Annotated in this window: 33 protein-coding genes; 13 read left to right on the forward strand and 20 right to left on the reverse strand. The window is 43.0% G+C overall.

Annotation, left to right across the window (positions count from 1 at the left end; genetic code table 11):
* Positions 1-100 precede the first annotated feature (100 nt).
* The 7 genes from ACFQ3S_RS19450 to ACFQ3S_RS19480 form a co-directional block, all read right to left on the reverse strand.
* Positions 101-2,479 (reverse strand): ribonucleoside-diphosphate reductase subunit alpha, encoded by a 2,379-nt coding sequence (locus tag ACFQ3S_RS19450; protein ID WP_377167773.1) that lies wholly within the window; start codon positions 2,477-2,479, stop codon positions 101-103.
* 125 nt (positions 2,480-2,604) lie between these two features.
* Positions 2,605-3,576: a ribonucleoside-diphosphate reductase small subunit gene (locus tag ACFQ3S_RS19455; protein ID WP_377167776.1), complete on the reverse strand. Its 972-nt coding sequence runs from the start codon at positions 3,574-3,576 to the stop codon at positions 2,605-2,607.
* 455 nt (positions 3,577-4,031) lie between these two features.
* Positions 4,032-4,403, reverse strand: coding sequence for a methionine-R-sulfoxide reductase (locus ACFQ3S_RS19460; protein WP_377167779.1), 372 nt, complete (start codon positions 4,401-4,403; stop codon positions 4,032-4,034).
* 377 nt (positions 4,404-4,780) lie between these two features.
* Positions 4,781-7,297: a TonB-dependent receptor domain-containing protein gene (locus tag ACFQ3S_RS19465; RefSeq protein WP_377167782.1), complete on the reverse strand. Its 2,517-nt coding sequence runs from the start codon at positions 7,295-7,297 to the stop codon at positions 4,781-4,783.
* 341 nt (positions 7,298-7,638) lie between these two features.
* On the reverse strand, positions 7,639-11,115 hold the full coding sequence (locus tag ACFQ3S_RS19470; RefSeq protein WP_377167785.1) for a leucine--tRNA ligase: 3,477 nt from the start codon (positions 11,113-11,115) through the stop codon (positions 7,639-7,641).
* A gap of 47 nt (positions 11,116-11,162) precedes the next feature.
* Entirely contained in the window at positions 11,163-11,585 is a 423-nt protein-coding gene (locus ACFQ3S_RS19475) for a hypothetical protein (RefSeq protein WP_377167787.1), read from the reverse strand.
* Between the two features lie 84 nt (positions 11,586-11,669).
* Positions 11,670-12,092 (reverse strand): hypothetical protein, encoded by a 423-nt coding sequence (locus ACFQ3S_RS19480; RefSeq protein WP_377167790.1) that lies wholly within the window; start codon positions 12,090-12,092, stop codon positions 11,670-11,672.
* Between the two features lie 479 nt (positions 12,093-12,571).
* On the opposite strand from ACFQ3S_RS19480, the gene dctA reads away from it, so the two are divergent.
* Together dctA and sucD are read left to right on the forward strand one after the other, a co-directional pair.
* Complete coding sequence (dctA, locus tag ACFQ3S_RS19485) at positions 12,572-13,816, forward strand: C4-dicarboxylate transporter DctA (protein ID WP_377167793.1); 1,245 nt, start codon at positions 12,572-12,574, stop codon at positions 13,814-13,816.
* 167 nt (positions 13,817-13,983) lie between these two features.
* A complete protein-coding gene (sucD, locus tag ACFQ3S_RS19490) occupies positions 13,984-14,862 on the forward strand; it encodes a succinate--CoA ligase subunit alpha (protein ID WP_377167796.1) in 879 nt (292 codons plus the stop codon).
* 438 nt (positions 14,863-15,300) lie between these two features.
* On the opposite strand, the gene ACFQ3S_RS19495 is transcribed toward sucD, so the two are convergent.
* Positions 15,301-17,121, reverse strand: coding sequence for a MutS-related protein (locus ACFQ3S_RS19495; protein ID WP_377167799.1), 1,821 nt, complete (start codon positions 17,119-17,121; stop codon positions 15,301-15,303).
* Between the two features lie 68 nt (positions 17,122-17,189).
* On the opposite strand from ACFQ3S_RS19495, the gene rlmH reads away from it, so the two are divergent.
* Both rlmH and ACFQ3S_RS19505 read left to right on the forward strand, forming a co-directional pair.
* A complete protein-coding gene (rlmH, locus tag ACFQ3S_RS19500; protein ID WP_377167802.1) occupies positions 17,190-17,663 on the forward strand; it encodes a 23S rRNA (pseudouridine(1915)-N(3))-methyltransferase RlmH in 474 nt (157 codons plus the stop codon).
* A 152-nt stretch (positions 17,664-17,815) separates the two neighbouring features.
* The gene (locus ACFQ3S_RS19505; protein ID WP_377167805.1) at positions 17,816-18,772 is read left to right on the forward strand and encodes a cation diffusion facilitator family transporter; all 957 of its coding nucleotides are present in this window, start codon (positions 17,816-17,818) and stop codon (positions 18,770-18,772) included.
* A gap of 56 nt (positions 18,773-18,828) precedes the next feature.
* On the opposite strand, the gene ACFQ3S_RS19510 is transcribed toward ACFQ3S_RS19505, so the two are convergent.
* Both ACFQ3S_RS19510 and ACFQ3S_RS19515 read right to left on the reverse strand, forming a co-directional pair.
* Positions 18,829-19,272 carry a DUF5606 family protein gene (locus tag ACFQ3S_RS19510; RefSeq protein ID WP_377167808.1) on the reverse strand — a complete coding sequence of 148 codons (444 nt, stop codon included), beginning with the start codon at positions 19,270-19,272 and terminating at the stop codon, positions 18,829-18,831.
* An 85-nt stretch (positions 19,273-19,357) separates the two neighbouring features.
* Positions 19,358-19,795, reverse strand: coding sequence for a peptidylprolyl isomerase (locus tag ACFQ3S_RS19515; RefSeq protein ID WP_377167811.1), 438 nt, complete (start codon positions 19,793-19,795; stop codon positions 19,358-19,360).
* 97 nt (positions 19,796-19,892) lie between these two features.
* Between ACFQ3S_RS19515 and ACFQ3S_RS19520 the strand changes: the two genes are divergently transcribed.
* Genes ACFQ3S_RS19520 through ACFQ3S_RS19530 form a run of 3 tightly spaced genes read left to right on the forward strand, consistent with a single transcriptional unit; the run spans position 19,893 to position 21,697 of the window.
* Entirely contained in the window at positions 19,893-20,105 is a 213-nt protein-coding gene (locus ACFQ3S_RS19520) for a hypothetical protein (protein WP_377167814.1), read from the forward strand.
* Entirely contained in the window at positions 20,092-20,433 is a 342-nt protein-coding gene (locus tag ACFQ3S_RS19525) for a type II toxin-antitoxin system PemK/MazF family toxin (protein ID WP_377167817.1), read from the forward strand. The genes ACFQ3S_RS19520 and ACFQ3S_RS19525 overlap by 14 nt, the downstream gene beginning before the upstream one ends.
* A 7-nt stretch (positions 20,434-20,440) precedes the next feature.
* The gene (locus tag ACFQ3S_RS19530) at positions 20,441-21,697 is read left to right on the forward strand and encodes an asparagine synthetase B (RefSeq protein WP_377167820.1); all 1,257 of its coding nucleotides are present in this window, start codon (positions 20,441-20,443) and stop codon (positions 21,695-21,697) included.
* Positions 21,698-22,381: 684 nt separating this feature from the next.
* Here the strand turns inward: ACFQ3S_RS19530 and ACFQ3S_RS19535 are convergent.
* The 6 genes from ACFQ3S_RS19535 to ACFQ3S_RS19560 form a co-directional block, all read right to left on the reverse strand.
* Entirely contained in the window at positions 22,382-24,463 is a 2,082-nt protein-coding gene (locus ACFQ3S_RS19535; RefSeq protein ID WP_377167823.1) for a putative porin, read from the reverse strand.
* A 145-nt stretch (positions 24,464-24,608) separates the two neighbouring features.
* Positions 24,609-25,427 carry a purine-nucleoside phosphorylase gene (locus tag ACFQ3S_RS19540; RefSeq protein ID WP_377167826.1) on the reverse strand — a complete coding sequence of 273 codons (819 nt, stop codon included), beginning with the start codon at positions 25,425-25,427 and terminating at the stop codon, positions 24,609-24,611.
* On the reverse strand, positions 25,390-26,460 hold the full coding sequence (gene lpxK / locus ACFQ3S_RS19545; RefSeq protein ID WP_377167829.1) for a tetraacyldisaccharide 4'-kinase: 1,071 nt from the start codon (positions 26,458-26,460) through the stop codon (positions 25,390-25,392). Before lpxK ends, ACFQ3S_RS19540 begins: the two co-directional genes overlap by 38 nt.
* A 396-nt stretch (positions 26,461-26,856) precedes the next feature.
* Positions 26,857-27,813, reverse strand: coding sequence for a glycosyltransferase family 2 protein (locus ACFQ3S_RS19550; protein ID WP_377167832.1), 957 nt, complete (start codon positions 27,811-27,813; stop codon positions 26,857-26,859).
* Between the two features lie 40 nt (positions 27,814-27,853).
* Positions 27,854-28,396 (reverse strand): hypothetical protein, encoded by a 543-nt coding sequence (locus ACFQ3S_RS19555; RefSeq protein ID WP_377167835.1) that lies wholly within the window; start codon positions 28,394-28,396, stop codon positions 27,854-27,856.
* Positions 28,397-28,417: 21 nt separating this feature from the next.
* Positions 28,418-28,954 carry a hypothetical protein gene (locus tag ACFQ3S_RS19560; protein ID WP_377167838.1) on the reverse strand — a complete coding sequence of 179 codons (537 nt, stop codon included), beginning with the start codon at positions 28,952-28,954 and terminating at the stop codon, positions 28,418-28,420.
* 245 nt (positions 28,955-29,199) lie between these two features.
* On the opposite strand from ACFQ3S_RS19560, the gene ACFQ3S_RS19565 reads away from it, so the two are divergent.
* Complete coding sequence (locus tag ACFQ3S_RS19565; RefSeq protein ID WP_377167841.1) at positions 29,200-31,107, forward strand: rhamnogalacturonan lyase; 1,908 nt, start codon at positions 29,200-29,202, stop codon at positions 31,105-31,107.
* 248 nt (positions 31,108-31,355) lie between these two features.
* Here the strand turns inward: ACFQ3S_RS19565 and ACFQ3S_RS19570 are convergent, their stop codons facing one another.
* Together ACFQ3S_RS19570 and ACFQ3S_RS19575 are read right to left on the reverse strand one after the other, a co-directional pair.
* The gene (locus tag ACFQ3S_RS19570) at positions 31,356-31,691 is read right to left on the reverse strand and encodes a hypothetical protein (RefSeq protein WP_377167844.1); all 336 of its coding nucleotides are present in this window, start codon (positions 31,689-31,691) and stop codon (positions 31,356-31,358) included.
* A complete protein-coding gene (locus tag ACFQ3S_RS19575; RefSeq protein ID WP_377167847.1) occupies positions 31,675-31,914 on the reverse strand; it encodes a DUF433 domain-containing protein in 240 nt (79 codons plus the stop codon). The genes ACFQ3S_RS19570 and ACFQ3S_RS19575 overlap by 17 nt, the downstream gene beginning before the upstream one ends.
* A 103-nt stretch (positions 31,915-32,017) precedes the next feature.
* Between ACFQ3S_RS19575 and ACFQ3S_RS19580 the strand changes: the two genes are divergently transcribed.
* The 5 genes from ACFQ3S_RS19580 (at position 32,018) to pruA (ending at position 37,290) form a co-directional block, all read left to right on the forward strand.
* Positions 32,018-32,242, forward strand: coding sequence for a hypothetical protein (locus ACFQ3S_RS19580; protein ID WP_377167850.1), 225 nt, complete (start codon positions 32,018-32,020; stop codon positions 32,240-32,242).
* 119 nt (positions 32,243-32,361) lie between these two features.
* A complete protein-coding gene (locus ACFQ3S_RS19585) occupies positions 32,362-34,104 on the forward strand; it encodes a hypothetical protein (protein ID WP_377167853.1) in 1,743 nt (580 codons plus the stop codon).
* A gap of 479 nt (positions 34,105-34,583) precedes the next feature.
* Positions 34,584-34,832 (forward strand): hypothetical protein, encoded by a 249-nt coding sequence (locus tag ACFQ3S_RS19590; RefSeq protein ID WP_377167856.1) that lies wholly within the window; start codon positions 34,584-34,586, stop codon positions 34,830-34,832.
* Positions 34,826-35,227, forward strand: coding sequence for a hypothetical protein (locus ACFQ3S_RS19595; protein WP_377167859.1), 402 nt, complete (start codon positions 34,826-34,828; stop codon positions 35,225-35,227). The genes ACFQ3S_RS19590 and ACFQ3S_RS19595 overlap by 7 nt, the downstream gene beginning before the upstream one ends.
* A gap of 431 nt (positions 35,228-35,658) precedes the next feature.
* Entirely contained in the window at positions 35,659-37,290 is a 1,632-nt protein-coding gene (gene pruA, locus ACFQ3S_RS19600; protein WP_377167862.1) for an L-glutamate gamma-semialdehyde dehydrogenase, read from the forward strand.
* Between the two features lie 178 nt (positions 37,291-37,468).
* Here the strand turns inward: pruA and ACFQ3S_RS19605 are convergent, their stop codons facing one another.
* Both ACFQ3S_RS19605 and ACFQ3S_RS19610 read right to left on the reverse strand, forming a co-directional pair.
* Complete coding sequence (locus ACFQ3S_RS19605; RefSeq protein ID WP_377167865.1) at positions 37,469-39,232, reverse strand: HAMP domain-containing sensor histidine kinase; 1,764 nt, start codon at positions 39,230-39,232, stop codon at positions 37,469-37,471.
* Positions 39,229-40,362, reverse strand: a complete 1,134-nt coding sequence (locus tag ACFQ3S_RS19610) for a sensor protein KdpD (protein ID WP_377167869.1) — start codon at positions 40,360-40,362, stop codon at positions 39,229-39,231. The genes ACFQ3S_RS19605 and ACFQ3S_RS19610 overlap by 4 nt, the downstream gene beginning before the upstream one ends.
* Positions 40,363-40,568: the final 206 nt, after the last annotated feature.

Consider the following 40,568-nt stretch of genomic DNA (forward strand, 5'->3'; position numbering starts at 1 on the left):
TGTGTGCTTTGACATAATAATAAACCCCAAAAGTTTTTGTCTAACTTTTGGGGGTCACTTCATATTGATAATGATACAGCCTTTTTTTACTGTGCTGTGCTTATGCCGAGCAGGTTACGCAACCTTCGTCCATAGAGCAAGATGGGCCTGCCGGTACATCATCGGCAACGGTAGCCACTTCAGCCGGGATAACCGGTTCCATGTTTTTACCACCCTGGTTTTCTACCGTAAATTTAACCGCTTGCGAAGCAGCTTGTGTACGCAGGTAATACATACCGGTCTTCAAACCTTTTTTCCAGGCGTAAAAATGCATCGATGTTAATTTAGAGGCATTTGGCGCATTTATGAACAGGTTTAACGATTGCGACTGGCAGATATAGGCACCACGGTCGGCAGCCATATCTATAATGTTACGCATCTTAATTTCCCACACAGTTTTATACAGTTCTTTTAAATCGGCGGGGATCTCGGCAATGTCCTGTATTGAGCCATTGGCCGTAATAATCTTATCTTTAATACTGCCGTTCCACATACCGCGATCAACCAAATCGCGCAGCAGGTGCTTGTTAACGATAACAAACTCACCGCTTAATACGCGGCGGGTGTAAATGTTGGAGGTGTAAGGCTCGAAACACTCGTTATTACCTAATATTTGCGAGGTTGAAGCAGTAGGCATTGGCGCTACCAACAGCGAGTTACGCACACCGTGGTTCATTACATCAAGGCGCAGGTTTTCCCAATCCCAGCGGCCGCTATCAGGCGTTACGTTCCACAAATCAAACTGGAACTTACCTTGTGATAATGGAGAACCCTGGAACGTGGTATAAGCACCGTCTTTAATGGCCAGGTCTTTAGAGGCCGTCATGGCGGCAAAGTAAATAGTCTCGAAAATCTCTTTGTTCAGTTGCTTGGCCTCGTCGCTTTCAAACGGCATGCGCAGGCAAATAAAGGCATCGGCTAAACCTTGTACGCCTAAACCAATTGGCCGGTGACGCAGGTTAGAGTATTCGGCTTCTTTAACCGGGTAATAGTTATTATCGATGATCTTATTGAGGTTCAGCGTAGCCTGGTAAGTTACTTCGTATAATTTTTCGTGGTCGAACTTACCATTGATCACATAGCGTGGCAAGGCAAGCGAGGCCAGGTTGCAAACGGCAACCTCATCGGCCGAGGTGTACTCCATAATTTCGGTACACAGGTTCGAACTCTTGATGGTACCTAAATTTTGCTGGTTAGATTTGCTGTTGGCAGCATCCTTGTATAATAAGTACGGGGTACCGGTTTCTACCTGTGAATCCAAAATAGCGTACCAAAGCTCTTGTGCCTTTACCTTACGGCGGGCGCGGCCTTCTGTTTCATATTTGGTGTACAAAGCTTCAAACTCGGCGCCAAAGCAATCGGCTAAACCAGGTGCTTCATGCGGGCAGAACAAGCTCCAGTCCTCGTTAGCTTCTACGCGTTGCATGAACAAGTCGCAGATCCAAAGGGCGTAAAACAAATCGCGGGCGCGCATTTCTTCTTTACCGTGGTTTTTACGGAGATCTAAAAACTCGTAAACATCGGCATGCCAGGGCTCTAAGTAAATAGCAAAAGCACCTTTACGTTTACCACCACCCTGATCTACATAACGGGCGGTATCGTTAAACACACGCAACATCGGGATAATACCGTTGCTGGTACCGTTTGTACCGCTGATGTATGAGCCGGTTGCCCGTACGTTGTGGATGCTTAAACCAATACCGCCGGCACTTTGCGAAATTTGCGCGGTTTGTTTCAGCGTATCGTAGATACCTTCAATGCTATCATCTTTCATGGTTAACAAAAAGCACGACGACATTTGCGGTTTAGGGGTACCCGCGTTGAATAAGGTTGGTGTAGCGTGGGTAAACCAGCGCTCACTCATCAGGTTATAGGTTTTAATAGCGCTATCGATATCGGCCTTGTGGATACCAACTGATACCCGCATAAACAAATGCTGCGGGCGCTCGGCTATACGGCCATCCAATTTTAACAGGTACGATTTCTCTAAAGTTTTAAAACCGAAGTAATCGAAGCCGAAATCACGGTCGTAAATAATACTGCTATCCAGTATATCGGCGTTGGCTTCTATTACATCCCACACATCATCGGCCAGTAAGGATGCCGCCTTACCGGTTTTAGGATCTTTATAGCTATGCAGCTTACGCATGGTTTCGCTGAAGGACTTGATGGTGTTTTTATGCAGGTTAGATACGGCAATGCGCGAAGCCAGCAAAGCATAATCGGGGTGCTTGGTGGTTAACGATGCGGCAGTTTCGGCAGCCAGGTTGTCTAACTCCGATGTGGTTACCCCATCGTACAAACCTTCAATTACTTTTTTGGCTACATCAACCGGGTCTACCAAGTGTGGGTTGAGACTATAGCACAATTTCTCTATACGCGCGGTAATTTTGTCAAACTTTACCGATTCAGTTCTGCCGTCTCTTTTTATTACAAACATTATAAACCCCCTCCTATCTCCCCTTTTGGGGGAGATATTTTTTTAATTGTGTATTAATTTATTGAATATATATCCTATGCCTCCTCCTTTTAAGCCCTCCCCCTCGGGGAGGGTTGGGAGGGATGCTAAAAATCGTCGTCTAACGTAAACGCCTGGCTTGGTTGTGCGTTTAACACGCCGCTTTTTTGGTAATCGCCTACGCGTTTTTCAAAAAAATTGGTTTTGCCTTGCAGCGAAATCATTTCCATAAAATCGAATGGGTTGGTGGCGTTGTACACCTTATCGTAACCCAGTTCCTGCAACCAGCGGTCGGCCACAAACTCGATGTACTGGCTCATTAAATCGGCATTCATGCCAATTAATCTTACCGGCAGGGCATCTGTAATAAATTCCTTTTCAATTTCCACTGCGTCGGTAATTATTCCGGTGGCTTCCTCTTTGCTCAGTTTATTCTCTAACATGCTGTAGAGCAAGCATGCAAATTCGCAATGCAAACCTTCATCGCGCGAAATGAGCTCGTTGCTAAACGTTAGGCCGGGCATTAAACCACGTTTCTTCAACCAAAAAATAGAGCAAAAGCTACCCGAAAAAAAGATGCCTTCCACGGCAGCAAAAGCTACCAGGCGCTGGGCAAAGGTTCCGTTATTGATCCATTTTAAAGCCCATTCCGCTTTTTTACCCACGCAAGGCACGGTATCAATAGCGTGGAACAAACGGTCTTTTTCTACCGCATCTTTAATATAAGTATCTATCAGCAACGCATAAGTTTCGGAGTGAATGTTCTCCATCATGATCTGGAAACCATAGAAACAACGGGCTTCGGGTACCTGTACCTCGCTCATAAAATTTACGGCCAGGTTCTCGTTCACAATACCATCGCTGGCAGCAAAAAAGGCCAGTACATGCGATACGAAGTGACGTTCACCATCGTTGAGGTTGTCCCAGTGTTTCTGATCGTCGCTCAGGTCAATCTCTTCTGCTGTCCAGAAGCTGGCTTCGTGCTTTTTGTACATTTCCCAAATGGCGGGATAGTTGATCGGCAGGATAACAAACCGGTCCTTGTTCTCTCTTAATAATACTTCGCTTTCCTGAGTCATATACTTATACTTCTTAATATCATTTTAAATCCAAAAACACACCGCCTAACTACCTGCCCAACTTTCGTTAGGTTTGGTTACTCGCTGTAGATATCTGGTTTTTAGTTTAATCAACCACACTGCTCAGGGCCAACCAGATAGGATCATCCGGCTACCTTTTGTAAGCTATGCAACGGGGCTGCAAAGACTACAAACAAATGTACATCCCAAAGCTTAAAGTAGGTCACAAACGTTCTCCACACCGGCTTAAAGTTATTAACATAACTGCTTTTTATTTCACAATAAACTAACAATCAAATATTTATGATAAAAACTTATTAGTTATCAGCGTTTATATACCGCAGTTTGTTATACAAATATATACTAAAAATATTAGTTTTATAAGATAATCAACTGAAAATTAAGTCATAAAAAAAGGCCCGGTAAACCAGACCTTCATGTGAACAACTATTTGCTTATTTATTTGCATTTACCGCTACAAACTTCATAGAAACGGAGTTTACACAGTGGCGGGTATTTTTGGCCGTAAACCTTTCCCCTGTAAAAACGTGGCCTAAATGCGCACCGCAATTGGTGCATAAGATCTCGGTTCTACGACCGTCGTCATCGGTTTCTTTGGTTACTGCTCCGGCTATTTCATCATCGAAACTGGGCCAGCCGCAAAATGATTCGAACTTCGATTCGCTGGTATATAGCGGGGTATCGCAGCGGCGGCATACGTACAGGCCCTCGGCTTTATTGTTCAATAATTCCCCGGTGAAAGGGCGTTCGGTACCTTTATGCAAAATCACGTATTCTTCGGCGGGGGTGAGCTGGTTGTATTCCATATTATTGAGTGAAAGATTGAATGAGTGAATGAGTGAATTTTTGTTTTTTCACGATATATAAACATACCAAATTTAGGACGGATTGGTTTTGTACAGCTGTATGTTTACGCTATTTTGACGGAACGTTTGGGCGCGGCTTTCCAGCGCTTGGGGCAGACTAAAGTCTGCGGGCATAATGGTGCGTAGTCGGGAGACCACGCACAGCGGGTATTTTTTCACCTTCATAGCATGCCCATATTTATCGGCATAACGGGCTGTAGTTGGTAATTACTTAAATATTTATATAAATGCAAAAAGACCATCCCGCTCGTGAAATGGCCTTTTTGCATTTATAAAGTGTTAACTCTTGTTTCTTATCTCTTGGCTCTATCCTCAAATTATCTTGGACCGCCGCCACCACCTGGTGCGCCACCGCCACCGTTTTGGTCGCCCTGTAATAAGTCGTCGTTTTTAACGCCTTTCTTTTTGGTTTGTGCACCGTAGGTAACTTTACCAAAGTTGTAGGTAAACGATATACCGAACGATTGCAGCGGATAACGGATGTTTTGAGTTTGCACTAATCCGGGACTGTTTATGTTTTGGTCGAGTTTCAAATACGTTGAAAAAGGCGATAAAGCGTTTAATCCTAAAGTGAATTTCTTGGCTATAATTTCTTTCTTTACACCAAAACCAAACAAGTTAAAAGCCGGGTTTTCACCTTGTATGGTACGGCGTGGAGAGTTAAATACTCCAAAAAATTCGGTCGTCCAGCCACCTTTAATAGTTGCCGATGCACTTGTAAAAGCATTATACTGGAAAAAAGTACCTATACTGCTTTGTTGCGAAGCCTGGATGTTGTTTGTAGTTGGCCTGTAAGTATATCCGTTGATGCTTGCTCTGATGGTTATAGGTTTCCACGGAGATACTGAACCAAAGAAGCTTGCACCAACCGAGTTGTTTTTACCAATATTTTGGTACGTGGTACGAGTTACGTCGCGGTCTAATTCAGGATCGTTAATTGTTCTTGCTATACCTTCAATTAGGTTGTTAGTGTACTTGTAATACACCGCTACATTGATTACTGATGCACCTACAAAGGTATTGTAACCTAACTCAACGGTTTGCGATATCTCTGGCTCCAAATTCGGCTTACCTTCAGTTTGGTTGTCGGGGTTAGCCTTGTTAATAAACGGATTTAGATAAGTTAAACTTGGGCGCTGGATACGTTTGTTGTAGGTTAACTTATACGTTGATGTTTTAACGGTTTTTGATAATATAAAGCTAGGAACAAAGTTAGTGTAATTTTGCGGAAATGATGTTAAACCTGGTTGTGCAGCATTATTTGGTCTACCGGTAATATCAGTATTTTCAACCCTTAAGCCGGTTTGTATCGAATAGCTTTTGGGCAAGGTAAATGTTAATACCGTATAACCTGCATATACATCCTGGCTATAGTCGTACTGGTTAGAAAGTGTGTTGTTTTGAATAAAAGCACTACCTACCTGGTCAGCTATTACGTAATCGCTATTGATGCGACGGAAGATACCTTTACCGCCGGCTTCTAACTTTATGGCTTTGTTAATAGGTAAAGTGTAATCTACTTGCGCTGTGTATTCGTCATTGAAACCATCATTTGTACCCTGCTGATTCGGAAATCTTAAAAGATTAGCAGCTGCTATATTGAAAAAATTACTATTAAAATCAGAACCTATTTTACTGTGACTCCATTGGCCGGCAAAGGTTAGTTCTTCACCTTCTTTTTTAAACTTGCGGGTATAATCGGCATTCCAGTCGAAGCCACTAAAACTTACTTTGTTAAAATTAGTGCTGTTGTAAGCAGGGTTAGCAAGAGAACTATTCGTGTTATCGGAACGTCCATCTGTTTCAAAACCGCCACCATTAATACGGATGTTGGAGCTGATGCTGTTGAAATTATTAATATCATAACCAACATTTACCGAACCAATAGTACCAAAGCGTTTGGTTTTGGCCGATGAGCTTTGGGTAATATTTGTAGTGTTATTTTCAAAGGTACGCGCGCTTTTCAAGTCAACCAATGAAGTTTGCGGCCAGGCAAAGTTGCTGCCCAAATTACCGCTGATGCTTAAACGGTTTTGTTTGTAGTTCAGGTTAGCATTGCCATTGTTTTGACGGGTACCTATACCACCGCTAACGGAGCCGCTAAGGCCCGATACATCTTTAGTTTTGGTTATGATGTTAATAATACCACCAGAACCTTCCGCATCGTACTTGGCCGAAGGTGAGGTGATCACCTCAATGCTCTTGATCTGATCGGAAGGTATAGTGCGCAATACATCAGCTACATTGCTTGAAAGCGCGCCCGATGGCTTGCCATTAATTAAGATACGTACATTTTGATCGCCACGTAACGAGGGTTTTCCATCAATATCTACCGATACCAAAGGTACCTTGCGTAATATGTCAGTAGCGTTACCACCAGCCGAGGTTACATCCTTTTCGGCATTGTACACTATCTTGTCTATCCTGTTTTCAATAATGGGGGTTTGGCCTTGTACGGTTACCGCGCTGAGTGCCTTAGCACTTGGGGCAATAATAATGGTACCCATGTTGAAATCGGGTTTGCCTAAAGTGGTAGTTACAGGGTCGATAACTTTGGTTGGGTAACCTATAAAAGTAACTGATATTTTGTAACTGCCTGCGGCAATATCGTTCAATTTGAAGTTACCTTTTTCGTCGGTTAGGGTACCGTTCAAAATGGCTTTACCGCCGCTGCGCGATATGCTGATGGTGGCATAATCAACCGGCTTTTTGGTGAGAGAATCTATCACCGTACCCGATATACGGCCTTTAACGCCCGCACCGGCACTTGGCATTTGCGCCCTGGCTGTTAGTATAGTACTGAAAAATGCGATAAGTAAAAAAATTCGTTTCATTTATAATGATTTTGGTAGTAAGAGTTGATAAAGATTGATTTGTTACAGCTTGAATCGCTATTTTTTTGAATGTGTGCTTAAATCACCATTCGTATCATTAATGTTGCAAACCGATGTAAGTTGAGCAGTGATTTGTGGTAACGTGTTTCATACAACAAAGGTGCATCACCAATACAAATTAGCTGCATGTTTTTCGGTCAATGGCCGTTTTTACAGGGCGAATGGCTGAAATGGAGTTATGAAAGAAAAGATGGATTATCCATTTATGTCATGCTGAGCCTGTCGAAGTATTAATAGCTTGAACAGGTTTTCGACAGGCTCGGACGACAAGGGGTATGTTTTTAAACCACTATATTAACAATGCGGCCTTTTACCACAATTACCTTTTTAGGAGGTTTACCATCCAGGTATTTCTGTACATCGTTATTAGCCAGTACAAAAGTCTCCACTTCTTTTGGCTCCATGGTTAAAGCCATGCTCAAATTTAAGCGGGTTTTACCGTTGATGGAAATAGGGTAGGCAAAATCATCTTCAATTAAATAAGAAGCTACAAACTTAGGATAAGGTGCGTACGATAAGGTACCAGCCTCGTTACCCAGCAATACCCAAAGCTCCTCGCAAATGTGTGGTGCATAAGGCGACAAGATCACTACCATATCCTGCAAAATAGCACGCTTGTTACATTTGAGATCTGTCAGCTCGTTCACGGCTATCATAAAGCTGGAAACCGAAGTATTGAACGAAAAACGCTCAATATCTTCTTCTACCTTACGGATAATTTTATGCAAAGATTTCAGTTCAGCTTTGCTTGGCTCGGCATCAGATACCGTAAACGCCCACTGGTCGTTATGAAACAAACGCCAAAACTTACGCAAGAATTTGAACACACCTTCAATACCATTGGTGTTCCATGGCTTGCTCTGTTCCAGCGGACCTAAAAACATTTCGTACATGCGTAAAGTATCCGCACCATAACGCTCAATCAGGTCATCGGGGTTAACCACGTTGAACTTCGATTTCGACATCTTTTCAACCTCGGTATCACAAATGTATTTGCTTTCGTGCTTACTATCATCGGCTGGGTAAACTACCGAACCATCTTCTAAAACGAAAATAGCCTTAGCGTTTTCTGATCTCCATTTGCGGAAAGCAGCTATATCAAGTGCGTCGTTGTGTACAATGTTCACATCTACATGCAGCTTGTTAAAGTCCATTTCACCAATTGAGGTATCGGCAGGCAAGAGGTCTTTATAAAAGGCGGCTATTTGCTCAATGGTATCAAAGTCGCCTTCCTTGTACAGTTCATAAACACCTTTCGATACATAGACCTCAGGTTTTACAAAGCTATCGTCGGTGTTAACCAATAATGGGTTCAGGCGGTAAGTAAAACTCGACCGGCCCTGGATCATGCCCTGGTTAATCAATTTCTTAAACGGCTCTTCCTCTCCGGCTAAGCCAATGTCCTTTAAAAACTTATTCCAAAAACGGCTGTATAACAAATGACCAGTAGCATGCTCCGAGCCGCCTATATACAGATCCACATCTTTCCAGTATTTCACTGCTTCAGCTGAGGCAAAGGTTTCGCTGTTTTGTGCATCCATATAGCGGTACCAGTACCAGCTGCTGCCAGCCCAGCCCGGCATGGTGCTGAGTTCGTAGTCGTAGGCCTCACCCCGGCCCTCTCCAAAGGAGAGGGAGTTGGAGTTGGAATCTCCTTTAGATTGTAATATCCTATCAGGCTGATTTTTTAAAGAATTTTGTATGGCCTGAATAACTGATGTGGTGTTATCAGTAACCTCGTCATTACTAAAACGGATTACATCAAAACCCAATTGGTTTAAAGCGTCAGTTCTAATCGCATCACTTTCTTGAATGCCTTGGTGATATCCACCGTCTATTTCAATAATTAAGCCTTTAGGAATACAAATAAAATCTGCTATGTAAGTGCCAATGGCGTGTTGTCTGCGTATTTTAAAACCAGTTTGATTGTTTCTCAAATGTTGCCAAAGCAGGGTTTCCGCCTCGGTTGAAGTACTACGGTTTGATCGGGCATTATTCTTTAAAATTTCCCAAAGTGCTACATCCGCCGTTTGATAACCGAATTTTAAGGTTTTATCTCCCTCTCTTTTGGAGAGGGTTGGGGTGAGGGGCCTATATTTCCACCCCTCAGCTCTTGCCAATGGCGGTTCGCCGCTTTCGGTTGGTAGATATTTGTCAATTTCAGGGAGGATTAGCGGCAGTTCGCTTTCGTTAATCAGGTATGGTAATCCGTTCTTGAAATACACCGGCACCGGTTCGCCCCAATAACGTTGACGGCCAAAAATGGCATCGCGCATGCGGAAGTTCACTTTTGCTTTACCCGCACCAATTTCCTCCAGCTTGGCCACTACGGCAGCCGTAGCTTCCTTGTAGTTTAAGCCATTAATGAAATCGGAGTTGATATATTTACCATCCTTGGTAGGGTCGGCCTCTTTCTCGATGTTTTGAATGTCCATAATTGGAACTATCGGCAGATCGAAATGCTTGGCAAACAGGTAATCGCGCTGATCGCCCGATGGTACGGCCATTACTGCACCAGTACCGTAACCGGCCAACACGTAGTCGGCTATCCAAAGCTGGATTTTTTCACCGTTCAGCGGGTTTAGTACATAACTGCCCGTAAACGCGCCCGATACGGTTTTGGTATCGGCCATACGGTCCAGCTCCGATTTCTTTTTAGTTTGCGCAATGTAAGCCTCAACCGTAGCTTTTTGTTCGGGAGTGGTTAAAGATGCTACCAGTTCGTGCTCGGGTGCCAGCACTACAAAGGTTACCCCAAAAATGGTATCAACCCGGGTGGTGAAAACTTCGATGTAAGTTGCGGAGATCGGGGTTTCAGGAGCGTTCTCTTCTCCTCGCTCCTCGCTCTTCGCACTCTGTTCCTCGCTCCTCACACCTCGCTCCAAACCAAACCGTACACTCGCGCCAACGCTTTTGCCTATCCAGTTGCGTTGCATTTCTTTAAGCGGGTCGGGCCAGTCAATGTTATCGAGGCCTTGTAATAAGCGTTCGGCATAGGCGGTAATGCGCATGCTCCACTGCATCATTTTCTTTTGCTCAACGGGGTAGCCGCCACGTTCGCTTACGCCGTCTTTTACTTCGTCGTTAGCTAAAACGGTACCCAAAGCGGCACACCAGTTTACGGTGCTTTCGCGCAGGTAAGTTAAGCGGTATTTTAGGAGTTCGGCTTGCTGGGCTTCTTCGCCCATGGCATTCCACTTGTCGGCTGTAAAGGTTGAGACCTCTTCATCGCAAACGGCATTAATGCCTGCAGAACCGTTTGCGGCAAAGTGAGCTGTTAATTGATCAATGCTTTCAGCTTTCTCATCGGCTTTGTTGTACCACGAGTTAAACAGCTGCATAAAAATCCACTGCGTCCATTTATAATAATCGGGCGAACTGGTGCGCACTTCCCGGCTCCAATCAAACGAAAAGCCAAGCTGATCGAGCTGGCGGCGGTAAGTGGCAATATTATCTTCGGTAGTTATAGCAGGGTGCTGACCGGTTTGTATGGCGTACTGCTCGGCCGGTAAGCCAAACGAATCGTACCCCATAGGGTGCAACACGTTGAAACCTTTGAGGCGTTTGTAGCGTGAAAAAATATCGGAAGCGATGTAACCCAGCGGGTGACCCACATGTAAACCGGCACCTGAGGGGTACGGAAACATATCGAGCACGTAGTATTTGGGTTTGGCCGATTGATTGTCGGCTTTAAAAGTGTGATGGCTTGCCCAAAATTGCTGCCACTTTTTTTCTATGTCTTTAAACTGATAATCCATTCCGCAGGTTCTCCAAAATAATGGGCGAAACTACGAAAAATTGCAGGCTATTTTTTAAGGGAATAGGTGAATTCTATATATACCATACCGGTACCTTTATTTCTATCCAGTGTGAAAGTGAAACTTTTGTCTTGCAAACTAATTACCCGGCAAGGTTCTGTCCTATCCTCTTGTATAATATTAAATGTGTTTTCGGAAGTGGTTTGAAATGAAACAGAAGCAGATTGAGCGTTTGCAGTTGTAAAAGATGTTACTGTGTTGTCATTTTTAAACTCGATAAAATTACCTGCATCACCTGTTGCTTCATGCTGTACCTCTAAAGAACCATCTGCATTATAAGTGTCAATATTCACTTTGTCTATGTACCATCGACCGACCATGCGTTTTTTTAATCCACTTGCATTGTTATCGTCTTTCTTGCACGACATCAGTGCTACCAGCATCAACGCCAGGCATAAATATTTATACATTCGTAATAAGTTTTAGATTGTATAAATATATAAAAAGGCAATGCTTAAATGGCAAAGAAAGTATCGTTATTTATTACTTTCCTATTATCTGCTTAAAGTGTGAACATATTCGGTATAAGGCTGGTTTACAACTTTAGGGTTAGCCATCACAAAAACCAAATTGGTAAGATTAAGACTCACCACCCGGCAGGGATAAGTTGTATTACCAATTTTTAAGGTAAAAGCTGTTGTTGAGGTAACGTTATAGGTACCTGTAGTAACTTCGGCAAGGCCATCGAACGTGCTTACGAATGTATCGTTTTCAGCAAACTCAAAGTAATCGTTACTGCGCGTTTGCAACCTTACTGAGGTTAATAGCTTGCCTTTAGCATCATAATCATTCTGGTATAAGGTGCCATAATCCCAACCACCGGTTAATTGCTCTTTTAAACCGGTAGCAGTTTTATCTTCTTTTTTGCATGAAAACAAAGCCACAGCCAATATGGCAAGAAATAAATATTTACGCATTGGTTAAAAATTGATATAATAAATATGTATATTAATTGATTATTTATAATGAATAATAATTTATACGGAAGCAAACCATTTACGTTACATATTTCGTATAATAAAATTATTACAACCGAAAGTGCTGAAGCAATTTTATTGTATTTATTCTAACTTCAATAATTAGCCGAATCTCATTTAAAGAGTAAGCATGCCAGAAAAAAGAAGAGTCTCCAGGGATCATAAGCTCCCGTTATGCCCTGTTTGCGGCTACGAGTTTAAGTATCGTGTAAAGCGTAACCGTTGGTTTAAGATCTTTCTTTTCTGGTATCCGTTTAAGCGTTATTTTTGTGCAGAATGTTTGGAGCGATACCATATTTTTAAGCCTAATTACGGTAATTAAGTATTTGCATCATCAGTTAAATATAGTTATACGTTTATTTGTGGAACGTCATCAATAAAATTTAAAGTATAATTGTTGATTAAACCTCCTTTATTACATGAAGCGTTTATTTTCTAATTTAACCGTTCAGGTACTTATAGCTATTATCGTGGGTGTGTTGGTGGGTATATATTATCCTGCTTTTGGCCCAATAGCGCAGCGTATAAGCAAAATGTTTATCAGCTTAATTAGTATGCTGATAGCACCTATCATATTTTTTACCATAGTGCTGGGCATTGCCGGCATGAACGATATGAAAAAGGTTGGCCGGGTAGGCGGTAAAGCTTTATTGTATTTTGAGGTAGTGACCACCTTTGCCTTAATTATTGGCGTAACCGTAGCTAACCTGGTTAAACCGGGTGCTGGCTTAAAAATGCAGGTTACAACCGACGCGGCCAAGGTAGCACAATACCAGCAACAGGCCAGCGAAATGAACCTGGGCGATTTCTTCAGCCACATTATACCTGGAAACTTTGTTGATGCCTTTGCAAAAGGCGATATTTTGCAGGTTTTGGTATTGGCTGTATTATTTGGCTTTGGTTTGAGCCGTATGGGCAGTAACGGGCACTCGCTTATTCATACGTTTGAAAAACTATCGAAAGTGTTTTTTAATATTTTAACCATGGTAATGAAGCTTGCACCCCTGGGTGCTTTTGGCGGTATTGCCTATACCGTAAGTACGCACGGTATTAAAACGCTTAAACCGCTGGCTATGCTCATGGGGTCGGTTTATGTAACCATGGCCCTATTTATATTTGTAGTGCTCAACCTCATTTGTTACCTGTGCAAGGTAAGTTTGTGGAAATATTTGAAGTTCATTCGCCGCGAGATCCTGATCGTGTTCGGTACCTCTTCGTCCGAGTCGGCCTTGCCGGGCATGATGGAGAAGATGGAAAGCATTGGCTGTGCCCGCTCTGTGGTGGGCTTGGTTATCCCAACCGGTTACTCATTTAATTTAGATGGTACCACTATTTACCTCAGCATGGCTACCATTTTTTTAGCTCAGGTTTTCCATGTGCCGCTTTCGCTGGGGCAGGAATTAGCCATTATCGGCATTTTAATAGTAACCTCTAAAGGTGCGGCCGGCGTAACGGGTAGCGGCTTTATTGTATTGACTTCCACGCTGGCGGCTATTAAGGTAATCCCTGTAGAAGGTGTAGCATTGCTGTTAGGTGTAGACCGTTTTATGAGCGAAGCCCGGGCTATTACCAATGTGATAGGTAACGGCGTTGCTACTATAGCGGTTTCCATTAGTGAGAAGTCGTTTGATCGCAGTAAGTACGCTGCAGCGGTTAGTAAGTAGCCCCTCCCAACCCTCCCCGGGAGGGAGGGCTTTTTAGCCCTGGGCTCTTGTCCCACCCCCCGCAAATTAATCCCAATCCCCCTTCCAAATACTTATTTCATTTCTTATCTCTTGTTTCTTGGCTCTTGTTTCTTTTTTTATAGCTTTGCCGTACAAAAGCAAAAACCATGAGTGTTCTCGTAAATAAAGATTCAAAAGTAATTGTTCAGGGTTTTACCGGTAATGAAGGCACTTACCATGCCGAACAAATGATTGCCTACGGAACCCAGTTAGTAGGTGGCGTTACACCCGGCAAAGGCGGACAAACTCACCTTGACCGTCCGGTGTTTAATACCGTTAAAGACGCGGTAGATAAAACCGGTGCCAACGTATCTATCATTTTTGTACCTCCTGCATTTGCAGCCGATGCCATTATGGAAGCGGCCGAAGGCGGCATTAAGGTAATTGTTTGTATCACCGAAGGTATTCCAACTAAAGACATGATTCAGGTTAAAGAATATTTAACCGATAAGGATACACGTTTAATTGGCCCTAACTGCCCGGGTATTATTACGGCCGACGAAGCCAAGATTGGCATTATGCCAGGCTTTATCTTTAAAAAAGGTAACGTTGGCGTGGTTTCCAAATCGGGTACTTTAACTTACGAAGCAGTTGACCAGGTGGTTAAAGCAGGTTTAGGTATTACTACCGCTATTGGTATTGGTGGCGACCCTATTATTGGTACCCCAACTAAAGAAGCGGTTGAATTGCTGATGAACGACCCCGAAACTCACGGTATTATTATGATAGGTGAAATTGGTGGTAACATGGAAGCAGATGCCGCCCATTGGATTAAAGCACATGGTACTAAACCCGTAGTAGGTTTCATTGCCGGCCAAACTGCGCCTCCGGGCCGTAGAATGGGTCATGCTGGTGCAATTGTAGGTGGTGAAGACGATACAGCAGCCGCTAAAATGAAAATTATGACCGAGTGCGGTATCCGTGTAGTAGAATCACCAGCCGAAATTGGCGCTGCCATGGCTGAGGAGTTGGCTAAGCTGGCATAGTTTATAGAAACAAGAGCCAAGAGATTGGCTTGAACATATAAAAAATCCCGGCCAGCTGGTGCGGGATTTTTTTGTAGTACACCCATCAATGCCCGTTTTAAATTTTAATAGCATTTAAGGTGTAAATCACAATAGATTAAAGTTTGTCAGTCTAAGCATTTTAACCTGTCATGGGTAGCTTGTCGACGATTTAGTAGAGTGTATAAGTCTTCGACAAGCCCTTGACTGACAGTAGGTAGAATTAATATGTATTGGGTAGTTTTAGCGAGTAACAGCTGCAAATGCTTCCAATTATCAACCCCCAACAGCCCAAACAATGAAGATTGTATGACGGGTATGTTTTCACTTACCTGTGCCTATCTCTTGTTTCCTGACTCTTTACTCCTGATTCCTGACTCCCGACCCTTACTCCTGATTCCTGACTTTTGACTCCCGATTCTACTTTTCCTTAGAGCTAAATATCCCTATTTGCTCCAGCAGTAACGAGGCGTTAAAGGTTTTACATTCGCCGTCCTTCATTTTATAATCGAACAACATTTCGCCATTCAATACCTGTATGTCAAAGTAAAAATTGCGTACATAATTAGGATACTGATTTTCTAATTGCGCCAGTTGCAGGTCGTGCGTGGCAACCAGGCCTACCCCATGCTGACTGATCAGCTTTTCTATCACCGCTTTTGAGCCTAAGTACTTATCAACCGAGTTGGTACCCCGCAGCATTTCATCAATTAAAAAGAAGATGTTAGGTTGGGTGTCCACTGCTTTCAGCAGCATTTGTAACCTATCCAGTTCAGCTTTAAAAGTTGAGGTACTTTCGTTCAGCGAATCTTTAATACGCATGTAGCTGAACAATTGAACAACCGATACTTCCATACTTTTCGCACAAACCGGTGCACCGGCCAGGGCCAGCACGGTGTTAATACCCAGTGTACGCAAAAAGGTACTCTTACCAGCCATATTCGATCCGGTGATGATGTCGACCTTGCGGGTGTTGTTCAGCTCGTAACTATTGGTTACCCGTAACTTTTCTTTAATCAGCGGGTGTGCTATTTCTTTAGCAGTTAAGGTAAAGCCATCACCTTCGGCAATTTGCGGCACTACCCAATCAGGGTAGTTAATGTGTAAACTGGCCAGGCTAATCAGTGCTTCATATTCGGCTATCACATCAAACGCGGCTTCTATCTCCTCATGATTTTCACGTTTCCACTTCTCTATGGCTAACACATAGCGCACATTCCAAACAAAAATTATATTTAGAAAAAAGCCTACAAACATATTTAAGCGCTGGTTCAGATTATTGATCAAGCCTGATAATTGGCCCATAATAGCAGCCGTGCTTTTACCATCAGGGCGTTTGATCACATTAGCCAGTACTGCGCTGTAGCCTGCCGTCCAGGTTACTGCTTCAATTCCGGTAAATACATCGGCGTAACTCTTTAAGGTATTGCCAATTTTGCCTGCAATTAAATCGGTTTGATTAGTAGCCTTAGTAGTAGCTCCGGTGATCACAAAGTTCAGTAAGGCTATACTTATGGCTATATACTTTACCCATGGCACGTAAAAAGACACCATAAAAGCCGCAACAAGCACTACAGGCGCAACAACAATATATTTGGTTAACCAGTATTGGCCGGGCATACTAACAGGCGTATGCAGGTATTTAAAAAGCCTGGACAAACCATCGGCGTCCTCTTTATTAGCAAACAGCAATCGGGCTTGCGTTTCCAGTTTCCAGGGAGATTTTCCTTTTAACTCTACTATAGCTTCTTGTCTTTGTAAAATTACAGGCTTGGCTGCGGGAGTTGTTAACCAGTAGGCCAGTTTTTGCCTGCCGGTTGAAGTGGCAGCCCGGTTAATGAGCTGATAGAGGGAAGCGTTACCAAATATATCAAGATCAGATGTATAGTAGTGTTTTTCGTTGTTATAGCTGTCTCCGTTTGCGTAGATGTTGGCATGCTGTTTCATGCTGTCTATTTCATTTTGGTTAACGGCTTTAAAGTTTTGAAAGTATGTTTTTTGCTTTTCGAACCAGCTTTGGCGCGCCACCAGCCAGTTGAATAACACGCCTATAATAACCGCACCTGTAGCGAATAAGGTAAAGGTTTCGAGCTTAACCGCCCAATAAATAAGTACCAGCAAAGTACCGAACGCAATTAACCGCAGCAGCGAAAATACATTAACCTTTTTTTGGTAATACTGGATTTGCTCCTGGGCAATGACAATATTTTGTTGATAAGTAGATATGATGGTTTCGGTCATACAATAGAATTTTGACCAAATTAAACCAAATTTTGGCAGCTCATGGTTTTTAGCCGTTTATTTGTACCATGAAAATAACGCTGCTCACGGTTGGTAAAACCGAAGATGCTTATATTAAGGAAGGGATAGACAAGTTTGTGAAAAGGCTGAAACACTATACCAAGCTCGAAATTACCGACCTGCCCGAACTCAAGAACACTAAGGCACTAACCCCCGAGCAGCAAAAAACTAAAGAAGCCGAACTCATTTTAAAAAAACTCTCCGCTACCGACCATGTGGTTTTGCTGGACGAAAACGGTTTGGAATTTAACTCTGTACAGTTTGCCGATTACCTGGATAAAAAGGCCATTGGCTCGGTACAATCCATCGTATTTGTTATAGGTGGTCCTTATGGTTTTGATGCCACGGTTTACGAACGCGCCAACGCCAAACTGGCCCTATCGCGCATGACTTTCTCCCACCAGATGGTCAGGTTGTTTTTTGTGGAGCAGTTATACCGTGCTTACAGCATTATTAAAGGAGAGCCTTACCATCACCAATAAGAGAGAGACAAGAAATAAGAGGCAAGAAACAAGACTTACTTGCCATTTCACATTTCTTAACTCTTGTATCTTGTTTCTTACCTCTTGTTTCTAAATTCCGAGGTATTATCTTTGTACAACTCCGGCTCCCCCTTTAGGGGGCAGGGGGCTCCATGGGTCACGACCATTCACACCATCACCACGATCATGCTCCCAAGCTTGATCGTTTAAATACCGCTTTTATTATTGGCATTCTCCTTAATTCGGCATTCGTTATTATTGAAGCTGGTGTGGGCTTTGCCAAAGGCTCGCTTTCCCTGCTTACCGATGCCGGTCATAACCTGAGCGATGTTGCCAGTTTAGCCCTGGCATTGTTAGCCTTTAAATTGAGTAAGGTGAGGGCTAACAACATGTACACTTATGGCTATAAGCGGTCTACCATTGTGGTATCTTTACTTAACGCAGTGATCCTGGTGGCTGCTGTAGGTATTATTGCTTACGAGGCTATTTTAAGGATAGGTCATCCGCAACCCGTACCAGGCATTACTGTAGCATGGGTGGCCTTTGCGGGTATTTTGGTAAACGGTGTTACCGCCTGGCTGTTTATGAAAGACAAGGAAAAAGACCTCAACGTTAAAGGCGCCTATATGCACATGGCGGTTGATGCAATAGTATCGTTAGGCGTGGTAATATCGGGCCTGGTGATTTACTTTACCCAATGGTATTGGGTAGATAGCGCCGTGAGTTTAATTATTGTGATCGTAATTATGGCAGGCACCTGGCAATTACTGGCCGATAGCCTCCGTTTGGAATTTGATGGTGTACCCAAGCAAATGGACTTAAATAAAATTAAGACTGAACTCATGAAAGCCAAAGGGGTAAAAGATATACACCACATGCACGTATGGGCACTAAGCACCACCGAAAATGCTTTAACCGCTCACCTGGTTATTCACCCCGAAGAAACCAACAATTTCAACCAGATCAAGCACGACCTGCGCCACCGGCTGGAGCATTTAGAAATACAGCATAGCACCTTTGAACCCGAATTTGCCGGAGAGGCTTGTTACGAAAAGGAGTGTACCCCCCAGCCTCCTGAAGGGGAAACTTTTAAAAAACATAATCATTAAAACAGGAAAAGCCGAAGCTAAACTCTTCGGCTTTTTCTGCTTGATTATTGCGGCTATTAAGCTTCTTCTGCTTCATCCGACACTCCAGCTCCCCCTTGAGGAGGCTGGGGGGCTTTCGCTTCTTCATTAAAAATAGGCATATCCTTCAAAATATAATACCAGGCCAATACCTTTTTTATATCCGAAGCATATACTTTTTCTTCATCGTGGTCGGGTGCTACCTCACGGAAAAACTCACGTAATTTTTTACCTTCGGCTTTTACTTCAGGCACTGTTTCGGCATTTTTTATGCGCTCTAAAACATCTATCAGTTTAATGTCCTCATCGGCACCAAAAATGGTAATCTCATCTAAAGCGGCCATTTTAGCGGTACTCAGGTTTACCACCAGCTTGGTCTTCTTCTCGTCCAGGCTTTCCAGTACGAAACCGGTTTTATTTTGGGCAAGCGCTTTCCATAATCCGGGTTTGCCTCCTACCGATACAATTCCTTGTAAATTCATTTATTTTATGTTGCGGGTTGTGAGCAGCGAGCTGCGGGTTGCAGAAAATCTCTGGCAATTCGCAACTCAACACTCGCAACACTAATTATTCCTCAATTACTTCAATGCTGGTGATCTTATCACCCTGACGAATAGCGTCTACCACGTCTACGTTTTCAACCACTTTACCAAATACGGTGTGGTTTCTGTCCAGGTGAGCGGTGTTATCGCGGCTGTGGCAAATAAAGAATTGTGAACTGCCGGTGTTACGGCCGGCATGTGCCATTGATAACACGCCACGGTCGTGGTACTGGTTTTCGCCGGTTAATTCACAGTCGATACGGGTACCTGAGCCACCTGCACCTGTACCGGTTGGGTCGCCACCTTGTACAACGAAATTAGGAATTACACGGTGAAAAGTTACACCATTGTAAAAGCCTGTTTTAGCCAGGTTTAAAAAGTTGGCTACAGTATTAGGGGCATCTTTATCGTAAAATTCGATGGTCATGTCACCCTTTTCGGTTTTCATTATTGCTTTACTCATGTCTTTTCGGTTTTCTTAAAACAGGTGGCAAAGTTAAACATTTTAGGCAATCCCGTAAACATATAATAGCTTAGGTATTTATTCGTTACATTTGAATATGGGAACCGAGCAAATAGTAGAGGAAATAAATAAACTGCCCATTAGCCAGCGGCTTACGGTAATTGAATTGACCATTAAAAATTTAAAACAGGAAAATAAAAGAGACAAACTACTGGCCGGTGCAGATCATTTATACAATGATTATGTTACCGACGCAGAACTAACTACTTTTAGCAACCTGGACCGCGAAGACTTTTATGAAGCAAGGTGAGGTATGGCTAATTAGCCTTGACCCAACTATAGGCTCCGAAATAAAGAAAACCCGACCTGCGATCATTATTAATGACTACGCATTAGGCAAGTTGCCTCTAAGAATAATTGTACCGCTTACCGATTGGAAAGCACATTATAATACAGCTATCTGGATGGTTAATATTAAACCCGACCCCAATAATAATTTATCTAAATCATCAGCTGCTGACTGCTTTCAAATAAGATCAGTTTCCGAACAGCGTTTTGTTAAAAGATTGGGCCGTACAAACTCGTTACATCTCAATGAAATTCAATTAGCTGTAGCCTCTGTAATTTCTTTATCTTAAATCCGCAATGAAGAAATACCTTTTAGCTTTAACCTTACTCCTTTTCCCATTACTCATGCGGGCGGCTTCCATCCTGTTACCTATGGATGAGGTTCAAAAAGACCACCTGAAAAGCTACGGCATTGCCTATTGGATATTGCGTAATGGCGAGGATGTAGACTGGCTGCTCAATTACCGCGGCGGCAGCTTCATGACCAAGTACAGCAAGCCACTCGAAGATGAATGCAAGATACGCGGTGTGAGTTACGAGGTTTTGGCCGATGCCCGGGTAAATGCTATCCTTACCGAGGTAAGCGACCCATCAGTTAATATGGATGTGGTGAAGTTGCAAAAGGCGCCTAAGATGGCGGTGTATTCGCCTAAGAGTAAGCTGCCCTGGGACGATGCCGTTACCCTGGTGCTGAAGTATGCCGAGATACCTTACGATGTGGTTTACGATGAGGAGGTTATAAAAGGCGACCTGCTAAAATATGATTGGCTGCACATGCACCACGAAGATTTTACCGGCCAGTACAGTAAGTTTTACGGTGCGTTCCGCTTTCAGCCCTGGTACCAGGAGGATGTAAAGAGCCAGGAGGCTATGGCTCATAAGTTGGGTTTTAAAAAGGTATCGCAAATGAAATTAGCTGTGGCAAAAAACATCCATGAATTTTGTGGAGGTGGTGGCTTTTTGTTTGCCATGTGCTCGGGGACGGATACATTTGATATTGCCCTATCCGCCTCCGCTACCGACCTATGTGAGAGTATGTTCGACGGTGACCCGGCCGATTACCGTGCCCAGTTTAAATTAGATTATAGCCAAACCTTTGCTTTTAAAGATTTTAAGCTGGATATGAACCCGATGTCGCACCAGTTTAGCGATATTGATGTTACACCTTTTAGGCAGGTAGAGCGTACCCGCGACTTTTTTACCCTGTTCGATTTTTCGGCCAAGTGGGATGTGGTGCCCAGCATGCTAACGCAGAACCACGATAAGGTGATTAAGGGTTTTATGGGCCTTACCACGGCCTACAACAAAAACCGCATTAAGCCCGATGTTACTATTATGGGCGAAATGAAGACTCAGAACGAAGCCCGCTACATTCACGGCGAGTACGGCAAAGGCCAGTTTACCTTCTATGGCGGCCACGACCCCGAAGATTACCAACACGCCGTAGGCGACCCTCCTACCGACCTTAAACTGCATCCCAATTCGCCCGGTTACCGGTTGATCCTGAATAATGTATTATTCCCGGCAGCTAAGAAAAAGAAGCAGAAGACGTGATGTTAATGTGCTAATGTGCAGATTATTAATTGCAGATGTAGGATCAGTGTTCACCACTACAGTGCCCGTTAATCTTATTAACTTAAAGGATTAACTTTTTATTTATATAACTCATTTTTGCAGTTTTTCGCATGACGATTTACGACAAAATACGGCTTAAAGGTGTTTACGTTTGACCGTTTTGTAAACGCTTTTCGTAAACAATATTTTAGCTCTTAGAAAAGGAGATGCATATTTATTATGCCGGTAAAGCCTTGACTCCTGACTCTGTACTCCTGACTCTAATTTGGTGTTGCCTTCGGCCCGGGCTTTCCCCTGCAAGTCCTCATTGCGCTACGCTTCATTCCGGGCTTTACGGTACAATCCCTAACACGAGGATTGGTTGAGTGGTTGAATGGTGGGCAGTTGATTGGTTTAAATTTTCCTACAAACATACTTCTTAACTACTCAACCAATTAACCAATCAACTACTTAACCAAACCTGCGTTAGCGATTGCAGCGGATACCGGCCCGTGGCTAAGGCCTGTGCAGTATGAGCGTAAAGCGCGGCCCGGAGGGAAACGCCCAAGCTGTTATTACAAATCGGCAATTACATGCCCTGGCACAATTCCTTCGCACCCCTCCAAGGAGGGGAATTTAAAACTACACATCGAAACTCCTGCTCCCCCTTATGGTGCTGGGAGACTAATTATAAAACGTCCAGCTTACACCGAACTTGAGTATCTTATCGCCCATGGGGTAACGGTTAACGGTGTAATACCCGTTGCTTTGCAGATTTTGATTAACGTATTCATACTGAATGAACAGGTTGGTACGAAACAGGGTGGCCTTAATGTAAGGGGTGATTACCGGGTAGGTTAAAAAAGATATATCGGAGCTATTGTAAAACTGGCCTAAACCCACCGCATAGTTTGGTGCGGTATAAGCGGTATTATAACGTGCATTGACACCCAAGCTGGTATTTAACACCTGGAAAAACAACGTGGTATAATAGATATTAGCATAGTTGTAAAACTGCGGCGTACGCAGGGTGGATTGATAGTCGGACCGTTGGTAAACCAGGTAGTCCTCGGCATGCCAATTGCCCCAGGCTATCTTTTTGCCTACGCTTACTTTGAGCATGTTTAGCGGCGAACTTAGCTGTGTTGGCGCTACATCGTTACCGCCGGGGGTTTGCGCGGCAAAATACTGGTAGCCGTTCACTAAAAAGTATTCGGCCTTTAAATCAATTAGCAGCTTATCATTAATGTAATTGAACGACACATTATTGATCTGCTGCTTGCCGATGCCGGTATTGCGGAATACATAATGGTTGGTAATGTAATTTTTGTAAACCAGCGGTGCTTCATTGTTTTGCAGGTAGGCCCCTAAAACAATACGCCCGGCTTTTTCGCCACCAGCCAGGTTTACCTTTACATCGTACAGGTAATCGCCAAAGTTATAGCCAGTTACTACCTGTTGAAAATCGCCGTCGAGCCCTACCTTATCGCTAAAGCGGTAACTGAAACGGGCATTTAACTTGATGTTTTGATTGGTGGTATTTTGCACCCGGCGCTGTTGGTTACGCAAGCCGGTGTTTAACTGGGTCGAATCGTTAATGTACTGGCTGTAGCGGAAAAAGTCATGCGTTAAGCCCACATCCAGTTTAACCTCGTTTTTTACAAAACTTACCGATTTGCCGCGCAGGTAAAAGCTGTACGAAAAATCGTTACGGATATTGGTTACGCCCAACGAATCCTGCGATATATTGGCATTAAAAAAGTAGTCGGGGAAAACCTTGTAAGTATCGGGTTCATTTTGCGCGAAGGTGTACTTTTGTACATTATAATACAGCGTATGCGACACCCGCTGGGTAGGCAGTATTTTTTGCGAACCGGTACCATCGGCACCCTTGCTCGTTAGCGTATCTATACGGCCTAAGTAATAATACTGTTTAATGTACAAGCCATTGTTGCGGTAATTCAAAAACGCGTTATTAAGTCGCACAGCTTCGTTTTGCTTATCGAACGAACCGGTATTAAAGATATTTTCGTTAACGATGGAACCGCTTTCGGGCGATTTGAGGTTATTAAAAATAATGTTAGCCAGTACATTATAACGCTTGCCTTTCGATTCGTACCAGGTAGCTATGGCGGCGTTTAGGTCGCTTACATTTTGCCGGCGATAATAACCGCGCGAGCCCGTGGAATTAAAATTAAAAGTAAAGTTCCAGTTGGGCTTAACGTTTTGGGTGTGTACAAGTTTAAAGATCTGATCGGACTGCGGGTTGCCAAATGCCCCGCTATAAAAGGACATATTGGTGTAAGCCACCCTGGTACGGTAGTATAAAATATCTTCGGGCCTTAACATATATACATCTAACGCGTGGTTACCCGCATCGAAACCAACGGTTTTCAGTGGTTCGAAAAGCAGGGGGCGTTGCGGCAATCCGGTGCTCCCCAAATGTATGCGTGGACTGTAGGGCTGGTTAAGCGGACTATAATTTTCAAAATTTACCAGGCCCGTATCCAGCGGAAATACCTGGGTACTATCCTTCAGTAACCGCTCGTTGGTAACCTTAACAAACTTGGAAGTGTAAATGATGCTGTCCTCCTTGTTTTCCTGGCGTTTGCGGGTACTGTCGATAGATTCGGAGTTCGACATTTTACGCGCACCGGCACGCAGCGTATCGGCCCCGTACGGCCTGTCGGGTATTTGGGCAAAGGCCGTTTGTACCCATACCAGTAGCAGCAGTGTACCAATTATATATTTAAGCTTATCCAGCATTCCTGTTAGTATCGTATGGCAAGTAACCCCACCCCTGCCCTCCCCAGAGGGGAGGGAGTTGTAATTAACCTTGTTCAAAGTCCTCTGCTTTGGAGAGGATTATTCATTGGTAATTGATTTTTGGTACTCATGAGGGCTTCGCCGTTTAGGTGAGGTTTGCTATCAATTCCTTCAAAATATGGGTCATAAACGGCTCGGCATTACGGGCTGTTTCTATGATCTCCTCAATTGATACCGGTTTCAGCGTATCGGGGAAACCTTCGTCGGTTAATACCGAAATGGCAAAAACCGGTAAACCCATGTGGTTGGCCACAATAACCTCGGGCGCGGTGCTCATACCTACGGCATCGCCGCCTATAATGCGCAAATAGCGGTATTCGGCACGGGTTTCTAAATTAGGGCCTGTAACCGCTACATAAACTCCCTTGTGGCAGGTTATATTGTTATCGGCGGCAATTTGTAAAGCTTTTTCTGTCAATGTCTTATCGTAAGGCTCGCTCATATCGGGGAAGCGCGGGCCCAGTTCATCATCATTACTGCCCACCAACGGGTTAGTAGGCTGCAAATTGATGTGATCGTCTATCACCATCAGGTCGCCTTTTTTAAAGGCAGGGTTTAGGGCACCGCTGGCATTGGATACGAACAGGGTTTTAATGCCCAGCATTTTCATTACCCTAACCGGGAAGGTAATTTGCTGCATGTTATACCCTTCGTAATAATGCAAACGACCCTGCATGGCTACCACCTTTTTACCAGCCAGCGTGCCAAATATTAACCGGCCCGAGTGAAACTCCAGCGTTGAGATAGGAAAATCGGGGATGTTGGAATAAGGTAGTTGTTTGATCACCTCAATTTCTTTAACCAGGCCACCCAAACCGGTACCTAAAATTATACCAACTTCGGGTTCAAAATCACCTATGCGGCTTTTAATAAAGTCGGCGGTACGTTTTATATTGTTTAACATAGTTATATATAGTATTATTAAACTGCTGTTGTTGCTGGTTTAAAAACTGAATACCAATGGGCAACACCCAAATTGGCAAAGCTTTTACCTGCGGTAGCAGTTGTGGTTCGTATAAGCGCTGGGCATCTTTTTCGGTAGTAATAATTACTTTTTTGGGTGCCTTGCAACCATTAAAATCCTTTGCAAGTTTAGCAATATTTTTTATGCTAAATTGGTGATGGTCGGGATAATTATGATGTATAACGTGTAAAGTATGCTCTTTGATATAGCTGAGTAAAGGTTGTGCGTTGGCAATGCCGGTCAGCAAAAATACGGTGGTGTGGCTATCAATGTTTTTGCTTACAGGTTGGCCTTCTAAATTCTGCAATGGCAGGTAAGTTATACCGGTAAAATAAACCTGCTGGTAATGCAAGGGCAGTAAAACCTCTAACGCCTTTTGCTGCTGTGCCTGGGTTAAACCGGCAGGGCATTTACTCACTACCATAACATCGGCGCGGTAGCGGCCAATAAAGGGCTCGCGCAGGTTACCGGCGGGTAACAAAAGTTTCGGATCGTTCAACCGGTTATAATCTAACAGTAAGATCTTAAAGCCGGGGTTTACGGCCCGGTGCTGGTAGGCATCATCCAAAACTATAACTTCATGATCGTTCATTAACTGCTCAATACCCCAGGCACGCTTTTCGGAAACGGCTACCGTAATACCAGGAAACTTTTGATGGAACTGGCTGGGCTCGTCGCCTAACTCGGTAGCAGTAATGGAGGTGGCGGTAGCGGTAAGGAAACCTTTGGTTTGGCGGCCATAGCCACGGCTAAGGGTGGCCAGTTTGTGATCGTCTTTCAATAAGCGCACGAGGTACTCGGTCATGGGGGTTTTACCGGCGCCACCTACATCCAGGTTACCTACGGCAATAACAGGCAAATTAAACGTACGGCTGGTAAATATACCGGCATCGTATAACCAGTTACGCATTATAACTACCAGGCCATATACTAAAGAAAAAGGGAGCAATAGCCACCGCAGATACTTCGTCATTACGGGCTAAAGATACAAAAACGGTACCGTTGATTTTTTTGTGATTAAATGATGACCCTGATTATTCAACGACATTAACGAAATCTGCGGTACCGTTGATTTTTTTGTGATTGTATGATGGCGTTGATTATTCAGCGACATCAACGAAATCAATTAAATCTGCGGTACCGTTGATTTTTTTGTGATTGTATGATGGCGTTGATTATTCAACGACATTAACGAAATCTGCGGTACCGTTGATTTTTTTGTGATTAAATGATGACCCTGATTATTCAGCGACATCAACGAAATCAATTAAATCTGCGGTACCGTTGATTTTTTTGTGATTAAATGATGACCCTGATTATTCAACGACATTAACGAAATAAATTAAAATCCGCAGTAGATGACTATCATTTAATTGAATGGCGACGGTCCTGCTAATGAACGCAATAAACCCGCAACGTTATTCTTGATTTTTTTGGTGAGATACTTTGTTTTTAGATAATTAGCATAGCTGTATCCATTGTGCCCGTAAAAGGCTTTTTGTAGCTCTTGCTGTGCGTTGGCAGGGAGCCCTTTTGCAATATTCTGATAATCAAAATATTTACGTAACAAAGCCTTTTTATAGGCAAGTCCGTTTATAATATTACGGTCGAAAACGGTTTTAAGCACACTCACTTCTTCTAAAAAGTTGTACCCGGTAGCATACACCTTACCGGTTATGTCCTGATCGTGCTTGCGGAAATAGTTTAACACCCTGCCCGATATATATACCTTACCTTGTAAAGAGGCCTCGATCCAGAAAAGCCAGTCGCCGCAAAATTTATATTGCGTAAATGCAGGTGAAATAGTCTCGTACACATCTTTACGGAAAACAGCCATACTGGCATTAAAAACCGCGTTGCGATACAACATGTGTTGTTGTATAAAGCTGGTACCGGCAACGTACTCAAAAACTTTACGGTGTGTGGTTTGCCACATAATATCATCGGCATCATTTATAATGTGCGATTGCACGTAGGCAAAAACACAGGCATCATCGGCCTGTAAGGCGTTAACTAAAACCTCCAGCATTCCGGGTTCGCACCAGTCGTCGCTTTCGGCTACCCAAATGTATTTACCAACGGCAAGGTTAATTCCCTTGTGCCACTGCTTAAAAGTGCTGTTGCTGTTTACGGCGTTTATAATAATGTGGCTCACTTTAGGATGACGTGCATATTCCTCAATAATTGCGGCACTGCTATCTGTTGAGCAATCATCCAGTATAATCAATTCAAAATCCTGAAAGGTTTGACCCAAAACAGAATCGATGCGCTGCTTTAAATATTTTTGGTGGTTGTAATTAGGAATAATGACAGATACCAGCGGCATATTTTAGGGATTAATAACGTTATACCTGCGTCGTAAAAAATCAAAACACAAACTTATCGCCGGCCTTTGCAGCATTTCTACGGCTTTCGTCGCATACCTCAAAATAGAAAAAATCGCTTACATGGCGGGGTACGGTAAGGCCGTTCACATCCTGATCGTTATACATGATCTTTTGAATACCGTATTTAGCCGATTGTGATCCTTTTTGAAAATACGAGATCTTAACCGTATGCTCGTAGTTACCAGTTGGGTTAAATGCAACAGGGTATGTGCCGGGCGATTGCTTATAACCGGCCTGTAGCTTGGTTACGCCCAGTTCCACCTTTAATTTTTGCAGCACGTCATCCATATCGGCATCGGCTTCGCCGTAGGCAATTACCGAGTAAGGTTTGTCAAGCGCATTCAAGGAGATCTTGATCTTGGCCTTTATTTCCTTACCGCCACTGCGGATGATGATATCGCTGGTGTCTTTATACAGGTTGTAAACCCGGTCAACATCCAATTGGGGCTGGGCAACTTTCTTTTGTGCCGCAGCCAAATTAACAAACAATAAACTGAAGATGATGAAGTAAACTTTTTTCATGAATGCTGTTTGATGCCAGGATTAAAAATCGAACTTCTCGGGTTTAAGGGTACTGCGGCGCGCGGTGTCTCCTACTTCAAAGTAAAAGAAATCGGCCGTGTAGTGCGGGGTGCCGGTTTCGCCCACCAGTTGATTACGCACCTCTATTTTTTTAATACCGTATTTAGCGTATTGGGTACCTTTTTGATAAAGCGATACCTGTATATTATTTTCGTAAATACGGTTTTGATCAAAATTAACGGCATTTGGGTGAAGCAGTTTTCTATAGCCAGCCTTAACCTTGGTTTCGCCTAACTCTTCTACCAGGTTTTCCAGATCGCCGTCGGCCGCCGCTTCGCCATAAACAATAATGCGGTACGGTTTGCCTTTAGCATTATAGTTAACGATCACCTTAGCGTTAATTTCCCTTTCACCAACAAAAATGGTGGTTTCAGTGCGACCTTTGTATTTACTGTACAAGCGGTCAAGGTCGGTTTGAGCCATACCTTTTGAAGTAAAAGCCAGGCACATTACCAATATGCCCAATATTAACATCGAAACTTTTTTGATACGTAACATGGGGAAATTGTTAAACATAATGCAATAATAACAGAATATGCGATACTATGGCAATATAAAGCCGTTTTTTTGAACGATTAGGTATTAATTTACACTAACGATAAACGGATTTGAGCCTGAATTAATTACGTCCAATTTCATCACAAATTAGTTACAATAATTTAACCCGGTTACCCTACAGTACATCACAGTTTAAACCTTCAAAATAGTTTACTTTAAAGCATCAATTAAACCAATTACCTGTAATGAGAATTTCCTTTAATGCCTTGATGTTGGCCTGCCTTATGTTATTATGTGCTCATACCACTGTTTTTTCTCAAAAAATGATGGAAAAACTGGGCCGTGGCGTAGTTGCCATAAACCAGGGCGGCGGCAAGGTTTACGTGGGATGGCGCTTACTGACCACAGATGCCGACAATTTAGCGTTTAACCTGTACCGAACCACGGGCAGCAAAGGCACCGTTAAGGTTAATGCTTCTCCTATTATATCTACTACCAACTATATTGACCAACTGGCCGACAGCACCGCCGCTACTACCTACTTTGTGAAAGAAGTATTGAACAGAAAAGAAGGCGTGGCAAGTGCTGCCTATACCCTGCCGGTTAACAGCGCCGGAAAACCGTATCTGTCTGTACCCTTGCAAACTATGGCCGGCTACAAACCCAATGATGCTTCGGTAGGAGACCTGGATGGCGACGGCGAGTACGAGATCATTTTGCATCAGGCGGGCGTTGGTCATGATAACTCGCACAGTGGCATTACCAGCGATCCTATTTTAGAGGCTTATAAATTAGACGGAACCCTGCTGTGGCGTATAAACCTGGGCCGCAACATACGCGAGGGCGCGCACTATACCCAGTTTATGGTGTACGACCTGGATGGCGACGGCAAGGCCGAGGTAGCCTGTAAAACTGCTGATGGTACTATAGACGGGCAGGGAAAGGTGATAGGTGACTCGACCAAAACATGGCGCAACAGCCAGGGCCATATTTTGCACGGCCCCGAATACCTGACCGTGTTTAACGGCTTAACCGGCGCTGCCATTAATACAACCGGCTACGTACCCACACTACACCCTACCACGTTGGAGCCTACTACCGAACAGATCAAAGAAATTTGGGGCGATGGTTACGGCAACCGCGGTATGCGCTTTTTAGCAGCCATTGCTTATTTAGATGGTGTACACCCCAGTTTAATTATGTGCCGCGGCTACTACACCCGTACCGTAATTGCAGCCTGGGACCTGGACAAAGGCAAGCTTAAACAACGCTGGGTTTTTGACAGCGATGCCAGCGCCGAAACACGTCCGTTTCGCGGGCAGGGCAACCACAATTTGACCATTGCCGATGTGGATAATGATGGTAAGGACGAAATTGTGTACGGTGCCATGACCTTAGACGATAACGGTAAGGGCCTTTACAGTACCCGCATTGGCCATGCCGATGCCCTGCATGTATCGGACCTGGACCCTAACCGGCCCGGACTGGAAGTTTTTGACATACAGGAACGCTTTGGCGATGCCGGGGCTAACTTTCGCGATGCCCGTACAGGTGAGGTGATCTGGAAGATCCCGTCGGTTAAAGCTGGCGATGATGGCGAAGGGCCGGGCCGTGGCTTATCGCTGGATGTGGACCCACGTTACCCGGGATTTGAATCGTGGGTGGCCGGGGCAGGTATTTCGGGCATGTACGATGTGAAGGGCAACAAAATTGCCGAGCGCAATCCATCGGTCAACTTCGGCATTTTTTGGGATGATGATATGCTGAGCGAACTGCTGGACGGTACCCGCATTACCAAATGGGACTATCAAAACGCTAAACCCAACATGCTATTGAACGCTGCCCTGTACGATTGTGTGAGCAACAACGGTACTAAGCAAAACCCCGTACTCAGCGGTGATATACTGGGCGACTGGCGCGAAGAAGCCATTTACGCCACCCGCAACGGTAAGGAACTCCGCATATTTACCACCACCATACCCGCCAAAAACCGCATGTACACCTTTATGCACGATCCACAATACCGCCTCAGCATTGCCTGGCAAAACGTAGCCTACAACCAGCCGCCCCATACCAGTTTTTTTATTGGCGAAGGCATGAAAACCCCACCGAAGCCGAATATTGTTATTGTTGGGGAGAAGGGGAAGAAGTAGGGGGATTGATATACCATTGCAAACCCGTGATGCGAGTTACGAAGCAACCCCTGCGTAGAAATGTACCAGTTTACCTAGCGCGCAGGGATTGCTTCACTATCGTTCGCAATGACGGTTTTATACCCGTTATGCCGAACTTGTTTCGGCAACACATCAGAAGGTATAAATGCGGATAATAAAACGGATAACGTTCGCGACTAAGCACGTGGGATGCCGAAATAAATTCGGTATGACGGGCGGAGTTAATTTTATAACCGTTTACGCCCGATAATTGCAGGGCCTTTTATTAATTCACCTGTTTGAAGGTGGCTGATTACTTCTTTACTCAACTTGGTTAATTCTGCATACGTATTGATAGGTGCAGTAAGTACAAACACCGTTATCGTGTACTTATCAAAGCTTTGCTGATACTGCAAATTTTTATCGAATATAATCAGCACGTCGAAACTATGTTCAATTAAGAGCTTTAATAGTTTGCCATTCTTTACGCCATTCCACCCTTTGTCTCTAACGGTGTAAACTTCATGTTCAGCAAAATCAAGCTTTAACCTTTTAGGCAGGTTCTCATCAAGCAACAGCTTCATATAGTGCCAAGAAGTTTTTGGATGCCGTTATTTTCTTGGCCGCGTCAAGCAAGGCAATAGCCTGTTCTTTAGAAACCGTAGGAAAATCATCCAAAAATTCATCGAGTGATACACCAGCTTCCAGGTGATCAAATAAAGTTTCAACAGGTACACGCGTATCTTTAAATACAGGCTGCCCTCCCATAATTTCCTGATCAATAGTTACCAACTGCTGAATGTGCATAACCAAATTTACAATTATTATTTAAGAAATGTCTTGCCCAGTCAACCAAGTTCTATTTATAATGGGGTAAACAAAAGCCGCTTTTGTTACCTTTAGTTATCATATGACCCGCTACAAAAATCAGCATGGCAACTCCGGCGTTTTGGCTTACGAAATTGGCGAGGATAGTATTGCCATTCAGTTTGTTAGAGGCGATAGTTATTTATACACCTACCGCAAACCCGGCAAAACACAGGTGGACCAGATGAAAGTGCTGGCTGCGCAAGGAGAAGGATTAAGTACTTATATTAGCAGGGTGGTTAAGGGGAGGTATGAAGAGAAGTTGTAACAAGTAAACTTACACTTCAATGTACGGAACCTGATGTTAACACGAAGATTATAATTAATTAATAGTTATATTATAACAATATATTATTTTCGTTTAGCATTTAACGTAACCTTATTCACATGCGCAAAACATACCAACTATTAGCCATATTTACCTGCTTGCTTCTTGCCTTAGGCTGCCGTAAAGACCTCTATACTGGCAGTAATGAATCCTCACCTGTTGAAAAAGCTAATGATTTCAGAACTTTGTTTTATAGTAGAGGTCATAATAAAATGTTAGTACAAAAACTTAATGATTCATTAAATATTAAATGGGAAGTAAATTGGGACAGCTATAAACAATCTAATATTGCAGATTCGTTAACTTACTATTATTTCGACCTTAACCCCAAAACATTCAATAAAGAAACCTTCAAGGAAGACAAGCCTATTCAAGAAGTAGATTATAAAAAGTTTTTAATAGTTGGCAAAACTCCAACTCAAACTTTCTTCAGAATAGCGACCTACTATTTTGATAATGAGTATAAGGCTGAAAATAAAAAAACTCGGGCAATTGGAAAAAACTATAAACTAAAGAATTTTTCGGGTAGAGTTTTATATCAAAATCTTGATCTTCATACAAATAATGTAAGTATTTATAAAAATGGTGTAAAAACAAGCAGCACCGCCAGTTCTAAAACTGCCTCGCAGGCAAAAAAAGTTAACGGCTGGCAGTTAGAATGCAAGACCGAACACTATTGCGTATACACAAGTCAATGTCCCAATGAAGGATATTATATTGTAGAAGTTCGTAGCGAAAATATTTGTTCCTTTTTTCCACCTTATTATATCAGTTCATACTGTTCCAGGCCACTGCAAGAATGGTATCTTCAGGAATCTAATTCATACGAGATATGCCAAAATGTGTGGTATCCTGATCCTCCGGCTGATCCAGGCGATAACCCTGGTGGTGGTGGTGGTGGTGATGGCGGCGGTGATGATAACTCTGGAAATAGCGCAGCTGTGAATGCACTTCAACATGAAATAAATATAAAAGAAGATTTTCTAATTGATTGTGATAGCTTAACGTTATTAGCTTACAATGGTTACGGCGGCATGTACCAGCAGGTGGCGCAGTTCACCCCCTCGCAGACTATAAAAAACAGAATAGAATATTTACAAACGTTTACAGGTCTTAATTTTTCTACATTTAATGTTCAAAATTTAGATGATGCTTATGGTACGGTAGTAAACAGCGACTTTTTTCCTGTACGAATTAGCCAAATGCCCACCGGAATGACTGCATCCAACCTTACTGAATATTTTAGAACACACCTTAATGATTTTATAACTACCGGTGAACACTTCACACCATATAGATATGGTGATATTGATGATACGGATTGGTTTAATCAGCCCGGTGCTGCTTCGGTTGGTGCGCTTGTGCATATTGAATTACTAAATAATGGTACAGTGATTGAATCAGATTACCAAATAGATGCCAACGCTGCTTCATTTAAATTTACAACCATGACTTCGCCGTTAGATGTTAATCACCCGGTATCGGGCAACCGCGAGTTTGGTGTATATGCCGACCCTCGCCCCGGCCATGCTGGGCATTTTACTTTTTATACCATGGGTGTAGATAGAGCAAGCGATTGGATGTTTCATTATGGAAATGAAGCACTTGGTGGGTTTAAGGCAGCAGACAAGCTTTGGTCAAACATGCAAGAGCAAATGATTAATTACATTAACTCCCATGGAGGGCAAGCAGGCTTTTATGATAACAAGCATACCATAGCCCGCCCCGATTGGGATGCTGTAAAAGAATACCTGCAAGGTGATATTGACTTAGCTACACTTAAACAGAAATTAGGATGTTAAAATTTATTAGATATTTTACTGTGGTTTTTGTAATTGGATTTGTTGGTGGAGTTTTATTTTACATCCTACATTCTCTTTTTTACGATGAAGTTCTTTACCGAAACCCTGGTATTATATTTAGTTTACTATTTGGTATCGTAATTACATTTTTAAGCTATAGTACATTGCTTTTTTTAAAAGCCTCATTACAGCAATTAAGAAATACTAGTAAATTTAAATTTGGCATATATGCTACAATAATTACACTGATTATTTTTTTTGTTATTAGCAGATTCTCGTGGGGAATAGATATAGTGAGTGTGCTAAATTATCTTGCCAGTATAACATTAAGTAATTTCTTTATTTTTTATTTGGATAGTTACTTAACTACATTATTCAAACTCAAACCAACAAGCAATTAATTACATTTCACTTTCTGCAACTAACAGATTGGCATATGTGCGGATCCTACAAGACCCAATGAATTTACATTTTACACTATGGGAGTGGATAGAATTTCTGATTGGATGTTTGCTGCAGGTAATTTTCTACATAACGGATTCAAAGATGCAGATGGGTTATGGTCTAATATGCAACAACAAATGATCAATTATGTTAACACACATGGCGGCCAGGCAGATTTTTACGATAACAAGCATACAATTGCAAGACCTGATTGGGATGCAGTAAAAGAATATTTGCAGGGAGATATAGATTTAGCACAACTTAAGCAAAAACTAGGATGTTGATTTTAAGAAAAGTGCTAAAATCTTTTTTTTTAATAATTACTTTAGGATTTTTTGGTGGTTGGTTATCACATATCATACATCCTATACTTTACGATCCTGTATTATACCCAGATGAGGGTATAATATTTAGCTTGATAATGGGATTAGTAATAACATTCATAACATACTATACTTTAATAATTTTAAAAAAATCAAATAATTACTTCAAACGATCAAGTAATTTAAAAAATGGTGTTCATGCTGTGGCTATTACTTTGATTATATTTTTATTGATTTGCTGGATAACATTTGGCATAAATATGACAGGATTACTGCTTTATGTATCAAGTTTTAGTTTAGTTAATTTTTTTATGCCTTATTTAAATATGTATTTTGATAAAATATTTCAATTATAAATTCAACTTATTATTAAGCTCCCCGCTGTTCGTAGACTTCCATCTACGAAATACAATGCCTGTAGTCTGCAACTACATCACCCGAAAAAAACAAAACAGCGTTCACGAAAGCGTTCATAAACCGTTTATAAGTGTTCACTCGTGAACACTTATTGATCAATTTTCAACAAAAATAACTGTTCCCGGCTAATGCATAAATGAAGAATAACGTGGAAAAACGCGGTTTTTTGAAGTTTTAAAGAATAAATGCAGAGCCTAAACGGCACTTTCCCCGTGAACACTTTAACGGTATTTACCCAGTTCTATTAAACCATGAGCCGATATAGTCACCGCACCTCTCCCATCCCACCGTCACAATTCAACATCAGCATATCTTCACATTCGCACATCTGCACATCAATCCCTATCTTTGCGGCCATAAAATATACCCTATGTTAAAAGGATTTTTTAATGTGCCCGAACCTGTAAACGAGCCGGTTTTAAACTACGCACCGGGCAGTGCCGAGCGTACCGCTTTAAAAGCCGCTTTAGAGGCTGGCCGTGCGCAGCAAATTGATATACCCCTATACATTGGCGGCGAGGAAGTACGCACCGGCAAAACGCTGGAAGTTCGTCCCCCGCACAATCATCAGCATGTGTTGGCCACTTACCACGAGGGTGATGCGAGCCACGTGCATGCCGCTATCGACGCCGCTTTAGCTGCCAAAGAACAATGGGAAACTATGCCCTGGGAGCAACGCGCCGCTATATTTTTAAAAGCTGCCGATTTGCTGGCCGGTCCGTACCGTGCCAAAATTAACGCCGCTACCATGCTGGGCCAATCGAAAAATGCTTATCAGGCCGAAATTGATGCCGCCTGCGAGTTTATCGATTTCCTGCGTTACAATGTACATTTCATGACGCAGATCTATGCCGAGCAACCACAATCGGCCAAGGGGGTTTGGAACCGTTTGGAGCAACGCCCGTTGGAAGGTTTTGTGTTTGCCATTACACCTTTCAATTTTACGGCTATTGCCGGTAACCTGTGCGCCGCTCCTGCTTTAATGGGTAACGTGGTAGTTTGGAAACCAGCCCCCACGCAAATTTATGCCGCTAATGTAATTATGCAGGTATTCATCGAAGCGGGTTTACCTGCCGGTGTTATTAACATGATTAGTGTGGACGGTCCCGTAGCCGGCGATATTATATTTAGTCACCCGCAGTTTGCCGGTCTGCACTTTACAGGCTCTACCCACGTGTTTCAACACCTGTGGAAAACCATTGGCAACAATATAAACCTATACAAAAGCTACCCGCGCATTGTGGGCGAAACCGGTGGTAAAGACTTTGTGCTGGCCCACCCAAGCGCCAATGCCGAGGTGGTGAGCGTAGCCTTAACCCGCGGCGCGTTTGAATACCAGGGACAAAAATGTTCAGCGGCTTCACGCGCTTACATCCCCGCTTCGTTGTGGCCTGCGGTTAAAGAAAAACTACAGCGCGATTTAGCCGGCATTAAGGTTGGCCCGGTTGAAAACTTTGAAAACTTTGTAAACGCTGTAATTACCGAAGCTTCTTTCGATAAGCTGGCTAAATACATCGACGAAGCCAAAGCCAATCCTGAAGTTGAAATTATTGCCGGTGGCACATATGACAAATCGGTAGGTTACTTTGTTGACCCAACCGTTATACAAGTGCAAGACCCATATTATGTAACCATGTGTGAGGAATTATTTGGCCCGGTATTAACCGTTTATGTGTACGAAGATGAGCAGTTTGAAGAAGTGATGAATATCATCGATAATACATCGCCTTACGCCTTAACAGGTTCAATTTTGTCGCAAAACCGTTATGCCATTGCCCGCGCAACATACCGCTTACGCAATGCAGCCGGTAACTTTTACGTAAACGACAAACCAACCGGTGCCGTAGTTGGTCAGCAGCCTTTTGGCGGCGCACGTGGCTCGGGTACTAACGATAAGGCCGGTTCTATGCTGAACCTGCTGCGCTGGGTATCTCCACGCACCATCAAAGAAACCTTCGACCCACCCAAAGATTATACTTACCCGTTTTTGGGGAAAGAGTAATTGGTTTTTAAAGTGATAGTGACGGCGGAGAGTAGCAGTAACGAGATGCAGTGGCAATTTAACAGAATAAGTTTTTTTTGATATAATAGGGTTGACTAAAATCATTTGTTCAGCGGCATTAGGGCATATATTTTGCCCTAATGCCAAAATAATATTGTGTGGCAGAAGTGGGGTGCTGTTATACAGCAGCAGCAACAACAACAGGCAAAGTAAACACAAAGCGGCTGCCTTCGCCCATGGCACTTTCCACCCATATATTTCCCTGCTGGGCTTCAATAAAATCTTTAGATATAGCCAAACCTAAACCTGAGCCTGATTTGTTTTGACCATCGGTTGGAACCTGGAAATAACGGTCGAACAAACGTTTTTGGTACTGCTGATCAATTCCCTTACCAAAGTCTTTCACCGAAAATTCAACCATTCGGTTTCGCACCTGCACACTAACAATAATTTTAGATTTTTCGGAACTGTAGCGTAACGCGTTCGACAAAAAGTTGACCATTACCCAAGCCGTTTTTTCTACATCGGCCTGCACTTGCGGCAATTGACCATCTTTAACCATTTCTATATTCACACCTTTTTGTTCGGCTTGAAATTTAACCGAGGTAATGGCATAATCTAATATCTGCAAGGGATCAACCGGTATAAAATTCAATTGTATATTGCCTGTTTCCACTTGCGATAACTCCAGCAACTCACTTGTTATTTTAAGCAAACGCGCGCTATCATCTTCAATATGCGCTATTAACTGCTGTTGCTCATTATTCATGGAACCTACCCTACTATCATTTAAGAGTTTAAGGCTCATTTTTATAGAGGAAATAGGCGTTTTCAACTCGTGCGATATAGTGGCGATAAAGTTGGTTTTAGCCTCGTCGCGTTCTTTAAACTCGGTAATATTACGCAGCACATAAACCTTACCTGCCGATTTTGTGGCTATTTTTACTGCTCCTTCCTGCTTATCGAGGTTGGGTACAAATATATCCCGGCTTTGCAGCTGAAAGTGCGATTCTTTTCCGTCTAATACAATCTTAAAAGGTTTTATAGCCGAAGCATTACTCATTATAGACCGGAAAAGATCATTATTCTGCACCAGCTTCTGTGTGTTTTCTCCCACTATTCTATCCTGGGTTATGTTGAGCACCTTGCGGGCAGCATCGTTAATAAATAATACTTCCTGTTTTTCGTTAATACCAAAAATAGCATCCTGCATTTGCTCAATAATGGTTTCAATACGCCGCTTTTCAGATAGCACGGTGGCCAGGTTAGTGTTTTCCCATTCGTTTAACCGCGCGGCCATATCGTTAAAGGCACCTGCTACCTCGGCAAATTCATCATCCTGGTCAAAATGCAGGCGCTTACTGTAATTCTTTTCACTGATTTCGCGGATACCTTCTAATAAGGCACGAAGCGGATTAGCTATAAAACCCGGGAAGTTCACACTGAAACTAAACAGTACCAAAAAGGTAAATGTACCGGCAAAACCAAGTATAAGGCTTGCCCTGTTTACCGATGCCCGGGCCGCATCATTTTTGCGCACAATAGCCTGCATGTTCAGCAACTCTATCTGTCGCAGGTGTTTTCGCACCTGTTTTTCAGATCCTTGTTTTTCGGTTATACCGGCTTGCTGCCGGTTTAAACTAATAAAAGCCTTGCGCAATAAAAACACGGCTTCTTTTTCACCTTTTTCGGTAATGTTGTTTTCTTCTTTTACCAGTTGCTCGTTAAACTTAGTTATAACGGCTGGCGAAAGCGGCAAATCATTTTCATCGAGCAGGGTGCGCATTTCTCGGGTATAGCTCAGGGTTTCATAATTATCTTTGAGAATAACTTTAGCATTTTTAGAGATCTCCTGAATGTAATAAATAGCTATAGCTCCAAAGAACAAAACAACAATGAACAGGAAGCCGAATCCTAACCGGAGTTTGGTTTTTATTTTCATGATAGTATTACTAAATCGGTATCTGTAGATGCCAGTTTGCGGAGCAATTCATTAAACACCGCGGTTCTTAAAATTACTTGAAATAAGCTCAAGTGGGGCTTGCCTATACAAATAGTGGTTATTTCGCGCTCTTCGGCTATTTGCATAATGGTTTGTGTGATCTGGTCGCTTTTTAGTTTCACTACCTCGGCACCCAGTTCGGTTGCCAGTTTAAAATTATTAATTAAATGCCGCTGTTTATCCAGCTTTATTTTATCGAGGCTTTCGCTACTGCTTTGCACATACAGTACCACCCAGGGCGACCGGTAGTATGACGCCAGCCTTGCCGTTTTACGGATCACGATCTTAGCTGTTTCGGAGTTGGAAGAAATACAGGCCAAAAACTTTTCAGATCGAAGCTTAATTTGCTTAGGTACCTCATTATCTATTTTACGTTCAAGGTGGTGAGCTACTTCTTTTAAAGCCATTTCCCTCAGCTGCAAAATCTTGTCGCTTTGAAAAAAGTTTTGCAGCGCCAGGTTAATCTTACTTTTATCGTAAATCTTGCCATCGCGCAGGCGGTCTATCAGTTCATCGGCGGTAAGGTCGATGTTCACTATTTCGTCGGCAAGTTGCAGTACCTTATCAGGGATACGCTCGGTAATCGTGATTCCGGTAATATCTTCTACTTCCTCATTCAAACTTTCGAGGTGTTGAATATTGACAGCAGTAATTACGCTTATACCGGTTTCCAGCAGGTCAAGTACATCCTGCCAGCGCTTACCATTCTTACTGCCTTCAATATTAGTATGGGCCAGTTCGTCTACAATAACCACTTCGGGGTGACGGTTGAGGATGGTTTGCAGATCCATTTCCTCCAGTTCTTTGCCTTTATAAAAAGTTTTACGCCGTGCAATTAACGGTAACCCATCCAGCAGGGCATGAGTTTCGGTACGGTTGTGAGTTTCAATGTAGCCAATTTGGATACCAATACCATTACGCTGCAGGGCATGTGCCTCTTGCAGCATACGGTAAGTTTTACCCACCCCGGCACTCATGCCAATGTAGATTTTAAGTTTTCCACGCCTCGATTTTTTAACCAGGTCGATAAAATTCTTAACAGAATTGTCCTTATGTTCTTCTTCGGGCATTAGCTTTAAAACTTCGTATTTGTTTAAAAAACTTCATATTTCCTTATTTTTTTTCAGCTGTTTAAGGAAACAGCCTTGAACAAATGAAACGTGTGAAAAAATGAGGTATCAAAATTTCACTACGCTTCATCGGGACCTCAAAATTATTTTAGTTTTGCTTAAAATGCATACACCGCAGCGAATAAAAACTGACCCGCCGATTTGCT

The organism is Mucilaginibacter terrae, assembly GCF_042679325.1.
Lineage (GTDB): Bacteria > Bacteroidota > Bacteroidia > Sphingobacteriales > Sphingobacteriaceae > Mucilaginibacter > Mucilaginibacter terrae.

Excerpts from the sequence above, each read along its gene's own strand:
- ACFQ3S_RS19450 (WP_377167773.1), bottom strand. The coding sequence starts at position 2,479 with ATGTTTGTAATAAAAAGAGACGGCAGAACTGAATCGGTAAAGTTTGAC.
- ACFQ3S_RS19455 (WP_377167776.1), bottom strand. The coding sequence starts at position 3,576 with ATGACTCAGGAAAGCGAAGTATTATTAAGAGAGAACAAGGACCGGTTT.
- ACFQ3S_RS19460 (WP_377167779.1), bottom strand. The coding sequence starts at position 4,403 with ATGGAATACAACCAGCTCACCCCCGCCGAAGAATACGTGATTTTGCAT.
- ACFQ3S_RS19465 (WP_377167782.1), bottom strand. The coding sequence starts at position 7,297 with ATGAAACGAATTTTTTTACTTATCGCATTTTTCAGTACTATACTAACA.
- ACFQ3S_RS19470 (WP_377167785.1), bottom strand. The coding sequence starts at position 11,115 with ATGGATTATCAGTTTAAAGACATAGAAAAAAAGTGGCAGCAATTTTGG.
- ACFQ3S_RS19475 (WP_377167787.1), bottom strand. The coding sequence starts at position 11,585 with ATGTATAAATATTTATGCCTGGCGTTGATGCTGGTAGCACTGATGTCG.
- ACFQ3S_RS19480 (WP_377167790.1), bottom strand. The coding sequence starts at position 12,092 with ATGCGTAAATATTTATTTCTTGCCATATTGGCTGTGGCTTTGTTTTCA.
- dctA (WP_377167793.1), top strand. The coding sequence starts at position 12,572 with ATGAAGCGTTTATTTTCTAATTTAACCGTTCAGGTACTTATAGCTATT.
- sucD (WP_377167796.1), top strand. The coding sequence starts at position 13,984 with ATGAGTGTTCTCGTAAATAAAGATTCAAAAGTAATTGTTCAGGGTTTT.
- ACFQ3S_RS19495 (WP_377167799.1), bottom strand. The coding sequence starts at position 17,121 with ATGACCGAAACCATCATATCTACTTATCAACAAAATATTGTCATTGCC.
- rlmH (WP_377167802.1), top strand. The coding sequence starts at position 17,190 with ATGAAAATAACGCTGCTCACGGTTGGTAAAACCGAAGATGCTTATATT.
- ACFQ3S_RS19505 (WP_377167805.1), top strand. The coding sequence starts at position 17,816 with ATGGGTCACGACCATTCACACCATCACCACGATCATGCTCCCAAGCTT.
- ACFQ3S_RS19510 (WP_377167808.1), bottom strand. The coding sequence starts at position 19,272 with ATGAATTTACAAGGAATTGTATCGGTAGGAGGCAAACCCGGATTATGG.
- ACFQ3S_RS19515 (WP_377167811.1), bottom strand. The coding sequence starts at position 19,795 with ATGAGTAAAGCAATAATGAAAACCGAAAAGGGTGACATGACCATCGAA.
- ACFQ3S_RS19520 (WP_377167814.1), top strand. The coding sequence starts at position 19,893 with ATGGGAACCGAGCAAATAGTAGAGGAAATAAATAAACTGCCCATTAGC.
- ACFQ3S_RS19525 (WP_377167817.1), top strand. The coding sequence starts at position 20,092 with ATGAAGCAAGGTGAGGTATGGCTAATTAGCCTTGACCCAACTATAGGC.
- ACFQ3S_RS19530 (WP_377167820.1), top strand. The coding sequence starts at position 20,441 with ATGAAGAAATACCTTTTAGCTTTAACCTTACTCCTTTTCCCATTACTC.
- ACFQ3S_RS19535 (WP_377167823.1), bottom strand. The coding sequence starts at position 24,463 with ATGCTGGATAAGCTTAAATATATAATTGGTACACTGCTGCTACTGGTA.
- ACFQ3S_RS19540 (WP_377167826.1), bottom strand. The coding sequence starts at position 25,427 with ATGTTAAACAATATAAAACGTACCGCCGACTTTATTAAAAGCCGCATA.
- lpxK (WP_377167829.1), bottom strand. The coding sequence starts at position 26,460 with ATGACGAAGTATCTGCGGTGGCTATTGCTCCCTTTTTCTTTAGTATAT.
- ACFQ3S_RS19550 (WP_377167832.1), bottom strand. The coding sequence starts at position 27,813 with ATGCCGCTGGTATCTGTCATTATTCCTAATTACAACCACCAAAAATAT.
- ACFQ3S_RS19555 (WP_377167835.1), bottom strand. The coding sequence starts at position 28,396 with ATGAAAAAAGTTTACTTCATCATCTTCAGTTTATTGTTTGTTAATTTG.
- ACFQ3S_RS19560 (WP_377167838.1), bottom strand. The coding sequence starts at position 28,954 with ATGTTACGTATCAAAAAAGTTTCGATGTTAATATTGGGCATATTGGTA.
- ACFQ3S_RS19565 (WP_377167841.1), top strand. The coding sequence starts at position 29,200 with ATGAGAATTTCCTTTAATGCCTTGATGTTGGCCTGCCTTATGTTATTA.
- ACFQ3S_RS19570 (WP_377167844.1), bottom strand. The coding sequence starts at position 31,691 with ATGAAGCTGTTGCTTGATGAGAACCTGCCTAAAAGGTTAAAGCTTGAT.
- ACFQ3S_RS19575 (WP_377167847.1), bottom strand. The coding sequence starts at position 31,914 with ATGCACATTCAGCAGTTGGTAACTATTGATCAGGAAATTATGGGAGGG.
- ACFQ3S_RS19580 (WP_377167850.1), top strand. The coding sequence starts at position 32,018 with ATGACCCGCTACAAAAATCAGCATGGCAACTCCGGCGTTTTGGCTTAC.
- ACFQ3S_RS19585 (WP_377167853.1), top strand. The coding sequence starts at position 32,362 with ATGCGCAAAACATACCAACTATTAGCCATATTTACCTGCTTGCTTCTT.
- ACFQ3S_RS19590 (WP_377167856.1), top strand. The coding sequence starts at position 34,584 with ATGGGAGTGGATAGAATTTCTGATTGGATGTTTGCTGCAGGTAATTTT.
- ACFQ3S_RS19595 (WP_377167859.1), top strand. The coding sequence starts at position 34,826 with ATGTTGATTTTAAGAAAAGTGCTAAAATCTTTTTTTTTAATAATTACT.
- pruA (WP_377167862.1), top strand. The coding sequence starts at position 35,659 with ATGTTAAAAGGATTTTTTAATGTGCCCGAACCTGTAAACGAGCCGGTT.
- ACFQ3S_RS19605 (WP_377167865.1), bottom strand. The coding sequence starts at position 39,232 with ATGAAAATAAAAACCAAACTCCGGTTAGGATTCGGCTTCCTGTTCATT.
- ACFQ3S_RS19610 (WP_377167869.1), bottom strand. The coding sequence starts at position 40,362 with ATGCCCGAAGAAGAACATAAGGACAATTCTGTTAAGAATTTTATCGAC.